The 57397-nt window shown below is 49.9% G+C and carries 63 protein-coding genes, 1 other RNA gene and 2 pseudogenes (1 of these 66 cut by a window edge); 21 read left to right on the forward strand and 45 right to left on the reverse strand.

The features are described 5' to 3' along the window. Window positions 1-315 (reverse strand): hypothetical protein (locus D1831_RS05155; RefSeq protein ID WP_225422777.1); only part of this gene is annotated, 315 nt, incomplete at its 3' end. A 252-nt stretch (window positions 316-567) separates the two neighbouring features. On the opposite strand from D1831_RS05155, the gene D1831_RS05160 reads away from it, so the two are divergent. Next, on the forward strand, window positions 568-1158 hold the full coding sequence (locus D1831_RS05160) for an SdpI family protein (protein ID WP_125071862.1): 591 nt from the start codon (window positions 568-570) through the stop codon (window positions 1156-1158). Window positions 1159-1229: 71 nt separating this feature from the next. Here D1831_RS05160 and D1831_RS05165 read toward each other — a convergent pair whose 3' ends face one another. From D1831_RS05165 to D1831_RS05175, 3 genes are all read right to left on the reverse strand, one after another. Next, window positions 1230-2318 carry an LPXTG cell wall anchor domain-containing protein gene (locus D1831_RS05165; RefSeq protein WP_125071863.1) on the reverse strand — a complete coding sequence of 363 codons (1089 nt, stop codon included), beginning with the start codon at window positions 2316-2318 and terminating at the stop codon, window positions 1230-1232. Window positions 2319-2752: 434 nt separating this feature from the next. Then, the gene (locus tag D1831_RS05170) at window positions 2753-3763 is read right to left on the reverse strand and encodes an LPXTG cell wall anchor domain-containing protein (protein WP_125071864.1); all 1011 of its coding nucleotides are present in this window, start codon (window positions 3761-3763) and stop codon (window positions 2753-2755) included. A gap of 261 nt (window positions 3764-4024) precedes the next feature. Next, on the reverse strand, window positions 4025-5245 hold the full coding sequence (locus D1831_RS05175; protein ID WP_225422779.1) for an MFS transporter: 1221 nt from the start codon (window positions 5243-5245) through the stop codon (window positions 4025-4027). Window positions 5246-5349: 104 nt separating this feature from the next. On the opposite strand from D1831_RS05175, the gene D1831_RS05180 reads away from it, so the two are divergent. Next, window positions 5350-6243: a helix-turn-helix domain-containing protein gene (locus tag D1831_RS05180; RefSeq protein WP_125071866.1), complete on the forward strand. Its 894-nt coding sequence runs from the start codon at window positions 5350-5352 to the stop codon at window positions 6241-6243. An 80-nt stretch (window positions 6244-6323) separates the two neighbouring features. Next, the gene (locus D1831_RS05185; protein WP_125071867.1) at window positions 6324-6887 is read left to right on the forward strand and encodes a Rossmann-fold NAD(P)-binding domain-containing protein; all 564 of its coding nucleotides are present in this window, start codon (window positions 6324-6326) and stop codon (window positions 6885-6887) included. A 19-nt stretch (window positions 6888-6906) separates the two neighbouring features. Here D1831_RS05185 and D1831_RS05190 read toward each other — a convergent pair whose 3' ends face one another. Continuing rightward, on the reverse strand, window positions 6907-8460 hold the full coding sequence (locus D1831_RS05190; RefSeq protein ID WP_125071868.1) for an ArnT family glycosyltransferase: 1554 nt from the start codon (window positions 8458-8460) through the stop codon (window positions 6907-6909). Window positions 8461-8475: 15 nt separating this feature from the next. Then, entirely contained in the window at window positions 8476-9774 is a 1299-nt protein-coding gene (locus D1831_RS05195) for a glycosyltransferase family 2 protein (RefSeq protein ID WP_125071869.1), read from the reverse strand. Window positions 9775-9996: 222 nt separating this feature from the next. Between D1831_RS05195 and D1831_RS05200 the strand changes: the two genes are divergently transcribed. Beyond that, the gene (locus tag D1831_RS05200; RefSeq protein ID WP_125071870.1) at window positions 9997-10425 is read left to right on the forward strand and encodes a hypothetical protein; all 429 of its coding nucleotides are present in this window, start codon (window positions 9997-9999) and stop codon (window positions 10423-10425) included. A 68-nt stretch (window positions 10426-10493) separates the two neighbouring features. On the opposite strand, the gene D1831_RS05205 is transcribed toward D1831_RS05200, so the two are convergent. Both D1831_RS05205 and D1831_RS05210 read right to left on the reverse strand, forming a co-directional pair. Beyond that, window positions 10494-11012 carry a GNAT family N-acetyltransferase gene (locus D1831_RS05205; RefSeq protein ID WP_404819883.1) on the reverse strand — a complete coding sequence of 173 codons (519 nt, stop codon included), beginning with the start codon at window positions 11010-11012 and terminating at the stop codon, window positions 10494-10496. A 12-nt stretch (window positions 11013-11024) separates the two neighbouring features. After that, a complete protein-coding gene (locus tag D1831_RS05210) occupies window positions 11025-11408 on the reverse strand; it encodes a winged helix-turn-helix transcriptional regulator (protein WP_125071871.1) in 384 nt (127 codons plus the stop codon). Window positions 11409-11554: 146 nt separating this feature from the next. On the opposite strand from D1831_RS05210, the gene D1831_RS05215 reads away from it, so the two are divergent. Further along, window positions 11555-12727: an MFS transporter gene (locus tag D1831_RS05215; protein ID WP_125071872.1), complete on the forward strand. Its 1173-nt coding sequence runs from the start codon at window positions 11555-11557 to the stop codon at window positions 12725-12727. Window positions 12728-12896: 169 nt separating this feature from the next. On the opposite strand, the gene D1831_RS05220 is transcribed toward D1831_RS05215, so the two are convergent. The 3 genes from D1831_RS05220 to D1831_RS05230 are packed head-to-tail and all read right to left on the reverse strand — an operon-like array spanning window position 12897 to window position 14906. Further along, a complete protein-coding gene (locus D1831_RS05220; RefSeq protein WP_125071873.1) occupies window positions 12897-13220 on the reverse strand; it encodes a hypothetical protein in 324 nt (107 codons plus the stop codon). Between the two features lie 17 nt (window positions 13221-13237). Further along, window positions 13238-14530 (reverse strand): Y-family DNA polymerase, encoded by a 1293-nt coding sequence (locus tag D1831_RS05225; protein WP_125071874.1) that lies wholly within the window; start codon window positions 14528-14530, stop codon window positions 13238-13240. After that, a complete protein-coding gene (locus D1831_RS05230; RefSeq protein ID WP_125071875.1) occupies window positions 14514-14906 on the reverse strand; it encodes a DNA-directed RNA polymerase subunit beta in 393 nt (130 codons plus the stop codon). The genes D1831_RS05225 and D1831_RS05230 overlap by 17 nt, the downstream gene beginning before the upstream one ends. Before the next feature lie 193 nt (window positions 14907-15099). Here D1831_RS05230 and D1831_RS14365 point away from each other — a divergent pair, with 193 nt between their 5' ends. The 5 genes from D1831_RS14365 (at window position 15100) to D1831_RS05245 (ending at window position 19051) form a co-directional block, all read left to right on the forward strand. Continuing rightward, on the forward strand, window positions 15100-15273 hold the full coding sequence (locus tag D1831_RS14365; protein WP_158610638.1) for a hypothetical protein: 174 nt from the start codon (window positions 15100-15102) through the stop codon (window positions 15271-15273). Then, entirely contained in the window at window positions 15246-15380 is a 135-nt protein-coding gene (locus D1831_RS14820) for a hypothetical protein (RefSeq protein WP_263853673.1), read from the forward strand. The genes D1831_RS14365 and D1831_RS14820 overlap by 28 nt, the downstream gene beginning before the upstream one ends. Before the next feature lie 223 nt (window positions 15381-15603). After that, a complete protein-coding gene (locus D1831_RS05235) occupies window positions 15604-16953 on the forward strand; it encodes a hypothetical protein (RefSeq protein ID WP_125071876.1) in 1350 nt (449 codons plus the stop codon). Between the two features lie 26 nt (window positions 16954-16979). Then, on the forward strand, window positions 16980-18572 hold the full coding sequence (locus D1831_RS05240; RefSeq protein WP_125071877.1) for an L-lactate permease: 1593 nt from the start codon (window positions 16980-16982) through the stop codon (window positions 18570-18572). Between the two features lie 131 nt (window positions 18573-18703). Continuing rightward, on the forward strand, window positions 18704-19051 hold the full coding sequence (locus tag D1831_RS05245; protein WP_125071878.1) for a hypothetical protein: 348 nt from the start codon (window positions 18704-18706) through the stop codon (window positions 19049-19051). 4 nt (window positions 19052-19055) lie between these two features. On the opposite strand, the gene D1831_RS05250 is transcribed toward D1831_RS05245, so the two are convergent. Both D1831_RS05250 and D1831_RS05255 read right to left on the reverse strand, forming a co-directional pair. Next, the gene (locus D1831_RS05250; protein ID WP_125071879.1) at window positions 19056-19304 is read right to left on the reverse strand and encodes a hypothetical protein; all 249 of its coding nucleotides are present in this window, start codon (window positions 19302-19304) and stop codon (window positions 19056-19058) included. Between the two features lie 83 nt (window positions 19305-19387). Beyond that, window positions 19388-20734, reverse strand: coding sequence for an amino acid permease (locus tag D1831_RS05255; RefSeq protein ID WP_125071880.1), 1347 nt, complete (start codon window positions 20732-20734; stop codon window positions 19388-19390). A gap of 316 nt (window positions 20735-21050) precedes the next feature. Between D1831_RS05255 and D1831_RS05260 the strand changes: the two genes are divergently transcribed. Further along, window positions 21051-21908, forward strand: coding sequence for a DUF368 domain-containing protein (locus D1831_RS05260; RefSeq protein WP_125071881.1), 858 nt, complete (start codon window positions 21051-21053; stop codon window positions 21906-21908). Between the two features lie 3 nt (window positions 21909-21911). Here the strand turns inward: D1831_RS05260 and D1831_RS05265 are convergent, their stop codons facing one another. The 10 genes from D1831_RS05265 to D1831_RS05310 form a co-directional block, all read right to left on the reverse strand. Beyond that, complete coding sequence (locus tag D1831_RS05265) at window positions 21912-22649, reverse strand: DUF1003 domain-containing protein (RefSeq protein ID WP_125071882.1); 738 nt, start codon at window positions 22647-22649, stop codon at window positions 21912-21914. Between the two features lie 117 nt (window positions 22650-22766). Further along, window positions 22767-23075: a DUF960 domain-containing protein gene (locus tag D1831_RS05270; protein ID WP_125071883.1), complete on the reverse strand. Its 309-nt coding sequence runs from the start codon at window positions 23073-23075 to the stop codon at window positions 22767-22769. Window positions 23076-23101: 26 nt separating this feature from the next. Continuing rightward, a complete protein-coding gene (locus D1831_RS05275; RefSeq protein ID WP_125071884.1) occupies window positions 23102-23434 on the reverse strand; it encodes a hypothetical protein in 333 nt (110 codons plus the stop codon). A gap of 75 nt (window positions 23435-23509) precedes the next feature. After that, window positions 23510-24310, reverse strand: coding sequence for a DUF4931 domain-containing protein (locus D1831_RS05280; protein ID WP_125071885.1), 801 nt, complete (start codon window positions 24308-24310; stop codon window positions 23510-23512). A gap of 70 nt (window positions 24311-24380) precedes the next feature. Beyond that, window positions 24381-24668 carry an RNA-binding protein gene (locus D1831_RS05285; protein ID WP_125071886.1) on the reverse strand — a complete coding sequence of 96 codons (288 nt, stop codon included), beginning with the start codon at window positions 24666-24668 and terminating at the stop codon, window positions 24381-24383. Between the two features lie 64 nt (window positions 24669-24732). Further along, window positions 24733-25470, reverse strand: a complete 738-nt coding sequence (locus D1831_RS05290; RefSeq protein WP_125071887.1) for a hypothetical protein — start codon at window positions 25468-25470, stop codon at window positions 24733-24735. A gap of 131 nt (window positions 25471-25601) precedes the next feature. Next, window positions 25602-26339, reverse strand: a complete 738-nt coding sequence (locus D1831_RS05295; RefSeq protein ID WP_125071888.1) for a DUF975 family protein — start codon at window positions 26337-26339, stop codon at window positions 25602-25604. A 197-nt stretch (window positions 26340-26536) separates the two neighbouring features. After that, a complete protein-coding gene (locus D1831_RS05300) occupies window positions 26537-26983 on the reverse strand; it encodes a GNAT family N-acetyltransferase (RefSeq protein WP_125071889.1) in 447 nt (148 codons plus the stop codon). Further along, window positions 26983-27852 carry a DegV family protein gene (locus D1831_RS05305; RefSeq protein ID WP_125071890.1) on the reverse strand — a complete coding sequence of 290 codons (870 nt, stop codon included), beginning with the start codon at window positions 27850-27852 and terminating at the stop codon, window positions 26983-26985. Before D1831_RS05305 ends, D1831_RS05300 begins: the two co-directional genes overlap by 1 nt. Before the next feature lie 94 nt (window positions 27853-27946). Next, on the reverse strand, window positions 27947-28369 hold the full coding sequence (locus D1831_RS05310; RefSeq protein WP_125071891.1) for a MarR family transcriptional regulator: 423 nt from the start codon (window positions 28367-28369) through the stop codon (window positions 27947-27949). A gap of 251 nt (window positions 28370-28620) precedes the next feature. On the opposite strand from D1831_RS05310, the gene D1831_RS05315 reads away from it, so the two are divergent. Beyond that, on the forward strand, window positions 28621-30327 hold the full coding sequence (locus D1831_RS05315) for an NFACT RNA binding domain-containing protein (protein WP_125071925.1): 1707 nt from the start codon (window positions 28621-28623) through the stop codon (window positions 30325-30327). Between the two features lie 56 nt (window positions 30328-30383). On the opposite strand, the pseudogene D1831_RS05320 reads toward D1831_RS05315, so the two are convergent. Next, window positions 30384-30884: pseudogene (locus D1831_RS05320) on the reverse strand (NUDIX hydrolase). Window positions 30885-31106: 222 nt separating this feature from the next. Between D1831_RS05320 and D1831_RS05325 the strand changes: the two are divergent. From D1831_RS05325 to D1831_RS05340, 4 genes are all read left to right on the forward strand, one after another. After that, window positions 31107-31835 (forward strand): DUF2087 domain-containing protein, encoded by a 729-nt coding sequence (locus D1831_RS05325; RefSeq protein ID WP_125071893.1) that lies wholly within the window; start codon window positions 31107-31109, stop codon window positions 31833-31835. 2 nt (window positions 31836-31837) lie between these two features. After that, a complete protein-coding gene (locus tag D1831_RS05330; RefSeq protein ID WP_125071894.1) occupies window positions 31838-32218 on the forward strand; it encodes a GIY-YIG nuclease family protein in 381 nt (126 codons plus the stop codon). After that, window positions 32211-32876, forward strand: coding sequence for a chloramphenicol acetyltransferase (locus D1831_RS05335; protein ID WP_125071895.1), 666 nt, complete (start codon window positions 32211-32213; stop codon window positions 32874-32876). The genes D1831_RS05330 and D1831_RS05335 overlap by 8 nt, the downstream gene beginning before the upstream one ends. A 428-nt stretch (window positions 32877-33304) precedes the next feature. Further along, window positions 33305-33691, forward strand: a complete 387-nt coding sequence (locus D1831_RS05340; RefSeq protein ID WP_125071896.1) for an iron chaperone — start codon at window positions 33305-33307, stop codon at window positions 33689-33691. Window positions 33692-33775: 84 nt separating this feature from the next. Here D1831_RS05340 and D1831_RS05345 read toward each other — a convergent pair whose 3' ends face one another. The 8 genes from D1831_RS05345 to D1831_RS05380 all read right to left on the reverse strand — a co-directional run bounded on the left by D1831_RS05345 (window position 33776) and on the right by D1831_RS05380 (window position 42670). Further along, window positions 33776-34369, reverse strand: coding sequence for a histidine phosphatase family protein (locus D1831_RS05345; RefSeq protein WP_125071897.1), 594 nt, complete (start codon window positions 34367-34369; stop codon window positions 33776-33778). Window positions 34370-34494: 125 nt separating this feature from the next. Continuing rightward, complete coding sequence (locus D1831_RS05350; RefSeq protein WP_125071898.1) at window positions 34495-37056, reverse strand: ATP-binding protein; 2562 nt, start codon at window positions 37054-37056, stop codon at window positions 34495-34497. Continuing rightward, the gene (locus D1831_RS05355) at window positions 37053-38135 is read right to left on the reverse strand and encodes a carbamoyl phosphate synthase small subunit (RefSeq protein ID WP_125071899.1); all 1083 of its coding nucleotides are present in this window, start codon (window positions 38133-38135) and stop codon (window positions 37053-37055) included. Before D1831_RS05355 ends, D1831_RS05350 begins: the two co-directional genes overlap by 4 nt. Window positions 38136-38168: 33 nt before the next feature. Then, window positions 38169-38693 carry a bifunctional pyr operon transcriptional regulator/uracil phosphoribosyltransferase PyrR gene (gene pyrR, locus D1831_RS05360; protein ID WP_125071900.1) on the reverse strand — a complete coding sequence of 175 codons (525 nt, stop codon included), beginning with the start codon at window positions 38691-38693 and terminating at the stop codon, window positions 38169-38171. A 157-nt stretch (window positions 38694-38850) separates the two neighbouring features. Then, entirely contained in the window at window positions 38851-39798 is a 948-nt protein-coding gene (locus D1831_RS05365; protein ID WP_404819884.1) for an RluA family pseudouridine synthase, read from the reverse strand. After that, the gene (gene lspA, locus D1831_RS05370; protein WP_125071902.1) at window positions 39788-40237 is read right to left on the reverse strand and encodes a signal peptidase II; all 450 of its coding nucleotides are present in this window, start codon (window positions 40235-40237) and stop codon (window positions 39788-39790) included. Before lspA ends, D1831_RS05365 begins: the two co-directional genes overlap by 11 nt. A 292-nt stretch (window positions 40238-40529) precedes the next feature. After that, window positions 40530-42185 carry a formate--tetrahydrofolate ligase gene (locus D1831_RS05375; protein WP_125071903.1) on the reverse strand — a complete coding sequence of 552 codons (1656 nt, stop codon included), beginning with the start codon at window positions 42183-42185 and terminating at the stop codon, window positions 40530-40532. Window positions 42186-42280: 95 nt separating this feature from the next. Further along, window positions 42281-42670: an EbsA family protein gene (locus D1831_RS05380; protein ID WP_125071904.1), complete on the reverse strand. Its 390-nt coding sequence runs from the start codon at window positions 42668-42670 to the stop codon at window positions 42281-42283. A gap of 35 nt (window positions 42671-42705) precedes the next feature. On the opposite strand from D1831_RS05380, the gene D1831_RS05385 reads away from it, so the two are divergent. Continuing rightward, the gene (locus D1831_RS05385) at window positions 42706-43089 is read left to right on the forward strand and encodes a ribonuclease HI family protein (RefSeq protein WP_125071905.1); all 384 of its coding nucleotides are present in this window, start codon (window positions 42706-42708) and stop codon (window positions 43087-43089) included. Here the strand turns inward: D1831_RS05385 and D1831_RS05390 are convergent. After that, entirely contained in the window at window positions 43086-44192 is a 1107-nt protein-coding gene (locus D1831_RS05390; protein WP_125071906.1) for an NAD(P)/FAD-dependent oxidoreductase, read from the reverse strand. The genes D1831_RS05385 and D1831_RS05390 overlap by 4 nt on opposite strands. 1166 nt (window positions 44193-45358) lie before the next feature. Further along, window positions 45359-46015 (reverse strand): annotated as a pseudogene (locus tag D1831_RS14980) (GH25 family lysozyme); the annotation flags it as partial. Between the two features lie 543 nt (window positions 46016-46558). On the opposite strand from D1831_RS14980, the gene D1831_RS05400 reads away from it, so the two are divergent. Next, window positions 46559-47647, forward strand: a complete 1089-nt coding sequence (locus D1831_RS05400) for a hypothetical protein (protein WP_125071907.1) — start codon at window positions 46559-46561, stop codon at window positions 47645-47647. 79 nt (window positions 47648-47726) lie between these two features. On the opposite strand, the gene D1831_RS05405 is transcribed toward D1831_RS05400, so the two are convergent. From D1831_RS05405 to D1831_RS14600, 7 genes are all read right to left on the reverse strand, one after another. Beyond that, window positions 47727-48035: a L,D-transpeptidase gene (locus tag D1831_RS05405; protein ID WP_125071908.1), complete on the reverse strand. Its 309-nt coding sequence runs from the start codon at window positions 48033-48035 to the stop codon at window positions 47727-47729. Window positions 48036-48038: 3 nt separating this feature from the next. Continuing rightward, on the reverse strand, window positions 48039-48242 hold the full coding sequence (locus tag D1831_RS05410; protein ID WP_125071909.1) for a hypothetical protein: 204 nt from the start codon (window positions 48240-48242) through the stop codon (window positions 48039-48041). A gap of 302 nt (window positions 48243-48544) precedes the next feature. Continuing rightward, a complete protein-coding gene (locus D1831_RS05415; RefSeq protein WP_125071910.1) occupies window positions 48545-49510 on the reverse strand; it encodes a S66 family peptidase in 966 nt (321 codons plus the stop codon). Window positions 49511-49646: 136 nt separating this feature from the next. Beyond that, complete coding sequence (locus D1831_RS05420) at window positions 49647-50960, reverse strand: GH25 family lysozyme (protein ID WP_125071927.1); 1314 nt, start codon at window positions 50958-50960, stop codon at window positions 49647-49649. 228 nt (window positions 50961-51188) lie between these two features. After that, entirely contained in the window at window positions 51189-51368 is a 180-nt protein-coding gene (locus tag D1831_RS05425) for a hypothetical protein (protein WP_125071911.1), read from the reverse strand. Window positions 51369-51370: 2 nt separating this feature from the next. Further along, window positions 51371-51853 carry a GNAT family N-acetyltransferase gene (locus D1831_RS05430; protein ID WP_125071912.1) on the reverse strand — a complete coding sequence of 161 codons (483 nt, stop codon included), beginning with the start codon at window positions 51851-51853 and terminating at the stop codon, window positions 51371-51373. Next, window positions 51854-52093: a hypothetical protein gene (locus tag D1831_RS14600; protein ID WP_225422788.1), complete on the reverse strand. Its 240-nt coding sequence runs from the start codon at window positions 52091-52093 to the stop codon at window positions 51854-51856. A gap of 222 nt (window positions 52094-52315) precedes the next feature. Between D1831_RS14600 and D1831_RS05440 the strand changes: the two genes are divergently transcribed. Both D1831_RS05440 and D1831_RS05445 read left to right on the forward strand, forming a co-directional pair. Beyond that, window positions 52316-53068 (forward strand): alpha/beta fold hydrolase, encoded by a 753-nt coding sequence (locus D1831_RS05440; RefSeq protein WP_125071913.1) that lies wholly within the window; start codon window positions 52316-52318, stop codon window positions 53066-53068. 16 nt (window positions 53069-53084) lie between these two features. After that, window positions 53085-54167, forward strand: coding sequence for an acyltransferase family protein (locus D1831_RS05445; RefSeq protein ID WP_125071914.1), 1083 nt, complete (start codon window positions 53085-53087; stop codon window positions 54165-54167). Window positions 54168-54250: 83 nt separating this feature from the next. Here the strand turns inward: D1831_RS05445 and D1831_RS05450 are convergent, their stop codons facing one another. The 4 genes from D1831_RS05450 to D1831_RS05465 form a co-directional block, all read right to left on the reverse strand. Next, window positions 54251-55396: a THUMP domain-containing class I SAM-dependent RNA methyltransferase gene (locus D1831_RS05450; protein WP_125071915.1), complete on the reverse strand. Its 1146-nt coding sequence runs from the start codon at window positions 55394-55396 to the stop codon at window positions 54251-54253. Window positions 55397-55549: 153 nt separating this feature from the next. After that, an RNA gene (rnpB, locus tag D1831_RS05455) (RNase P RNA component class B) lies at window positions 55550-55928 on the reverse strand. Window positions 55929-55943: 15 nt separating this feature from the next. Further along, entirely contained in the window at window positions 55944-56285 is a 342-nt protein-coding gene (gene gpsB / locus D1831_RS05460) for a cell division regulator GpsB (protein ID WP_125071916.1), read from the reverse strand. 74 nt (window positions 56286-56359) lie between these two features. Further along, a complete protein-coding gene (locus tag D1831_RS05465; RefSeq protein ID WP_125071917.1) occupies window positions 56360-56929 on the reverse strand; it encodes a DUF1273 domain-containing protein in 570 nt (189 codons plus the stop codon). Between the two features lie 104 nt (window positions 56930-57033). Here D1831_RS05465 and recU point away from each other — a divergent pair, with 104 nt between their 5' ends. Next, on the forward strand, window positions 57034-57397 hold the 5' portion of the coding sequence (gene recU, locus D1831_RS05470; RefSeq protein WP_125071918.1) for a Holliday junction resolvase RecU. The gene runs 260 nt beyond the window's last position; only the first 364 of its 624 coding nucleotides appear in the window; the start codon lies at window positions 57034-57036; the stop codon falls past the right edge of the window.

Below are 57397 nucleotides of genomic sequence, written 5' to 3' on the forward strand. Positions count from 1 at the left end.
GATATGTAATAAGTGCAATATATTCCAGAGTGTATACCCCCACGTTAACAGTGTTGCAAGGAGGCCAGCAATTCCCGCTCGGTTCCAAGTCGACTGGATTGCTTTGAAGGTGTTCAGATCACCTTGATAAGTTGTCCACGCCCACTCGTTCCCTTTAAAACCGACAACAAAGGCCCACCCAAGACCAAAAACTGGGATGAGTGTGAGAAGTGGCCAGTAGGTTTTATTTGCAATTCCCCATATCCAAGTATAGCGGAAAGCTCCCCAATTCCACCCTTTAATGTCGGCTGGTACGTTTCCGTGTGCTTTTTTCATGTAAGCCTCCCCATTAAAATTTAACTTAGTAATTAAGTAGCATTAGTTCACTAAAAGTATAGTAAACCTTAGTCACTAGCAACAATCAAAATAGTGTAAAGAATGAGTGAGAAATATCAACGGCTAACGGGCCAACGTTTTACCCTAACAATACCGTAATTTTACAAAATATTGGTCATGACCCTTGTTTAATTAAGTTAAGCTAGCGGTGAAAACAAAACGGTCAGGTTATTTTGTGAAAGGACTCAGTCTATGAAAAAAATTCCGGTAACCATTAAACTGCGATTACTCTGTCTAATGAACAGCTTAATATTGATTCTCCTGTGGGGCCGTCACGTGCTGGGAAATGATCCCCAAAAGTTACATTTTCTGCTTAATTGGCGCTGGTTGAGCGCCATAACAATCAGCTATTTGGGCCTGATGACTTTACCGTGGGTCATTAAACGGTTGTCGCACAGCCAGTTTGACTGGATTAAAGTCTTAAGTAATTTGGCGTTGGGCTGGTTTATATACTCCGGCTTATTTTTAGTTGTTCCCGAATGGTTTGGCCAGGGAGCCTTATGGTGGCTAGGTCCCCTGTATTCCGGTGTGGGCGTCATTATGATGGACGTTCCCCGAAACGCCTACATTGGTTTTCGGGTCATTTGGACGTATAGTTCGTCTACCATTTGGCACCGGGTCAACTATTTGGCCGGTTGGCTCATGTTGTTAGGTGGGGTAATTCTTTTTATGATTAACACCCTGTGGCCAATCTTACTGTTACCGATTGGGGTGTTAGTAACCGTAATTGCGCTGGGTATCCCGTTTATTCAAGCCTATTTGCTGGCGCTCCTTGAGCGTTAAACCTAAAAATACCCACACCGTTGAGTTTTTCAGTGTGGGTATTTTTTAAATTGTGGTTAAAAATTCTAAAATTAGTGTTTTTTGATTAAATGGATGGCTCCCATGCTCAGGGTGATCATTCCTAAAATACTTGCGATTAACGATGCGTGCTCATTAGTTTGTGGCAACTGGGCTTGGTTAGCGTCGGATTGTTTAGCATCGGATTCTGTAACCGGTTCGTTATCCTCTTTACTTGGCTGATCGTCTGCTTGATGATCATTGTTTAAAATTGGTTCCGGATTATCTTCTGAAGTTGGTTTTTCCGTGACCGCAGTATCCGTTGGAGCGGTTGATGGTGACGTATTTTCAGTATCTTGATTGGACGCTGGCTTTAATGATGATTCTGATTCGGCTGTTAACGCGGTTTGGGCGTTATGCAGGGATTGTTGTTGTTGATCGTAATCTTTCTGGAGCGTTTGTTGCTGGTGTTGCGCAGTTACAAGTGTTTGCTGAGCTGTCGCTGCCGTAGCTTGGGATTGTGCCAACTTCGTTTGAGCTTGCTGCAACAAGGTATTTAATTTATCAAGGGACCGTTGTGAATCCGCTAGAGAATCCTGAGCTGCTTTTACATCCTGTTGAGCTTCCTCTCGGTGTTGAATACTGTCTTGAAGGGCACTGAGCTTTTTCCAGTCAGCGACGTACACCTTCATGGCCGCTTTGACGGTACCCTGCTTAGTCGCGGCTTTTTCAGCCGCAACCGTTTTAGCAAACTTAGTGGCATTCGCTTTGTCCTGTGCAAGTTTGGCCTGATCAACGGTGGCCGCAAACTCGGTTTGTTTGGTGAGTTGTGCTTGCTGTTCAGCTAGTTCAGTCTTGTTGGCATCCACATCGGATTGTAAAGAAGTGATGGTGGCTTCATCATCAGCAACCTGCTGATCTGAAGTGTGGACGTTCGCCGTAGCTTTAGCCACCGCAGTATTGGCAACATCTAACTGACTCGTTGTGATGGCTAAAGATTGTTGAATTGCATCAACGGTGGTCTTTAAAGCTTGTTCGGTCGGTTTGGACTGGGCAACGCTTGCGTTAACTGGGGCTTGGAATGCGTGCGCAACCTGTGAAGGCATTAAAATGAGGGTGCTGGCCAGTACGAGACTACCCGCTAACGTGGACACTTTTTTCATGAAGAAATCTCCTTTTGGATGGAAAGAGTCTGGTAACCATTAACCATGGTTACCTTATCAGTGTGGCGTAAGTTTAGGAAAACGCAACTAAATGTAGCGAATAGCGGGTGTTACTACTGGCTTAAAATAAATTTATACGTACTTCGTTTTATTAAAAAAATGGCGTAGGCTCACGTCAGGCTGAATTGTAATTTTTAATAAGCAAATCGCAATCCTACAACTTAAAACGGGAAAATTTATTTTTCGATAATGAGCAGTCGATTTATTTAATCATTTTCTTGTTACATTGGTAACTCATAGAGCAATATTTGAAGGGATGCTCCTAGTCTCAGTAGTGCTAATTGTTTTTAGAACAAATAAATAACGGACCTGTTCGCAAGAACTAGGTCCGTTACCAGTAAAAAGTTAAAATGTTGGTCACAAACTGACGATTACTAGTTTGTCCGTTTGCGGTTAGTAAACCAGCCCAGCAACGTTAAGACTGCTAAACTGATTACGCCGAGTGTTGCAGCGATTAGATTGGTGTGTTCATCAGTCTGTGGTAACTGAGTCGCTGAATTAGTTTGATTAGCACTCGAAGGTTGCGTCGTTTCTTGGTTAGTTTGATGAGGTAACTGTGAAACTGAACTCAACGTGCCGCCTTGTGAATTGGCAAAATTTCCCGCCGTTGCGCCCGTTGAAGGCTGTGCGACCACACTAGTGTCTTGACTAGCAGGTTGGGCTTGGGTTGCTTGAACGAGTGGCTGATTCATCAGTTCATTTGGCTTAGAATTAGTAGGTTGTTGTTCCGGTTTGTTTGCTGGAACTTCGTCGTTTTCAAGTTCATTTGGGTTAGTAACACCTGGCTTTTCGGGTTGACCCGGTTGCCCCGGTTCTTCAGGATTAGTCGGTGCCGTGGTTCCCGGTTGACCCGGTTGCCCAGGTTCTTCGGGATTAGTCGGCGTTGTCGTCCCTGGTTCACCTGGTTGCTCAGGTTCTTCAGGATTAGTCGGCGTCGTGGTCCCCGGTTCACCCGGCTGCTCAGGTTCCGTAGTCCCGGGTTCTTCGGGATCAACGGTACCGCCAGCACCATCCGTAGCGCCACCGTTGGACTCTTCTTCTTCCTCTTCGCCCTCGTCGATGCTGCCACCAGCACCATCAGTCATACCCGAACCAGTATTTTCCTCTTCGTCGACGTCACCACCGGCGCCATCGGTCATACCCGAACCAGTATTTTCTTCACCTTCGACACCGCCACCAGCGCCATCGGTCATACCTGAACCGGTATTTTCTTCACCTTCGACGCCGCCACCGGCCGCATCAGTCATACCAGACTTTTGAGTACTAGTCGTACCGACGTTGTCACTGATTGTAGCAGTGACCGTGCTGGCCTGACTAATTAGTGGGGTGCTTGCAAAAGCCGTCCCCGCAACTAGTAATAGTGACCATTGCCAAACTTTATGCATATTGATTCCTCCTGTATAATCGCTTGGTTCTCTTAACCAGCATCTCTAACTTACCATGATTGTACATTGAACCAACACACATATTCATTGTTTGATAATTGGCCGAATTAACGGAAAATCTTAGAATTTTGTTTTTTTATAAATTAATTGATTACTAACAATTGATCTAATTAGAAAATTGGCCCGTTTTAAATTGTAATTGGCAGTTAATTCGTTATTTTTACTATCTGTTATTTAAATAATAATTGCTCACAAATAAAGCTAGTGTGTGCTCGTGTAGTGGTACGCGAATCTTGTCCAGACTAACGTACCGGCAGCAATGGCGATGGCGCAACTAAACGCTACGTTTGCACCGGATAGGTTGTAGAGCAGCATGAGTCCCGTGCTCCCTACCGGAGTTGCGAGGGTTACAATGGCACTAACGGTTCCTAATAGGGTCCCCGTTAGACTAGTGTCGACACCGTCCATCAACAATGAAAACGCCACGGGATTTAATTTACCGTCAGTGAACGCCGTAATAAGGACACACCCTAAAATTAGGCTTAACCGTGGTGCGACTAGTAACAGGCTAAAATCAAGTATTGTGGTGACAATGGATAAGGTTAGTAGTTGTACCATGTTTAAGTGGTCAAACCAGGTGTGTTTGGTCATAGCACCTAAAACGTTGCCAACCACAAACGTTACGTTGGTCAGCAAAATGGCAACGGCATACGGGACGGGTAACTGATTGGCCTGATCCAAAAAAACGAGGTTTAGAATACCATCAAAGCCCATGGAACTGATGTTTAATAACATTAAAATGCCTAAAAAACTAAAAGCCGATAACCCCATTGTCTGCTCAATCACGCTCCGTAACGTTTGCCAAACCCGCCGCTCATCAATCTTTGGGTTAACCGTGACTGACGTTTGAATAGTCGTGCGCCCGACGAATAAGCATAGCGCGGAGAGTAAAAATGCAAGGGCGTTGAATACCCCGGCTAACGCGTAATTATGGGTTTGCGCGAGAAGTCCAACCCCAATGGCTTGGCCTAACGGTTCCATTAACGTGCCCACACTTTGATTAAAGCCTAACACTTGTTGCCGTTGTGTTGAGTCGACCCGTTTTTGGATAATTACATTAAGTAAGTTGCCACCGTAGTTGCCGAGTACGTCAGATATCACGTTAATCCCAACGACGACGTAGAAGACTACCACGGTTTGTTGATCAATGATTTGTGCCAGACATAGGTATAGGGCGGCTTGAACTAGCTTGGTCGTTATTAGCCACCGTTGCTTTTGTGGTGTGCGGTCTGCTAAGCGGCCGGTGTAACTACCGAAAACGTTTGGCAGGATGGTTGCAATCGAAACAACTGAAACGAACCAGTGCGGGTGTGGGAAATTTTTAGCGTAGGTCAGCAGAATAATGTTAAACAGGCTGATACCCAACGTGGCAAAAAGGTTCGCACCGGCTAACGTTTGTAACGTCTTATTTTTGAGGATCATGAACATCGAATCCTTCCCTTCTTAACTTGGTAGCTTTATCTTAAGCGGGAAGGTTGTGTTAAAATTAACCAATAAGTTGCATATATGCAACGTTGGAGGCTGCTATGGAAAAGTTAGGGGTTACGGTTCACCAAATTCGACTCGCTAAGGGGTTAACGCAACAGGAAGTATACGGTGGGATTGTTTCCCGCTCATTTGCCAACCGGTTTGAACACGGTCAAAATGATATTGGTGCAAGCAAGCTATTTATGGTGTTGGATAATTTAGGCGTTTCAGCCGACGAACTACGTTTTATTCAGCGGGGCTACCAGCCAACGGAACTTGATCAAGCTTTGGCACAGACCCGGGCCTATTATGAACAACTCAATTTTCCCGCATTAGCAACCTGGGTACGCGAACACCGCAACAGTCCAACAGCACATGAGCAACTAGTTGCTAGTTACAATAACCTGTTATTACGCGCTTACGATCACAAACACGTGCAGTTAACTCCAACCACCCAAGTTGTCTATGATCACTTGTTAAATACTGAAACTTGGACGCTACAAGAATTAAAATTAATCGATGCCCTGGTTCCACTAATTGCTAGTAAGGAGGGTTTGGCAGCGTTGTCGCAATTGACGGCTAAGGTTGAAAAAAATTGCCGCCACTATTTGACCCGCTGGGGAGATCCGTGGCGAACCTACGAGATTCTCCTCGATTACTACGGCACCCTGTTTCAGGTGGACCTAAACTATCAAAATTTTGCGGCGGCTAAACGGATAAAAGTAAAACTAGATTACGTTGCACCGGCGTCACTAACTTGGGATGGGCGGTTAGTCCGTCAAATTTGGTTAGGAATCTGGGCGCTCTTTTTTGGCGATGCCGCCGCTGGTCAAGCGACCATTGATGAAGTTTTGGCCCTTGAAAGGCGCTACCGGCCAACGATTGACAATACGCTTTACCAAATAGTCGCCGTTCGAACGAAACAGGCCCGGGCGTACCGCCAAAAACGGTGATCCATAGCACCTGGTTACAACGTTTTAGATGGTGTTTTGAACACGTTGAAATAATGAAGCTGTGAAATGGAGGAATTACGATGGAGCACGCCCAGCGTTTTCAACACTACTTAACCCTTATCGACCAACCGTACGCAACGGCGGTCAGCCAACTGCAAGCGTTGCACGGTCCCGTCAAGGACGACTATTTTTTGCAAGCGTCCTACGAACAGTTTTTAGCGGGACGGGTGTTACGGTTGCAACGGGGGAATTATAGTCGCACCCGTGACGGTCTGTGTACCCACCACGTTGCTGAAAATCGGTTTAGCAATATGTCCGATGCGCCCACCATCAAACGTTTGCAGTACCCCTTTCGGTTTCAGCAACGTGATCAACTCGTTTACGTCGACGAAGTGGAACACTTGATCCTGCACGCACTGATCACCAAAGAAACCCACGGCCAATTCGGCTACCATGGTTACCGGGAATACCTTTCAAAGGACGTTTGGGACTGGTACGTAGACCGCCACGTTCCGCAAAAAAACTGGCGTCATCGTTGTTACGGGGTGGCACTCATTTCACCTACGGAGGCCCGGTACTTATTTGGCCGCTTAAACGCGGGGCCGTTAGCTAAAATTAACGCCCAAAAACCGGCAACGTTTTAAAAGCGTTGCCGGTTTTGGATTAGTCCGGGGTTGTTCGATTCAGCTGTTTTGAGTGAATCCAAGAAGCCATAGCGGCTCCCCCGCAGATAATCAAGAAAATAATTGGTAAGTACAGAATCACGTGGTAGCGCCCTTGTACTTCCATGATTAGTGAACTAATTGTGAAACCGTCTAGTAGTAGCGCGCTGTAGAAAAAGTAGTTGTTCAGGTAGTTCTTTTTAAACAGTACTCCGAGGCCGAGGCCAACGCTCCCCAGTGCCAGTACTAGCATAACTTGAAAATAGTTGTAAGATACAATGGTAATGAGGCCCTTTAGTTGGTACCACCTAATTGCAGTTTTTCGTTGAGATTTGGCATGGCTTAAGTTATATAAGACCCAGTTGTAGCCGTAATCCTCACCCATTAACCCGCGCATTTTTTGATTAATAAACGGTATTTCTTGGCCCCGCAACGCGGTTAAGTTTTTTTGAACGTCCCGCTGCATCGTTTTGGCGATTCGGGGGTACGCCCGGGTTAAGTTGGGCGTTACTTTCAGTTCGCGGTTAACTTGACTGGCAATTTGCGGGTCGTACATGCCCTTCGTCTGATTACTTGTTCCAATGGCGAGACTGTACCCCGCCGTGACGCTGCTAGGTGCGACCTGAAAGCCGTATAACCAGCTATAGATTCCCGTTGAAGCGGCCATTACGAGGACCGTCGCCCCCACGTAGAGCAAAATCTTTTTCCCGTGTTGACGTAAAACCTTAGTCGACTGCAGACCGAGTGCCAAGGTAAAAATGACCAAGGCAATTAGCCAGATAGTCATAACGGGCCGGACCATGTTGGCAACTACGGTTGCGACCCACGCTAAAACCAAATTTAGCCACTGATCGTTCGTTGTTGCCGTGGGTAGTGGCACGACGACCCGGGTCAGGGCGAACATCGTTAAAAGTACGCAGGTCAGAAATAATGGTTCGGCCCCGTTTAACAGCGTACTGTATAACCAGTAAGCGGGAATGCAGTAAAAAATTAAGCTGGCTAAAACACCCATCCGCCGGGATAGCCAGCGTGCGACTAGCCAGTACAGTAGTAACATGTCTAAGAAAGTGCAGCTGATATTAATAAATTGGCTGATGAAAAAGTTGTCGCCGGCTAAAGCGGTACTAAAGCTGAAAAAATTGGCAATGTTGAGCGCGTGCGGAAAAATAACGTAACTGCCAAGGTCGCCCCGTTCTAACATGCGTTGCCACGTCAGGCCCTGCGCATTAAAGGCCGCCAACGTGTGGTAGTTCCAAAAATCCGAGGTGGGTGCAATTTTAAGCCAGGCGACTACCGGGAATTTAAGCGCCGTCAAACCGGTAAAGCTCCCGATGATCCAACTTGTTTTTTGCCGGCCAAGCCAGTAACTCCCGCCGATGACTACCAGGAGTAACAAGCTACTGATCAGAACACTCCCGATGACGGCTCCGGTGGTGACTTTGATGGACGAATGCCACTCAAAGTACCAGTTGGCCATCAACATCCACAGGAGGAGGAAGCCGGCGACTGCCAGGGTGAACGCCTGAATTATTTTGACAAGACCCCGTCTGAACATGGTTACCCCCTCTTCCTAGTACGATTTATTCAAATGCGCGTAGGTGCGTCGTGAATTCTGCGTTCCGTGACTAGTTTTAGTCCAACCGGTCCGGCCCCGCAGTTGACGATAAATGGCGACGTACGGCGTTAACCCAATAATGAGTAAGTACCCCTGAAAACTAAGACTCTGCAATAGTGCCGGCAATAATTTAACGCGTTGCTGAACGTTAGCGTAGTTGCGCAAATAGATGTTTGCGGACAACACGCATACGAGTAGTGTGATGGTTACGATGGTGATGATGGCCAGGTGGTGCCAGCCAAAGTTCCAGTCATATAAACTCCGACTGATCAGGACTAGCAGCGCCACGATCCCGGTAACCGGCATGATACAACCGGTAAAGGGCATCATGACCCAAACTGTGGTATCAATTTTTTGAAAGCGGTTCGGGTGGTCGGAACGCCACAGTGCCGGCAAGTAACGGATGCACTGAATGGCGCCCTGGCACCACCGTACCCGTTGTTTAAAGAACGGTCGTAACGTTTCGACCCCTTCCTGTTGCACAATTAACGTGTGGTCAAAGACCGTTTTACCACCACTTAACCACGTGCGAATGGTGAATTCCAAGTCCTCTAATAAACTATTGCCCCAGGGATTTTTAAGTGCTAGATCGAGCCGGACAAACTGCCCGTTTCCGGAGGCAATTCCCTGCCCCAGCCGGTTGCGCAGTTGCTGGGTCGCGTTGTTGACGCCCATAAACTCGAAATTTTGCATGTGGGTCAACCAGTTACCGCGGTTATAGATACTGACGCCGGTTTGTAACATGGTCAGGTCATGATCACGTTCAAAATGGGCCACCGCCTGCGTTAAATCGTGGCAGGTCATAAACGCGTCGGCATCCAACACCCCGATGATCGTCTTTCTGGAGTCAGAGTGCTTAGCTAGTGTGCGTTGAATGTAATCAACGGCCGTATTTAAAACGGCCCCCTTGCCTAACCGGTCGTTACCGGCGCGGTGGAGAACTTGTAGGTACGGCGAAGTTGATTGGGCCAATTCTAGTAGGCTGTGATCGCTAGAATTGTCGTCCACGGCCACGATCTGTGCGTGAATTGACGCCGGTAATTGCACTAGCTCGGCGGACAGATGACTAATCGTTCCCGCGATGATGTGTTCCTCATTCAAAACTGGAATGACTAGGAACAATCGGTAGGATTGCGGGCCCTTCACGTACTTTTTAACCGGTTCGCGGTAGTGATTGACCAGAATAACGTCCAATAAAAAGTAAAGATAAAATAGACCAGAAATAGTAACTGCCACTTTCACAAAAACGTTCATGGCCAGACCCCCTAAGTGAAATACCATTAATTTTATTTCTGGTACCCAACAATTATAGCGAGCCCCCTGCTTAATTCCCATTATCGGAGCGGTGATAGCATAGTGAACTTATTATTTTTATAGTTTAAAATTGATTCTACCCAACCCTTACGAGCGTTAGATTGAATTAGTTGCGGGTTGTTGCTAAACTATAATTAAATTACCTGTTAAGGAGGCTTGATGATGAAGAAAATAACGTGGCTACTATTAGGATTGTTAATTGGCCAGCCCGTGCTGGTCTTTTTAGGCCAGGGGTTACTCGTAACGACGGTACCGGTCCACTTTGGCTGGACCGCGGATATGTGGAATTTAAAAGCTAACCTTAACCTTCAAATCGCCCTCTTTGAAAGTGTATTAGCACCGGCGCTAATTTTGGCGTCCCGTCCCCTACCAACGACTAGTTTCATTGAACCGACGCGTCAGTGGATCCTCCCACCCAAAACGACCTGGTTATGGTGGTTATTCGGGATGAACTGGTTTATTCTGCTCTCCTTATTCAGCGTTGCGGCGTGGATCAGTTGGTGTTGGCAAATTTGGACCGTTGGTTGCGGGCTGCAAATTGTGGCCTACATGGTCAACGTTGCCTGGGGTCGCCACCGGCCCGCCCGGTAAGTAGTTTAACTAAGATAAAAAAAGACCGAGTGACGAAATTAGCCTTAATTTCGTCACTCGGTCTTTTTTTAGACTGGTCGGCTCATCAACAAGTCGGTTTGGGGATCATCACCCATCGTGAAAGTGTGGGCACCGAACTGCTGAAAGCCCCACTTAGCGTAAAAGGCCTTGGCCGGTTCGTTATGTTCCCAAACACCTAGCCAAACTTTAGTTTTGTGGGCCTGCTTGGCAAGTTCAATGGCCTGCTTAATGAAGGCACTGCCGAGGCCCTGGTGTTTAAACGCTGGTCGAATGTAAATGCGTTCAATTTCTAAGGCGTCGGGTCCCATCTTTTCCGACTGTGCTTCGTTAACGTTCAGCTTGAGATAGCCCAATGGTTCGTGGTCCCGTTCAACAAAGTAAAACCGGGTGTCGGTTGTTTCCAGCTCGGCCGTTAACGTTGGTAAATTGTAAGCCTCATCGAGATAGGCGCGCATGTTAGCCGCCGTGTTTTGCGCGGCAAAGGTGTCCGTAAAGGTTTCAATACTAATCGTTTGCAGTGCCTGAACGTCGGCCACCGTTAATAAACGGGTTTGAGTCGTCATCATGTCAATCCTTCCTTACTGTAAGCGCATGCTATCAAAGCCACGCTGACTGTGATCTAAAATTTTAACGTCGGTCCCATTAGCCTGAGCTTGGATGACCCGTTGTTCACCCCAGTCAGACATTGCTAGTAAGATATCCCGTAAGCTTTTACCGTGGTCCGTGAGACAGTATTCGACCCGTGGCGGCACTTCTTGATAGATGCGCCGTTGAACGATCTCGTCAGCCTCCAATTCCCGTAATTGCTGCGTTAGAACTCGTTGGGATATTTCGGGAATGAGCCGCAGGAGTTCCCCGTTACGACGGGTCCCCCCACCCAGATGGCACAAAATAATTGGTTTCCACTTACCACCAATCACGTCCAGGGTCGCTTCCACGGCCAAATGATAAATTTTGCGCACAATCAACACACTCCTTCCACGTTGCTGCTTTACGTTAGGTACTTTTAAGTCACTACCGAACATTAAAGTGCGTACTTATTTTTAATTAGCACACGTTTTATAATCAAAAAAGTCACAATTTTTATTATAATTGGGAGGAAGATAAAATGCACGCATTATCCATTAAATCACGCTTGGCATTAATGGCGATGGCCCTGACGTTTTTCAGTGTTGGGGTGACAGAATTTATTAGCGTTGGGGTCCTACCCGCGGTCGCGGCTGATTTTAAAATCAGTACGGCTACGGCGGGCATGATTACGTCACTATACGCCCTTGGGGTGGCCATTGGTGGCCCCGTTCTGGCGGTTTTAACCGTTAAGGCTTCCCGGCGTCGCGTGATTTTAGGCGCGTTGGTGGCGTTTGTTGCCGGGCACCTATTGATTAGTTTAGCGCCAACGTTTACCTGGTTATTGATTGGTCGGTTTGCAGCGGCCACGGCCCACGGGATCTTATTTGCCCTGAGTTCAACCATTGCCGCCGAGCTCGTAAGCCAAGAGCGTCAGGCGTGGGCAATCGCCTTTATCTTTGGCGGCTTCACGGTGGCAACCGCGCTTGGTGCGCCACTGGGAACCCTTATCAGCGATAACTTTGGTTGGCGGTTACCATTTTTAGTGATTGCGCTTCTCGGCGTACTGGCTTTTCTGATCAATTGGCAAACCCTGCCGCTTGATCAACGGAATCAGCAAATCCCGACGTGGCATGAACAGTGGCGACTACTGACTAACCGGGCAATCGCACTCATGCTACTGGTAACAATTTTAGGTTACGGGGGCACCTTTGTCGCTTTCACGTACCTCTCGCCCATTTTACAAACGGTGACCCACGTTTCGGCTCAGTGGATCAGTTTGATCCTTGTGATCTACGGATTAGCCATCGCGTTCGGTAATTGGCTCGGTGGTCGGTTAACGCCCACCGAGCCGTTACGCTTGTTAGCGGGTATTTTTTTGTTACAAGCTGGTGCACTAGTGAGCTTTTACTGGACTTCACAACATCTGCTCCCGGCCGTTCTGACCATCATCGTATTAGGAAGTCTTGGCTTCATGAACGTGCCAATTTTGCAAGCGTACGTCTTACAACTGGCTCAACGGCATGAACCGAACGCCGTCAACCTTGCCGCGGCGTTAAACATTGCGGGTTTTAGTGTTGGAATTGCGCTGGGAACCTTTGTTGGCGGCATTATCACTGATGTCTGGGGGCTGCGGTTAACCGCCATTGCCGCGAGCATCATGGTTTTCTTGGGCTATTTATTAACGTGGCAGTTACAGCGCCATCAGGATTAATATTTAAGGGGGCATTGCTAAATCGGCAGGCCCCTTTTTTCGTTTAAATATAAAACTAGTGCAATTTAATATTGGTAGTATCGCCCCAATGAGGTAAGCTGGTGGCTGGGTTTAGGGTTATTTTTATTAGTTAAAGTAACAACTTACAATTACCATCTTTTGCTTAAATTTAATCAGGCGTGTGTCCGTGGGCTAAATCTTGGCTAATCTCCGTCCCGGGATGAACCAAGTGGTGCGTATCACGGAACTCAATCCTCAGTTGGGTATGGGCTTTTAAGTCCGTTAACACCTGCTGATAAAGGCCAACTTTGTGTGGAATCTCCAGTAAATCATAACTATGAAGCAACTGTTCATTCTCCCGGCGTGCTTGCAAAAAGAAACTGTAACAGTCAAATAAATGGTTATCAACAATTAACAAGTGGTAGCGCCACCGGTAGCGGCGTAAAAAGTAGTGGTCAAAATTGCGGATAAGCGTTTGCGATTCTTTTAACACGTCGTCGCCTCCCCTCTCTATGCTTGGTGACCGCCCACTAATTTAGCCCGGTCAATTGCCGTGCCGGCGGCCTTTTTACTGTAACCCCGGACAATGGCCCCGTACCCGTAGCGGCGCCGAATTTGGTCGATCGTATGCGCTAACCGCAAGTCAGCCGCGTGCCGTTCAACGTCGTCAAATAGCGATAGTTGAAACGTACTGGGATGACTGATCCGGTTGACCCGGACCCCCAAATTACGCAGGGCGTTACCGCGCCACTTCTTTTCAAATAAGTATTGCACGGCCCGAATTAAATCGTTAGTGGTGTTCGTTGGGTCAATCTTAGTTTGAGCGCTCCAACCGTGGCGGTGGTGTTCATCCGGGGTCGCAAAGCCCACTTGAATGCCGACCACTTCTCCCAACACGTTATGCTGGCGCAGCCGGGTCGCAACCTGGTCCGCAATTTCAAACAGTACCGTCTCAATGTCCGTTCGGGTCGTGTAATCCCGCATTAATACTTGGCTATTACCATACCCCTTATTGGCCGCCCGGGGTAAGTAGCGCTTAGTTAAATCGGAATAATCGATTCCCCAGCTATGAAAGTACAGGGCGTCGCCCAACACCCCAAAACGCCGTTTCAACCGTCGCCGATCAGTGTGGGCTAAATCGTAAACCGAATGAATACCCATTTGTTCTAGTTTGACTGCCGTTTGATGGCCAATCGACCAAAAATCAGTTAACCGGGCTAGTTGCCAAACCGTCCGGGGGACGTCCGCGTAAGTCCAGGTTGCCCGCCACGGTGCCCGTTGCTTAGCGGCGTTATCTAGTGCTAGTTTGGCTAACAACGGGTTTGGTCCCATCCCGATGGTGGTCACGATACCGGTCTCGTTAAAAACCCGCTGCTGAATCTGATCCGCAATGGCCGCATTCGATCCAAATAATTTATGACTGTGCGTTACGTCAATAAAGGCCTCATCAATACTGTAAACGAACCAGTGTTGGTCATCCGTAAACTGACGGAAAATTTGGTTGATGCGGTAATTAAGTTCAATGTAGTCCCGCATGTGCGGTGCTGCTAGCTCGATGTCCATGTCGGGCCGTAGTTCAAAGCGCCGGGTTCCCAACTTAACGCCGTAATCCCGTTTAGTATCCGGAGAAGCCGCCAAGATCAGCCCACCGTTAGATTCTGCTCGTGATAGTACCGCGATCTTAGCGGCCAACGGGGACTCTCCCCGTCGAACGGCTTCGGTACTGGCAAAAAAACTTTTACAGTCAATGCACATAATATCTCGTACGGGTAACCGACTAGGATCATCAAAGGGGGTCGTCATGGTCCCACCACTTTTCAGTGGCCACTAGGGCGACCCAGCGAACGTTGGCCACCCCAACGGTTTTGATGACGCCATCCCCCGTTTGCACGGCCAGTGTTCCGGCGTTAAACCCCACGATCACACCCGTGAGCAACGGCGGGTAGTGGTTATTAACGAGGGTGTTGACTTGTAATTCAATGACGTTAACGGACTGCCACGCCGTTTGGAGCCGTTCGTTAATCGTTTGCCGGGAGAGTTGCGGTTCAATTGGCGCACCCGCTCGTTGACGGGCCGCCGACTCTAAGTACGCACTGTGATCACTCAGAAGCCAGCCCATCCATTTCATCATGCCCCGATCGTCATAGAGCCATTTTTCGCGTGGAACGATATTTTCCATAAGCACACCGCCTTTTGCCTCCAATTATACGAACATACGTTCTTTTAATCAAGGGTTCCAATAAATTTATTTTTTCTTGCAGACAAACTTGCGCAAGTTACCATGGCCAACGACCACCGCTACCGTCCAAGCGCGGCGGCTATGGTACAATTTAAATAGCTTTAGTAAGCATTCACACGTAGCGGAGGTAAGCATGATAAATTACGAACAAGCCGTCACCACCCAGTGGGACAACGCGGCCTACGCCCGGGCCACCGGTGACGTTGATTACCAGCACGTCCCATCCCGGGTCATGACTAACTGGTACCGGGTACAGTCGTTTGGCGCCGAGGCCTTCGTTTGGCAAAAAAACAACGCGACCTGTTGACCATCCCCACCGCCGAACGGGAAGCCCGGATTCAGCAGCTCAAACAAGCGTACTTTCAGCCAATCTACGAGGATTTTCTGGCGCACGGCTGGTCCGCGACTGATTAAACAAGTAACTGAAACATCATTAAAAGAAGACCGATAACGCGCAGTCGTTATCAGTCTTCTTTTTTTACGCCCCGATTTCTCCCTAATAAAACGATTAACAACCCGTTTACTGAACGCCTAGTTAGGGCGTTAACTTCACTGAAGCGTTCACTTTGCCAGCTTTTAACCCCATAAATTGCTATACTTAATTGTGAAGAAATTTACGGAATGGTGTGTGAGATCATTGAGCAAATTACGAAATTCTAGTTTAGATTTTTCGGTCGCAACCCTGAATTTTTTAGCCAACATCGGGATCGCGTTACCGTACGTGTTAATTTTATTTAAGTACCAACAGACCCATAGTATTAATTATTTAGTGGCCATCATTGTTTTTTACGTTGCCCGGGCCGCCAGCGTTTTTTGGACCAAGCACCTCGACTTAAAGGCTAGCAGTTACCTCCTGATCTGCTTGTGGTTGGGCGTCATTGGTAGTCTGATCTTCAGTTTGACGAGTAACCTCGTCGGCGTGATCATTGCGGCCCTCTGCTTAGGTTACACGTCCGCTAACATCTGGCCCTACTACCTGACCATTAAACTGCATTTGAGCGAAAGTACCGATTTTAAGCTCAAGCAAATGTACTGGCTCATTTTTCTGGGCCTAGCCGTCCTGTTTGGCCTCGACTTTTGGCTAGACCTTAAGTACCGGTTAGCCTTCGTCCTGTTGGCCCTGTTATTCATCATCGCCATCCCCGCGGGCAAGTTATTAAACCAATTCTCCCTGGCTTTTTATAACGAACACGAAGCCGGCCAGCACCACCCCGTTCGTCTATGGCGGGTACTGGTCTTCATCGTCTTCTTCGCCGCGATTGGCTTACTGACGCTGCTGCGAAAAGTTAATTTAACGATTGCCCTCCCATACGTGTTAGGCGTCGTTCTGTTAGCCATCGTTTTATTAAACGTTGAACTGGCCGCCGATTGGAAGTTCATGCCGGCCAATAAGGTCCGCATCCTCAACCGGGGCTTTTTACTCAGTTTTGTCCTCCTATTTAATAGTTTCTTTGGTTACTTTATGTTTGGTAAAAGCGGTATGTACCTCGTCTTCGGGTTATACCTGCTAGGCTTTGAAGGGGGGCGGCCCCTTTATTTGGCACTGACGCACCAAGCCAAGCCACAAGCCGCTAAACTAGCCAGTAGCGGCTTGATTTTAGGGCACTTACTCGCACTGACTGCCATCCCCGCCCTGTACGCGGTGGGGCTGTTATTGATCGCATTGTACATTGGCTTTGAAAACCCCGCCATTAACGACAGCGTATACGCCGCCGAAAAAAATGATCCCGACCTAGCTATTATTCACAAGTACCGTTTTTCAACTTACGGTGGGCTTTTATGCCAACTCTGTTTCTTCGGCTTACTAGTTGCCGTCAGCGCGCTCAATCATCTTCAGCTGATGACCTTTTTTAACCCAAGCAATACCGCGTTAAAAATAACTTATCAAATGGGTATGACGTGGCCGCTAGTGGGCCTCTCGCTGATTATTTCATTGATCAACCTGTACGGTCAGTTTCACCAGACACCACAACAACCGACCGCTTAGTTTGTACTAAAAGGAGTTGACCGCTTATGATTATCGTTGCCGCTGCTGCCATTATTTTACCGTTGATCCTACTAGGGGGCTTGAACCTCCCCGCGACCCGCGGCATGAGTATTAGTGCCGTCGTCGTCATTATCACGAGTTACCTCTTCTGGCACCTGTCCCCCGCCGTGATTGGCGCTTCGATTCTTCAATCGCTGCACAAGGCGTTACCCATTTTATGGATCTTGTTCGGGGCCCTGCTCATGCTCAACAGTTTGCGTGCGACCGGGGCTATCGACCGCATTAACCAGGGGTTTCAAGCGTTATCAGCCGACATGCGCCTACAGACCATCTTGGTTGCCTTCCTATTTGGGGGACTGATCGAAGGGGTCTCGGGCTTCGGGACGCCCGCCATGGTGACCGCACCGTTACTGATTGCACTCGGCTTTTCCCCGATGGCCGCCGTCATTTTAGCCCTGGTAGCCGATTCAACACCGGCCGCATTTGGAGCCGTGGGGACGCCGCTGACCGTCGGGTTAAGTAACGTGACCGAAAAAGCCAGCACGTTAAATTTAATTGGTTTGCGGGTGACCCAATTAGACCTCTTCGTCGGTGCGTTAATGCCGGCCATTTTAATTCTAATTTTGATCCTCTGGTTTGGCCCAAAAGAGCACCGGTTTAAGCAGTGGCTCAGTGTGCTGCCCTGGGCCCTGGTGATTGGCTTCGTTTATAGCGGCATCGCCCTGCTAAGCGCGTGGTTGATCGGGTACGAGTTTGTTTCCATCATTGCGCCGTTAGGAACGTTGATTATTGCCATTATTAGCATTCGTCGGCGCTGGCTGCTGCCAAAAAGCGTGCAAGCCCAGCCGTGGCAAGTCGCTAATTTTAGCCAGCAGGCCACCACGACGACGCGTACGATGTCCCTCTTAAAGGCCTGGTTCCCCTACTTGTTAGTCGTGGTACTGTTACTGGCCAGTCGGGTCTGGGGCAGTTTACAACGATTCCTGACCAGCTACGTGAACCTATCGTGGCACCACATTTTGGGCTTTACCAGTATCAATTCCGACTGGGAATTTCTATACTCCCCCGGAACGGTGCTCGTCTTAGCCGCGGTAGTCGGGTTACTCGTCCAGGCTAAGTCCCTAAAGCCCCTCCTGCCAACCGCTAAAAAGGTCGTGGGGTCCATGGGCAATACCGCCTTTGCCTTAGCCGTCACCCTGGTCATGGTCCAGGTCTTCACCAATTCCGGGTTAAACCAGGCCAACTTACCGAGCATGCCCATGTACATTGCAAAGTTCGTTGCGACCTACTTAGCCGGGATCTGGATCTTCATGGCCCCGTTCTTAGGCCAATTAGGGGCGTTTGTTACCGGGAGTACCACCGTTTCAACGTTGACGTTTGGCCAGATTCAAGCGGACATCGCGGTCAACGCCCACCTGAATCCTAACGTGATTTTAGCCGCACAACTGATTGGCGCGGCCGCCGGAAACATGATCTGTGTGCACAACATCGTTGCCGTTAGTTCAGTCGTCAATTTAAGTGGTCAGGAAGGCGCGATTCTTCGTAAAACGATTTTGCCAGGACTGACCTACGCCGCCCTCATCGGGATTGCCGGACTCGTCTTGATCAACTTGCTGTAACCTAATAAAACCAACCAGTTAAGTCGCGTTGACTAACTGGTTGGTTTTATTTTGGACAAATAATCCTGCAAAATGACGCGCAGTGGCTTAAAATAAGGTTAATCACTTTAACGTAAAGGAGGCTTTTTACCGTGCAAGTCCGCTTAGTTCCAAGTTTACAACTGGGAGACCGGGTCGTGGGACCCACGACCGATCCCACCGCTAACCGGGCCCTCTACCTGCGTTACGCCAAACGGCTCCAGGCCCGCCTCGGCATCGGCTTCCAGGTCTACGTCGATGACAGCGAGGGCTACGCCTTACTGACGGCACCAGAATACGATACCCAAACGTGCTGGGTGGTCGCCGACCTCGTTTACCAGGCCCTGACAAACGACCTACTGACCCACCACCGGATTATGGCAATCAGCGATTCAGCCGTACTCATGAAGGACACCCGCACAATTGAACAACAGTTAAAACCCGTGCCGCCCACTAAGTAACTGCTCACTTTGCGTGGTAGTCCCGCTGAGCTAACCAGTGGTTTAAAGCCCGCACAGCCCAGATCAACAGGGTGATCACGGCCCAAAGCCCACCAATCAGCGCGAGTGTCCCTAATAAGCTTGACCAGCCCCCCGTAAAGGCGCGCCAAAGCACTCGTAGCGTCCCCCGGTCAACAAACAGGTCGGTAACGAGACTCAGTAAACTACCAGCCACCATCCAACCAACGGCATCGCGCGCAGACCGTTTAAACATCGCCATCCCCCCCTAACAATTATCATTAAGCTCAGGATATCAAAAAAGCTGCCGTTCTTCAACGACAGCTTTTTTATGGACGTTTAAGCACGCTGGTGCCGACGCATCCCCGTTTCAATGACTAATAATAAGATGAACCAGACAACCGAGCCAATCACGGCCCAGCGGTTAACACTGTCAAAACACAAAACGACCGTGACGGCTAAGAAAAAGATGAGCGTAGCCACGTTGGACAGTGGGAACAACGGTAGTTTAAACGGGTTGTGACTGCTGTCCTGCGTCGTTTTATAAACGTAGTGACACACTAATAATGAGCACCACACGATAATGAAGTTGGTCGTCGCCACGTTAGAGATCAGCGTAAAGACCGTACTAGGAATCACGTAGTTCAGCACCACGATAATGAGCAGGATCAGCGACGAGAAACCTAACGCCCGGGCCGGCACGTTGTAGCGGTTGACTTTGCCCATCCACTTGGGCGCGTTTTTTCCGTGTGCCAGTGTAAACAACGTTCGGCTGGTACTAAAGATTGCACTGTTGCAGGCCGATAACGCCGCCGTCAAAACGACGAAGTTAATGATACTGGCAGCCGCTTTGATCCCGATGTCGCTAAAGACCTGTACAAACGGTGACTGGGACGTCGTGATCTGGTCCCACGGATAAATCGCCATGATAACAAACAGCGCCCCCACGTAAAAGAAGGAGATCCGGATGGGTAAGCTGTTAATCGCCCGCGGTAACTCGGTCTCGGGGTTTTCCGCTTCACCAGCGGTAATCCCGACCATTTCAATTCCGGTAAACGCGAAGATCACCAGTGAAAACGACGTCAAAAAGCCGCCCAGCCCCTTGGGAAAGAAGCCCCCGTGCGACACTAAGTTCGTAACGGTCACCTGTTGTCCACCCACGTGCGCGGACGAGCCAATCAAAATGGCCCCGGTAACGATCAACGCCACGATGGCAACCACTTTGATCATTGAAAACCAGTATTCTAATTCCCCGAAGGCGCTGACCGATAGAAGGTTAAACACCAGTAAAATTAAAATGATCACTAACGGCGTGACCCACTGCGGAATCCACGGGAACCAGTAACGAATGTAGATGCCGCTGGCCGTTAGATCGGCCATTGCTAAACTGATCCAGCATAGCCAGTACGTCCAGCCAATGGCAAACTCAAATTTTTTACCGAGGTATAAATTAATAAATTCTAAGAAAGAATGGAGCTTCGTATTGGAGAGTAATAGTTCTCCCAAGGCCCGCATCATCAGGTAACAAAAAAAGCCCCCGATGGCGTACGCCAATAAAATTGATGGTCCGGCCTGCTTAATGGCCGCTCCCGAACCAAGAAATAAGCCCGTACCAATCGCGCCACCGAGTGCGATCATCTGCACGTGGCGGCGTTTTAGCTTGCGAGCGAGCTGTTGATTTTCCATATAACCTCAACTTTCCTTAACACTGAACGGTTTTACTGACCCGTTCATAAATTTTGGTGCCAGTTTCTGGCTAACCGCCAGCCGTTTTGGCCCAATATAATGAAACTAATTGTACTACAAATCCGTATTAATCGCATTTAATAAAAGTCCATTGTATAAAACTTCTGGTTAACCTTCAAGTGACGCCCCAAGCGGCTCACATTACGGCGACCGGGTTAAAAGTGCCCGGGGCAGTCCCGGATATTGATTGCGCTTCCCCGTAGAATTTGGTATCGTAAGGTACTTTAAGATAAAACCATTAAAAGGAGCCTTACACATGCAACGTCAAACGACTGATAATTTCTGGAGCCGCTTTTTTAAAGGGGTCGTCATCGCGCTGGGGTTTATTTTACCCGGCGTTTCCGGCGGCGTGTTAGCCGCCATTTTGGGCATTTACGAACGCCTACTAGGCTTTATGGCCCACTTTCGGCAAAACTTCAAACGCGATTTCTGGTACTTTGTTCCGGTCGGTTTAGGGGGCGTGGCCGGGATCGCCCTGCTATCGGCACCGCTGGAATACTTGCTCGCCCACGCCCAGGTCATCGTTTTGTGGGGCTTCGCCGGGGCCATCGTGGGAACCTTGCCGGCCCTGATCAAAACGGCCGGTAACCAGGGACCGCGCGATGCCGGGGACTACCTTTGGTTTTTCGGGACCTTCATCGTCAGTGCCGGATTACTCTACTTTATGAGTGAATTATTCGGAACCTTACCCGCAAACTTTGGCGGTTTTATCGTTGCCGGGGCGCTCATTGCGCTGGGGGTGCTAGTTCCCGGGCTAAGTCCCTCCAACCTGCTGCTGATTTTGGGATTGTTTACGCCCATGCTGACCGGGTTCAAAAAACTAGACGTGCTGGGCGTCTACTTACCGATCGCTATCGGGGGCGTACTGGCCATGGTGCTATTCTCAAAATTAATGGACCACTTACTGACCCGGTTCCACTCGCGGGTCTACCACTTCATCCTGGGGATCGTAACGGCCAGCACGCTGTTGATCTTAATTCCGAACCCCTACGCCGCGGAAAGCATCTCTTACGCAAACGCAACGCTAAGCACCTACCTATTTAGTGGGCTGGCCTTAGTCGCCGGGGGGCTGCTCGGTTATTGGATGAGTACCCTGGAAGAAAAATACAAGTAGGAGTTACTGCTGGTTGCGCTTGCGTTTAGGCTGCAACCGCCTTAATTCGTTGACTTGGGCCTGGATCTCACCGAGCATCTCGGTCTGCATTTTTTGAATCTCCAACATATTGGGTTCGTCTTGTTGGATCAAATGGTCAACCTTGGAATGCAGCACCCGAATTTCTTCTTCCGACTTGGCGTTGACCCGAAAATCGTTTCGCGCTTCTAACCGGTCGTATTCGGCGGCCCGGTTTTGACTCATCATAATTAGCGGGGCTTGGATCGCCGCGACCATGCTCAAAAAGAGGTTTAATAAAATAAAGGGATACGGATCAAAGTGGTGCGTAAAAATGGGGATCACGTTAATGATCATCCAGGCAAGCATGACCGCGACAAACGAGATAATGAACGCCCAGCTCCCGCCAAACTGGGCCACACCGTCCGCGATCCGTTGACCAAAGGTGAGCGATTCTTCCAGCTCTTCGTGCGCATCAACGACCTGGTAACTGTTCTTAGCCAAAATTTTCGACAAATGTTTATTGACCTTGTCGTTTTCACGGTAATCCGCGGCAATCATTTTATCCATTTTAGCTAAACGGTAGTGTACCAAGTGTTCGCTACAAATAAAACTATGGTCGTGGGCCCGCGGAAAATCCTGTTCCACGGCGGCCCGTAGTTGCGGTTCCAATTCGATGAGCTGCATCCCGTCAACCATTTCGTAACGTTGTTGATCCACGATGCAGATGGCAGTTCTTGACATGTTGTTCACGCTCCTTTACTTTCATTATACAACTTCCCCAGCTTGTCGCCTTGCGAAGACCAACCTAAAAAAGGCATCACCGACGATCATGCGCCGGTGGTGCCTTTTTAAACGGTCTTAGACGGATAATTCGTTCATTAACATCATGGTCTGATACTGCCCATCGTCTAACACGGCGATGGTTTCCGGAAACTCCCGTTGGTAAGCTTCCGGCAGGTCAAATTCAAAAATTGAATCATGGCGATCATCAAAAACCACCGTCACGTGGCCGGCACGCCGAATCAGGGCAAACTGTAACACCCGTGGCAGTGACACGACGCCCTGCAAATCATCGTCAATAATCTTCCAAATACCATCAATTACGGAACTGGGGAGCTTAGAAGCTAGCCCCAAAGTCGCGTAACGGTCTGCGTTTGCGTTAAACATCCCGCTCACCTCGTTATTCAAGTGACTTAGTTGTCGCGCACGATTACGGCAACTTCCTTTTCGATGCGAATAAACAGGCCCTGTGAATCCTTACGGAAGTCCGCTTCCAGGTCCGCTAGAGTTGGCTTAATTTGGCCAACCACGCTGCCGGTCGTCCCGTAAATATCGATATTTTGGTGGTTGGGGTCCCACTTAACGGTCCAGTAGCTGCCTTCAAGGGCCTCGTCAACGAAGTACTGGGTCCCTGCTAGAACCGCATCGTTGATCACACTGCTTTCATCCGCGGTCATCCCGGCGTCTAATTCCCACTTTAGTTTTTGACCAACTTCTAACATGTCGCCCGGAATTAAATTTTGCACGCTACATTCCTCCACTCATCATTTTACTTATAAATGATTACTAATACTTACCTATCATGATACCATACTCCCCGTTTAAAAACGGTTCTGCGACTTAAAAGCCGGCCGCTCCGTCGCGAATTTTTGCCGCACTTCCGCCGCAATTTCCCGCATTCGTTCGGGCGTATCGGCCTGGGATAAACGGTAACCAATGTAGTACGGCGACACGTTAAACAACGGGATCACCTTGCAAACGACCCGGTCACCGAGGGGGTAAAAGAACAGGTTGTAACTGTCGCACCGGCCCTTAAAGTAGTCGTTTAGGCAGTAGCGGACGACCGTTTGGACCGCGTCGGCCATCCGGGCGTGGTCGGTCCACGCCGTTGCCACGTTGAACTCGACAAACCCCATGACCGGTTGGTCCGAAACGGTCACCCGTAACGCCCCGGTACTGATGATCGGGTAACCGGAAAAGTTAGCCGGAACAACGTTAGCGTAACCGTCAACGTCGTCCAGGCCGACAATTTGCATGTGGGGGTGGCGCAAACTACCACCGGAATGCGGCCCAAAGTTTTTATATAACAAAACGGAGGCGTACTTGCCACTGGCAATCGTTTCCTGCCAGTGTTGCAGCGCAAACGCGAAGACGGCTTGATTTTGAGCTTCCGGGTACGTCGCCACGTCGCCTGCATGGTCGGCCGTTTCAATAATAATGGTCTGCCAGGTTGCCTGCAAAGTTGGAAACTTATTTAACAGCCAGATACGGTCCTGGTCCTTAGCTAAAATATCCGTTAAGCTGCTCGGATCACAAAACGGGCAGGCATTACCGGTATGGCGAATATTTTCCGGCTTTCCCTTGGCAATGTTAGTATCAAAAATTAGCGGGTGTGCTTGCATCTTAATCAATTCCTTTCAAACGTGACACAAAAATAGAGCCCGGGGGACCCCGAACTCTACGTTAAACTAATTAATTCATCGGTTCTGGCGTATTCGCCCCCGGACCAAACTTCACGTCGGCCATCGTGATCCAAACCACGAATTCACTCGAAGCTAAACGCCAGTATTGTGGGTTGGATGCCGCGGGTAACGGCTGTTCAAAAAGAGCAATGGCTAACGCGTTAGCCGCATTATCCGCAGCGACTTGGACACTAGCGCCAAAAGTTTGCGCGGCGGGAACATCGGGAAAGCGCACGTCCCAATACGTTCCCTCGTCCCGAAAGATTGCGGGGTACTTCACTTCCACATTGCGATCCATCTTCCATCACTCCGATTCACTCACTTAATAAGTTTATTATACGCAATAATCAAATTAAAACGACCTATTCAGCTTTATCAACGTTATATTTCGAGCCACTCGTCGTGACCTTGTAATTCCCCTTGATCGATTGACCGTAACTCTGCGCGTCCTTTAAATTATCGAACGTTTGGGTCCCATTCGAACTGGAGCTAGCCGATGAGCTGCTGTCCTTGGAAGCACTGGAAGCCGTTGACGACGACGTACTGCTCGTTGCGTGACTGCTAGTCGTGGTTGTATGGCTACTGTTAGTGGTCGACGAACTAGTCGTGGTCGTGGCATGATTATTAGTCGACGTTGTGGGGCTACTATTCGTTGTCGTTCCCGCCGTTGTGGTTCCCGTGGCGTTATCAGTGGTTGTTTGATCACTAGTCGTTGTCCCGTCAGTGGTGTCACTATCAGTCGTATCACTGTCAGTGGTATCGCTATCGGACGAACTCTTGGACTTCTTTTTCTTCGACGAACTTGAAGACTTTGAGGATGAATTTTTACGGGCTTTACTGCTGCTGGACGACGTCGCCGTTTCTACTAAATCTTGGCTCGTTGACGCCTTGACGAAGTAAATGATCGAGCCACCCAAAGCCACCACGATTAAAGCCAATAACCATAACGAAACGTGACGTTTTTTCTTCGGCGACTTTGGTGACTGCGGTTTTTTCGGGTCCTGGGGGCCGCTTGACCGGCCAGTCCGTCCCCGCTTTTTGCCAGTCGCTTCTTGCCGCGCTTTTAAGCGTGACATCCGCGTCGGTTCTTGTTCAGGCATTAACTATCGCACTTCCTTTCTTGCTTTCGCCAGTTTACCATATTTTAACGACCTTGTCCCGGTCCATTCGGGGTAACTGACGAAATAATTCACGGTAAAAGACCCGTCCGGCATCGCCGGCGGGTCCGTGGTTACTGCGCGTTGTTTTGAACGAGGTTATCGTAGTAGTTAGCAAACGTGCCGTAAGTGTACGGGATAAGCCATAGCTGGCCGATTCCGAGCGTTAATCCGCTCAGAATGCCCCAGCCAATAAAGCTCAACTGTAAGCAAAATAATTGCCACTTATGTCCAACCATTAGTTGTCGACTGCGGGTCAGCGCATCCCGAAAACGGGGCCGCGCTTGACCGGTCGGAGTCGCCGCCAGCATGTCCTTATACACGTAAAAACTCTGCGAGTAAGCGTAGGCCTTAATGATCCCCGGAACAATTAGTAAGAGCGCCCACAGAAAAACAAAAACGCCCTGTAAAATGGCTAACCCAATGATTGGTCCGGCGTACGCCTTGGTAAACCCCACCGTCGAGTCCTTAACGGCGTGGATCTCGCGGTCGGGGTTGCGAACCCAGTCCAACATTGAATAGCTGGTACCGACCTTAAAAATCTTAATAATTAGGCCAAACGCGATTTGAACGAGGAGTGCGACCGCGACGACGACCACGATCAGGCCAATTTCCATCCCCGTAAAGTGCAGGATTTCCGTTAGCGTCCCCGTGTCCGTGCCCCCCGACGAACGCTGGTACTGGTCAGAGTACTGGCTCGTAATCGTAAAAATGGATAACAAACTGACCACGATACAAAGTAACACGGCGTCTTTCCAGCGCCCCTTAAACAGCTGCTTGACTTCACCTTTCAGTTCCGCCCTGGTTTTCATGAAATGCACTCAACTCCCTATTTTAAGACTTTCACCTCTTATTTTCCCCGAAGAGTCGCGACTAGTCAATCGTTATCGACAAAATAAACCACGCGTGCGCTAAAAGTCTGCTTCGGCCCCACCGTCTTAGAAAACAAAGAACACCAATTTCTCAGTTTGGCATGAGAAATTGGTGTTCTTTAAAGCTTAGTTGACGATCATTTATTGACTTCAATTAACGGTTTGTTCATCACCACGACCGCGGCCCCGTCTTCATCAAACGGACCGGCCGTTACCTGATAACCACAGCGCTCGTAAAACGACTGTGCGGAAAGTTCGCCGTCGATCAAGCCCTGCGTCGCTCCGTGGTTGACGGCCCACTGTTCAGCCGCCGTTAACAGTTGTTGCCCCAGCCCGCGACCACGGTAGGCCTTACGGGTACAGACCCGGCCAAACCGCATGACGTGATTTTTCTGGGGCTCTAAACGCAAGGTGGCGACCGGCAAGTCATCTTGCAGGTACATCACGGCGTAGAGCCGCTCGTCGGTGTCCTTGTGGTCGAACTCAACCTTGGCGGGAATTCCGCGTTCTTCAACGAACACTGCTTGACGTAGGGCGTAGGCCGCCGCCCGGTGAGGTGCTTCATTCGAAAAAATAATTTTCATTATTTATAAGCCTTATCAATGTCCTTTAACCAGGCTAACGCTAACGACTTGTCCCCTAAATGGGTCCCAATGACCGGGCCAAAGTAGGTCAGATCAATCGGCATATCGGGGTACTGCTTTTGCAGCTTGGCCTTCCAAGCCTTAGCCGCCTCAAGGTTGTTACCTTGAACGATAATGGCCCGTAACGGATAATCCACCTTCGCCTGCGCCTCCGCAAAGAGGTGTTCTACCCGGGCCAAGGCCTTCTTGGTCGAACGAACCTTTTCAAAGGCCACGATTTCGTGTTTATCATCAAAGGTCAATAACGGCTTAATCCGCAAGACGCTGCCAATGAACGCGGAAGCGTTGGATAAGCGGCCACCCCGAACCAGGTTTTGTAAGTCGTCCACGATGAAGTATTCCCCCATGGACGCCCGCAGATCATCTAAGCGCGCTAAAATTTCTTCGACGGTGTGACCCGCCTTAGCCATCCGGTCCGCCTCTAAGGCGAGGTACCCCATCAACCGCACCGTGATCTGTGAATCGTACGGGTACAGTTTGACATTGTCGACCATGTCGCGCATGTTGACCAAACTGTTATAAAAGCCGGAAATGGTGCTAGCCAGATGAATACTGATCACGGCATCGTAACCCTCGTCTCCGAGCCGGTTATAAAATTCGATCATTTCCCCAACGGGTGGTTGGGACGTGCTGGGAAACGACTTAAATGATTTCATATTGGCATAAAAGTCGGCCGTCGTAATGTCGACGCCTTCTTGATACACTTTTCCATCTATAATCACCGGGATCGGCACAACGTGAATATTGTTATCGGCGACCTCTTGCGGTGTTAAATAGCTGGTGCTGTCAGTAACAACAGCAATCTTCATGACATACACCTACTTCTCATCTTTAAAGTAATATTCATCATTCTAGCATAAAACGAACTCAGACTCTACCTCCCACGCCTTAGTTCATTCTAACTTAAACTTCTAAGGTCCGGTCGACCGATTTATTTAACCGGTTCAACAAAATGCGCAACAAGTTTTGTTCGTCCTGGGGCCACTTATCAAACACGGCGGCCTCGTATTGCTGGTACGCAGCGTTGATCTGTTCTACGGCACTGGCTCCCGCCGGCGTGACCGAATAAATCAACTGCCGCCGATCACGGCCGACCGCTTCCTTACTTAGCCGGTCCTTTTTAACCAAACTAGCCAACTGCCGACTCAGAGTGGACGTGTCCAACTGCATGGCCGCCGCCAATTTTTCCTGGGTGTCGTACCCGGCCTGAAGCCGCATTAACAGCTGCCACTCCGCAACGGTCACCCCCTGCGCTTTCGTGATTTTTTTGAGCATTACGGTCTGCTGCTTTGCGGTCGCAGCTAACGCGGCTAAACTCGATTTCATCGCGGTCCCTCCTAAAAAACTAATTCCTATGTATTATACAATATCTAGTGGCCGCGTGCGACTGAATTTTGGTAAAAATCGTGTTAAATTGGTTTTTGCATATAGCATTGATTTGGCTGACCATCCCGGGCAAAGCCCCACCGGACGGGCAGGTTACTTGTTTTCACCCCCGTTAAAACGGTATACTATTAAGCGGTCAACTGCCATTAACGCAGTTATGAACGAAACTTTAGATGAAAGCGAGTGATCACATGTCTTTTGACGGATTATTTACGCACGCCATGGTCACCGAATTACACCAAAACTTATTAAACGGCCGCATCGCCAAGATCAATCAACCGTACCAAAACGAGCTGATCTTAACGGTCCGGGCCAACCGCAAAAACTGGCCGGTTTTACTCTCGGCCGACCCGACTTACCCGCGGATCCAGGTCACGGAGATCCCCTACGTGAACCCGGCGGTCCCGACGAACTTTGCCATGATGATGCGCAAATATCTACAGGGTGCCATCATTACCGATATCCAGCAGCCCGCTAACGACCGGGTTGTCCAGTTAACGATCACCACCCGTAACGAACTGGGTGACGCTGAACAGTTAATGCTGATCATTGAAATTATGGCCCGTCACAGCAACGTCATTTTAATTGATAAAAAAACGAACCGTATTTTAGACGTCATCAAGCACGTTGGGGCCGATCAAAACCGTTACCGGCTGCTTTTACCGGGGGCCACCTACATCGAGCCGCCTAAGCAGGATAAGCTCGACCCGTTCACGCCCAACACCGACTACTTAGAACTAGTCAAACAGTATCCGAGTGAGGACGTGTTAGCTAAACAGTTGCAACAACATTACCAGGGACTCGGGCGTGATAGCGCGCAACAGCTTGCCGCCGACTTACACCAGCCCGGCGATTTGACTAAACATTACCAAGCATTTTTAGCCCAGTTTGACGCGCCCACGGCCACCCTGCTGACTTTGCCAAACCATAAGACGATGTTTGCCGCCGGCCGCTTTGACCACTTCGGTGACCAGCACCGCGAATTCGACTCGCTGAGCCGCTTACTCGACTTTTACTACGCGGACGCCGCGCAACGGGAACGGGTCCAACAGCAGGCCGGTAATCTGATCCGCGTCGTGCGCAACGACCTTAAGAAAAACCGGAATAAGCTGAAAAAGTTACAGCAGACGTTAGCTAATACGAAGCAAGCCGACGAACTCCGTTTAAAGGGTGAAATCTTAACGACCTACCTCCACGAAGTTAAACGCGGCATGACCGAAATTACGTTGCCCGATTATTACCACGATAACCAGCCGCTAAAGATCAAACTATCTAACCAGCTGTCGCCTTCCCGCAACGCGCAAAAGTATTTTTCCCGTTACCAGAAACAAAAAAACGCGGTGGGCTTCGTTGGTGAGCAAATTAAGCTGACCCAGGCCGAGATCGACTACCTCGATAACATCCAAACGCAGATCGAACTCGCCGCCCCGGCCGACATTGCCGAGATTCGCGAAGAATTGACGCAACAGGGCTACTTAAAGCAGCATAAGGCCAAGAAGAAACAGCGCAGCTCCCGCAAGCCGAGCCAACCCCAAAAATTTGTGGCTAGCGATGGCACCGAAATTTCGGTCGGTAAAAATAACCGGCAAAACGACCAGTTAACGTTAAAAACGGCTCGCAAGAGTGATTACTGGCTGCACACGCAAAAGATTCCGGGGTCCCACGTGATTATCCATTCCGACGATCCTAGTGAACAGACCCTGACCGAAGCGGCCAACCTCGCCGCCTACTTCTCCAAGGCTCGCGACTCCGCCACGGTGCCGGTCGACTACGTTCAGGTCCGGCATATTCGTAAACCGAACGGGGCCAAACCCGGTTTGGTGATCTACGAAGGTCAAAAGACCCTCTACGTTTCACCAAGCGCCGACCTGGTCGACCAGTTAACGCTCAAAAAGTAATCATAAAATTCAAAAATCGGTGACACCTAATTACTAAACGGGTGCCACCGATTTTTTTAATAAACGGGATGCGTCAAAACGTCCCAAGTTTGGTAGGTGGTGTCAGCGCAATCAAAGTGTTCGCCAGTTAGCAAATACTATTTGGCTTTCAGCACTAGTGGCGAGGCGTTCGCCACGGTCAGTTGAGTTAACGGCAACTGCACGGCCCCGTGGGAATCCTGCCCCGCAAAGTTGGGAACCTTGGCTGCTAATTCGCCAGACAGCGACTTGACCCGGTAAAAAACGCCAATATGCTGGTTAAACTGCCACCGTTCAAATTGCCACGGGTAGCGAAAACTCGTCGCCCCCAGCTGAATCACCCGGACTGCCGTTAGTCCCGTTTCTTCACGAATTTCCCGTCTGATTGCGTGCTCAAGGGGTTCCCCGTCTTCTAAGCTGCCGCCGGGTAAGTCGTAACGGTTTGTGTAAGGACCCCCGAATTTCTTAGTAACGACCAAGCCGGGTTGTAAATCGCCAATAATACCATAAACCCCAAACGCACGGTGATAAGTTGTCATTGCTGCTTCCTCCATTAGTTATCGCTAGCTATTAATGTAAGCGTTTTATTAGTCGATTGCAACTTTCACGTGTTATTGATGACCCGCCAAAACACTGTTTACCGTTTTGATAAACAATTGATTCAACATAGTGTTTATCAAAATAATAAACTTTATTACTTTTTACATGTTTACAAATACTATAAACATCAGTATACTAGTTGGTGCTAGGAGGTTTGAACCGTGCAACTTAATCATTTAACCCTAACCGACCTTAAACGGGGCTGGCACCCCGTTCCTACCGGCTGGCAGTGTAACTACTGTCAGGCCCACTGGTCAACCGCATCCCCCGAACAGGAGCGTAACGAACACCTAACGCTCGTTCACGGGGGTAACTTATCACAACTGATTCACCTAGATAGTCGTTATAATACGCTGACCAACAAACAGCAGGACCTGCTGACCGCGTTTGCGACCGGAATCAAGGATCAGGCGTTGGCCAACCAGTTACAAGTGGCCGCCGCGACAATTCGTCATCAGAAATTTACTTTCCGGGAAAAGGCCAAACAGGCCCGGCTTTATCTCGCCATTTACGAAGCCGTTTTTGAACAAACCGCGGCTCAGGAAACACCACTAATTGACGTTCCCGACCAACCGGGACCCGTTGACGACCGCTTTATCATTACCGAAGACGAAGCCGCCGCGACACTTCAGCACTACTTCGACTTTGACCAACAACCGTTACGTTTAAAACGGTGGCCTAAAAAACAGAAAGTCATCTTAACGGTGCTGACCCGCATCATTGACGAAATTCCGGCCAATCACCATTTTTCCGAAACTGAACTTAACCAACGACTCAAGCCCATTTACTTTGACTATCCCACCGTCCGGCGGTACCTCGTCGATTACGGGTTTCTTAACCGCACCACGGATGGCCGGGAATATTGGCGTAACACGAACGGAAAGGACTAACTATGGAAACAGAACGTAAGAAACAGCTTCAACGAGCTTTTAAAATGGCCCCGACCTATTACGGGGTCATTCAAATCGAGAACCAAACCAATCATAAAATTTTTATCGACGTGGTTCCCAATTTGCATAACCGTTGGCAATTTTACCAACTAAACCTGAACAAGGACTTTTATCGCAACACCCCGCTACAAGCGGACTGGAATGAACAGGGGGCCGCTAACTTTACTTACAGCGTCCTGTTTAAAGAAGACACCGCTAACGTCCTGAACATGCGGGCAACGCTAAAAGCCTTAAAAAATAAGTGGCTGCACAAACTAACCCCCTTTGACGACCGCGGTTATAACCGGCGGCCCAGGGACTGGGAGCAAACTGAAAATGACTGAACAACTTAATAACCACTACACGGTGATCGACCAACAAAACTGGCCGCGCCAACAGTACTTTTACTACTTTACTAAAATGAACCCCACCGGCTTTTCGTTAACGGTCGACCTGGATATCACCGCCACTTTAACTTGGGCCCACACCCACCACGTGAAGTTCAACGCGGTGTACCTCTACCTCGTCAGCCAGTTATTGACCCGCCACCCGGAAATGCGGGTCGGCTACGTGAACGACCAATTGGTGACCTTTGACGTCTTGCACCCGTCGTACACGGTGATCCACGCCGACCATTCGATTTCAAATTTATGGACCGCTTACGATGCCGACTTTAACGTCTTTTATCAGCGTTACTTAGCCGACTTACAACGGTACGGTGACCAACCGGGACCGATGCCCAAAGCTCCACAATCCCCGAACTTAGTTAACGTGGGTAGTTTGCCATGGGTCAACTTCACTAGCTACACCCCCTTGCCGTTTAAACCGCTCGACACGTTTTTCCCAATTTTCCAAGCCGGGCAGTTCAAGCAAACTGGAACACAAACTACGATGCCGTTAAGCCTCACGATCAACCACGCGACCGCCGACGGTTACCACGTTAGCTGCTTTTTTAACGAACTCCAAGCGCTGTTCACCGCGCCAACAACGAGCTTAGCTTAATGGGGACCATTGGGGTGGTTTGCCCCTTAGCTGTTCAATTCAAATATAAGTGCCTTTCTAAGAAAAACTTATGGGGTCCTTAGTAAAAAGCGGTAGTTGTGCAAACCGTTTTTTACTAAACTAGGGTCATTCAATGATGAAAGGACCTGATCAACATGCTAACCAACTACCTGACTAAACCCACCCCAACGGCCCCTAAAATTACCGTTAAAAGCGGTACGAACGCCCTGCGACCCATGATTTACACCACTAATCAGCGCCCCACCTGCCAGTGGCGCTTAAGCCGTAGCCATTAAAATAAATTTTCATCAACACCCCTGACTAGCCGTGTGGGCACTAGTCAGGGGTGTTTGCTTGCATCCGGATTTAACAATCTTTAAACTTAAAAAAACTTAACTAATCACTTACTAAAAGGAGTGCCGCTGCCCATGTCATTAGCTTCCCGTCTAACCGTATTCGAACCCTACCTCGAAAAAATTACCGACCAGTCTCACCGGGCCAGCCTAATCACCGTTCTCAACTGGGTCGCCCAAACGTTCCCCGAGCTTGAACCGCGGCTGGCTTGGAACCAGCCGATGTTTACCGCCCACGGCACGTTCATCATCGGCTTTAGTCTGGCTAAGGCCCACTTCAATATCGCCCTTGAAAAAGTTACGCTGGACCGGTTTGCCGACCAAATTACCGCGGCGGGCGACCACGTCACCAAAATGCTGTGGCAGGTTAACTTTGATCAGCCGGTAAATTATCCCTTACTTAACCAGGCCATCACGTACAACTTAACAACGAAGGCGGAGACCACGACCTTTTGGCGCTAATAACCATTAAAAAGGCTCCCGTTACCATTTTTTACACGTGGTAACGAAAGCTTTTTTAGTTAACATAACTTTAATTTATCGTAGTTAATCCGGATCATCCAGATTATGTACGGATTCAAACGTGAACTGCCCGGCATCGTAACTGAACTTGAACACGGCACAGTTATCAAACCGAATCTGCCGGCGCTTGATCTCGTCGATCGATAACCACCGGCGTAAGAACATGAAACTGGCGCCACCGTGACTAACGGCGAGGACCTGCTGGTGGTCCGGTCGTTCCATGACGGCGGTCAGCGTTTTAACGACCCGTTCCTGAACTTGAAAATCGTTCTCGCCGCCGTACTGTAAAAAGAAATCACCGTGGGTTTGGCGGACGGGATCCGGTTGCGGGTTCAAGACTTCGCTTTCCCCTTCGAATACGCCGAAGCCCCATTCCTTAATCCCTTTGAGCCGTTCGTAGGACTGGTCGGTCACGAGTTCTAGGGTGTCGCTGGCCCGTTCCTGAGTAGAGCAGTACGCGTGATCAAAGTGAATATCGTGGCTTTTAAAGTACGCCCCCACCTGCTTGGCCCCCGCGATGCCCTGTTCCGTGAGTGGTGAGTCGCTCCATCCCTGGATCCGGTGGAGTTTATTAAACAGCGTCTGACCATGACGCATGAGGTACAGTGTCTTTGCCAAAGTAATCCCAACTTTCTAAGTAAATTCTTACCTTCAATGATAACACAATTGTAATCGCTATCATCAGCAAACTTAAAAACCGCCCTGCTAACCCAAGCCAGGGCGATTTTTAACACCAGTCACGTTTAAAAATCAGTATCTTCGTTACCGGCGTTCAGTTCAGTTAACGCGTCCCTTAACGTTTTTCCGTGGGCAATCACGGTCCCGGTCGCGTGCCCCGGTTCACCGGTGACTTCGTTTTCGTCGTAGATTTGGAGTTGATTATACGGGAACGTGTTGGCTTGAACGTAGACCGTCTCCAACCGGTTAACGTCCGGATAATCGTACATGACCTTGCGCAGCGCTTCGCCTAACTTAATGTGCAGCAATAGCCGGGTCACACTGGAACCGCTGGCCTTACTAATTAACGCCATCATCGCAATGCTCATCGGCTCGATCGTCGCTAACTGCAACTGACCGTCCACAATCGTCAAACGCACCGTGTAAAGTCCCGGCACGCCAAACGCGAGTACCCGTTTCTTAATTTCTTGGTTCAACGCTTTAATGGCCTGATTTTCAACTTTATCGCGAATCGGGAAAACCTCGATCGACCCGCGCACGTTGGTCCGCAAGTTGTTACCGGCAATGATCTCGCTGATACCAAAAATAGTGACGTCTTGTCCGTCGGTAATCACTTCAACGGCTGGCGAATCGTTGGTTTTGATCTGCTCACGCGGCAGGTCGTTATTGATCTGAATGACCTGGTAACCGTCCTGACTGAGTTGCTGACCTAACCGGTAATCGTGGTAGGTCGTAAAAATCAGTAGCGGCTTTTCAATGGCCAAGATGTTTAAAATATCGGAATACTGCTTGGGTTCCACGTAGCGTTTAGACGCGAGCCGCGGCGTCATCGCAACGCTGTTCGGGTTAGCGTTGATTAAAATCGGTTCATAATCCGCCTTCTTGAGGTAAAACAGCAGTTGCGAAACTAAATAATCATTCCCGTGGTTGGTCCCGATCCGGTTCGCACCGGTCCCAATCACCACCACCCGGCGACCGGTTTGTTGCTGACTCTCATTATCAAACTCATAAGTGGAGTAGTAAGTATTGGTCTGTTCGGTAAATTCCCCGGCGGTCGGTTCGACTTCTTTAAAGGTCGCCTGAATCTCGTTTTCAAGGGCAAACTGGTGGACCTTGGTGACGTCACTGTGCCAAGCGTCGGCGGCGTCTTCGTCGGTAAAACCAAAGTACTTGGCCCGGCCCAACGCGTGGACGTCAAACGGCCGCTCGCGCAGCGCCTTTTCAATTTCGATGATGTGACTTAGTTTGTAAAAATAAAACGCGTCGATCTTCGTTAGTTCGGCTAATTCATCAATTTGATACCCGCGGTTTAACGCTTCCAGCAGGACTAACATGCGCCCGGCTTGCGGGTGGATCAACCGCTGGATCAGTTCGCCTTCCGAATAATTTTGCGGTCGGTTGGCGATCACGTGGTAGCGGGATTCGTCGGTGGACCGCAGCCCCTTTAACAGGGCTTCTTCGGTCGAACGACCGATTCCAATTACCGATCCCGTCGATTCCATGACGGTGTCCAGTTGGTGGCTGACCTTTTTCAAGACGTTAAACGGCCAAACCGGGATGCGGCAAACGATGTGGTCTAAAACTGGTTCGATCAACGCCGTTTGTTTGCGGTAATTGCTGGGCAACTTGACTTCCGCTAAGCTGATGCCCACCAGCAGGTTAGCAACCACCCGCGCTAACGGGTAGCCGGTCGCCCGGGCCGCCAACGCCATCGTTCGATCAAAATACGGCGTCACCTTGATCACGTAATAGTTTTGGGTCGTCGGGTCCAGCGCGAACTGCACGTGACAACTCCCCACGATCCGTAAATTGCGCATGATTTTTAACGTGGCCGTGCGGAATTGTTGGTACTCCTGATCGGTGATCGTCTGGGTCGGGGCAAAGATAATCGAATCGGCCGAGTGAATCCCAACCGGGTCAAAGTTTTCCATCCCGCTGATCAGTAACGCGGTGTCTTTTTGATCCCGCACACCGACAAATTCCAGTTCTTTATAACCGACGATGCTTTGTTCAACGATGCACTGCTTTGTGGCCGAAACCTTAAAGCCCATCGTCAGGGCCCGTTCAAGGTCGTCTTCGTCCTCACAGAGCTGCCGACTGGCCTCAATGCGGGGGGCGACCGACTTAACGATCACCGGAAAACCGACTTTGCGGACGACCGCGAAGGCTTCCGGTTCACTGGCAACGACCTGCGAAGCAATCACCGGTTCGCCGAGTGCCTTTAAGCGGTTGCTCATCAACGCCGGGTTAACGATCATGTCAATGGTTTCCTGGTCCCACTGCAACAACCGCACCTGGTTGTTTTTTAACACGTTATTGCGGATCAGCCCCTGGATTAAATTAACGCCCTGGATACCGCCCAGCGAAGGAATCAGCCCATCCGGTTGTTCAGTTTCGATAATTTTAGACAACGCCGCGACCGTTAACGGTTCAATGTAAACCTTATCGGCAAAGTTATTCTCCGCCGCGACAGAATAGGCGTTATTGTCCACCAACACCACGGCAATGCCGAGTTTGCGGATGGCCGCCCCAATCTGGGTCACGGCCGCGTCGTGTTGTCCTTCCCGGCCGATGTCGTTATGGCCCGCACCGATGATGAGGACTTTTTGTAACGCTTGATTATTCACCAGATTGGCCCCCTTGCTTGTTGCATTGATTCGACGAACTCGTCAAAAACGTCTCGGGCTTCGGTCGGCCCCGGGGCGCCGTCCGGGAAAAACTGTACGGAAAACGCCGGGAAGTCCCGGAACCGTAAACCTTGAATCGTCCCGTCGATCAAGTCCACGAAAGTGGTGATCAGCTTATTCCGGTCAATCGTCGCCGGATCGACGGCGAACCCCTGACCCTGTGACGCGTAAATGATTTGGTTGGTAATGACTTCGCGGATCGGGTGGTTCGCCCCGTGGTGTTCCGGTGACAGTTTCATAATGGACGCCCCGTTCGCCATGGCAAAGAGTTCGTGACCCAGACCAATGGCAAACAACGGGACCCGGTTTTGAATGTTTTGAATCATCGTCAACACGCTGTCCGGCAGATCCTGGGGTTTCCCGGGACCGGTCGACAGCACGACGCCGTCCGGATCAAGGTTAATAATTTCTTCCGTCGTGGCGGTGTACGGTAACACCGTGACGTTGCAAGCGCGCTTACTGAGTTCGCGTAAGATCCCGTGCTTAAGCCCAAAGTCGACCACCACGACGTTTAGCCCGGTGCCCGGGTTAGGAAACGGTTTGGGCGTCGCCACCGCTGCCACCTGTTGGTTAGTCAGCACGGTCGCGCCGAGTTGGTCAAACGCGTGCGCATCGGCCACGTCAACGATGCTGGCCTTCATCGGGCCGCTCGCCCGCAACTGTTTGGCCAGGTGGCGGGTATCAATGTGGCTGATTCCCGGAATATTTTGTTGCTTTAAGTACTGGTCCAATGACCAGCGCCGCTGCCGGTTGGTTGAAATGCTGGCCACGTCGCGCACCACGACCCCCTTGACCGTTGGTAAAATCGATTCATAGCTGTCGTGATTGATGCCGTAACTCCCAATCGTTGGTTGGGTGAAAGCGATAATCTGATTATGATAAATTTGGTTCGTAATAATTTCTTGATAGCCCGTCATACTCGTATTAAACACGATTTCACCAGTTGAAACCGCTGGTGAGCCAAAGCCTTCACCGAGGTAGGCACTGCCGTCTTCAAGAATCAAATAGCGGTCTGCCATTGCGATCCCTTCTCATCTGTTTGTCTTCAAAAATTAGTTAATGATCTCGACACCGTCGTGCCCGTCCACTTCGGTCACCGATACCTTGATCCGTTCCTGGCGGGCAGTCGGAATGTTTTTCCCAATGAAGTCCGCTCGAATCGGCAACTCCCGGTGACCGCGGTCGACCAGCACGGCCAGCGCGATACTTTGCGGCCGGCCGCCGCCCATCAACGCGTCCAACGCGGCGCGGATCGTCCGCCCGGTAAACAGGACGTCGTCTACTAAGATCACCCGTTTATCCGCGACGCTAAACGTGAGCTGATAATCACTCGGCGCACTCGCCACGTCTTGCGGGTGGTCATCCCGAAAAGCGGTAATGTCTAATTCACCCACCGGAATGGCCGCGTCTTCCAACTGCTGCAACCGCGCAGCGATCCGTTGGGCTAAGTATACGCCCCGGGTCTTGATGCCGACCAAGACGACGTCGCGAATCCCCTTATTTTGCTCAATGATTTCATACGTAATCCGTGTGAGCGCACGTTTCATCGCCATGGAATCAACAACTTCTTTTTGCATAATTGCCTCCCAAATAGTTATTATCGACATTCGAGTCACCAACGTTACAAAGAAAGACGGCCGGGCACAATGTCCCGACCGTCGACGAAAAGTTATTGTTAACAGTTTGCCTTTCAGTCTCGCAGGGCCGGATTAAAGGACTCTCATTACTGTTAGATTAATGATTCAAGTCGGTTTTGTCAAGCCGCGCAAGGGTCGCCTGAAAAATCGGCGGCAGCGGTGCTTCAAAGGTCAGCTGTTCACCCGTGACCGGGTGTTTAAACCCGAGTAAACGCGCGTGGAGGAACTGACCGTGGCCCTTAATGGTCTTTTTAGGGCCGTACAGCGGGTCACCGACCAGCGGGTGCCCGATCGACTGTAAGTGGACCCGAATCTGGTGAGTCCGGCCGGTTTCCAACCGACAACTGATCAGCGTGTAGTGCTGGTAACGTTTTAACACTTTAAAGTGGGTCACCGCTGGCCGACCGTTCGCGACGATTGCCTGCTTTTTACGATCCTTGGGTGAGCGGCCCAGCGGTGCGTTTACGGTCCCGGTGTCCTCTTTAATAACGCCGTGAACTAACGCCACGTACTCCCGCAAGTTAGTCTTAGCCTTCAACTGCGCTGCCAGCGAGCGGTGGGCGTGATCATTTTTAGCCACCATCAGTAAGCCGGACGTGTCCTTATCAATGCGGTGCACGATGCCCGGCCGAAACTCGCCGTTAATGGTCGACAACGGACTGTGGTACAGCAGGGCGTTGACCAGGGTGTGGTCGGGATGCCCCGGTGCCGGGTGGACGACCATCCCCTGCGGCTTATTGACCACGAGCACGTCGTCGTCTTCGTACACCACGTCAAGCGGGATATTTTCCGGTTTAATTTCGGTGGACTGGACTTCCTGCGCCGCCACCACGATAACGTCACCATTTTTAACCTTATACTTGCTGGCCTGTAATTGGCCGTTGACCGTCACTTGGTCCGTTTTAATGAGTTTATCAATTTGCGACCGCGTCCACAGCGACTGTAATCCGGCCAGGACTTTATCTAACCGGCCCGTTTGGTCACTAATGGTAAACTGCTGTGCCGCGGTCGCTAAATCGGCGGCGCTTTTTGCCCTATTTGTCAAAACTATCATCCCGTAAAACACCAATCAAAATTAAGATCACCCCGACCGTCAAACACGTGTCGGCAAAGTTAAAGATTGGAAAATTAATAAAATCCAGTTGGAACATGTCCACAACGTACCCGATCCGGACCCGGTCAATAAAGTTGCCCAGGGTCCCGGCGATCATCAGGACGATTCCAAATTCATATAAGCGGTGTTGCCGCAGCCGCCATAATAAGTACACCATGACGCCCAGTGCGACGACCGAAATCAGGTAAAAGAAACTCATCTTACCTTGCAAAATGCTCCAAGCAGCACCGCTATTATGTAAGTTCGTCAACGATAACAAGCCCGGTACCACCGTCACACTCGCGCCTAACGCGATGTGCCCCACAATGGCGGACTTGATGACCTGGTCTACGATGACCAGTACAAACATTAATACCCAATAAATCCACATAAATTGACCCTCACATTCAGCTAAGCTTGTGTTTTATTATACCAAAAGAATGCCGCTATGCGCGCCTAACACCCACGAAAAGCCGGTTTTCTTAGTGGAATCCCCCGTTAAGGCGCATCGAACACGGCCACCAGCTTCGTTTTGCCAGTGGCGGCGTGGTCCTTCGTCCAATTGACGTTCATTCAATTAACCAAGTTGCCGCCGTCAATCCCCATTTGAGGGCAAACAAAATGAGCAAATCACCCGGTCACCCCGCGTCACTTGCTCACTTTAATATCGTTTGTTTTAAATTTTAAAAGAGTCCGGAGATCTTCCCGTCGTCTGAAATGTCCATATCCAGTGCAGCCGGATGCTTAGGCAAGCCGGGCATGGTTAAAACGTTTCCGGTTAACGCCACCACGAACCCCGCACCCAGCTTCGGCACGAACTCACGCACGTTGATCGTAAAGTCCTTGGGCGCTCCTAATAACTTCGGGTTATCACTCAAAGAGTACTGGGTCTTGGCCATGCAGACGGGCAGGCGGTCCCAGCCGCGCTTAGCAAAGGTCTTTAGCTGCCGTTTGGCCTTACCGGAATATTCGACGTTAGCCCCGCCATACGTCTTGGTGACGATGGCGTTGATCTTCGTTGCCAAGTCGTCGTCCGCGTTATAGATCGACTTAAAGTCACTCGGCTGATCACACAGCGAAACGACCGCGTTTGCGAGGTCGGTCGCGCCGGCACCGCCCTGACCCCAAACGTCCGCTAAGATCGCCTGGACACCCAGGTCGGCACAGTAATCCTTAACGGCTTGGATCTCGTTGGCCGTATCGGCGGTAAACTGGTTGATCGCCACGACGACCGGCACGCCGTAACGCTGCATGGCACGGACGTGGTGCCCTAAGTTAGCGGCCCCGGCTTTTAACGCCGCCACGTTTTCTGCACCGAGGTCCTTTAACGCCACCCCACCATGCATCTTAAGGGCCCGAATCGTCGCCACGATCACGACCGCGTTCGGAGCTTGACCCACGGCGGGGACGTTAATGTCCATGAACTTTTGACCACCGAGGTCGGCTCCGAAGCCGGCTTCCGTTACGGTGTAATCCGCCAAGTTTAACCCGGCCTGGGTTGCCAGGACACTGTTACAACCGTGGGCAATGTTGGCAAACGGGCCCCCGTGAACTAGTGCCGGCGTGTGGGCTAACGTTTGAACCAAGTTCGGGCGTAACGCGTCCTTTAACAGCAGCGCAATCGCGCCGCCAACTTGGAGGTCCGCCACGGTCACCGGTTGCCGGTCGTGCGTATACCCCACCACGATCCGGTTGATGCGCCGCTTTAAGTCGGCGATATTTTCGGATAAACACAAAATCGCCATTAATTCACTTGCCACCGTGATGTCAAAGCCGTCTTCACGGGGAACACCGGACGTTGGACCGCCCAAACCGATCACAATGCGCCGCAGGGCCCGGTCGTTAATGTCGAGCGCGCGTTTCCACTGAATTCGGCGCTGGTCAATGCCGAGCTGGTTACCCTGTTGAATATGGTTATCGATCAGGGCCGCCAAGGTGTTATTGGCCGCGGTCAAAGCGTGCATGTCACCGGTAAAGTGCAGGTTGATGTCCTCCATCGGGATCACCTGGGAGTAACCGCCACCGGTCGCGCCACCCTTCATGCCCATGACGGGTCCGAGTGACGGTTCCCGCAAGGCAATCATCGTTGACTTCCCAATTTTAGTTAAGGCGTCCCCTAAACCAATGGTAACGGTCGACTTGCCTTCACCGGCCGGCGTTGGGTTGATCGACGTCACTAAGATCAGCTTGCGCTTCGTGTCCTTAACGGGGAGTGGCAGCTTCAGCTTAGCCTTAGCGCTTCCGTATTGGTCGATCTGGTCAGCCGTTAAACCGGCCTTGGCCGCAATCGTAGTGATTGGTTCCGGTGTGACTTGTTGTGCGATTTCAATGTCTTTCATTAATTCCACCCCTTTTTAATCATTAACTTAGTCTCATTATACCGAATAATCGTAAAATAGGAACAATAAATATAAAAGTTGCTTAGTTAGTTCGGTTATCGAGTGCTTTGCGCCAACTCAATTAGGCTGGTCCGGGCCTTTTTACGCATTAAAAAATGGTACTCGTTACCATCGATTTGAACTTTAATCCCGCCACGAACGGGCGCAATCAGTTCCAGTTGGTCGCGGGGAATGACCAACCACGACCGGTTGAACACGCTGCTAAAAATTAACAGGTTGCGGTCAATCGAGACCCGGCGCAGGCTGACCTGAATCGCAACGGCGATGACAAAGATCAACCCAATAATCACGAAGGCCCACTTAAATTTCATGACTTCCAGCCAGTAGACTAAGCCCACCATCGCAATCAGGAGGGTCCAGGACCAAACAATTAGACTCGAAGCTAGATTTGGTTGATACTTAAAGGTATGCTTAACATTATTCACGTTGATAAATTCCTTTCAAAATGGAGCGATCATCATTGCAATTATACACGGACGCGGCCACGACGCCGCAAACTAACCGGAGTGCCGCGGGCATTCTTTTAATTGACCAAGGCCAGCAACACCAGTATAAACAGGTTTTGCCGGCCAGTGATAACCATACCGCGGAATTCTTAGCCGCGATTGCTGGATTCAAAATTTTATTAGATTCTTACGGTCCCGACCAGGTCGTCTTTTTTTACACGGACAGCCAGGTCGTCGCCGAGAGTGTCGACAAAGCGTACAGTAAACACTTCGCCGTCGAACTAGCCACCCTGTTACACTTGCAAGACCAGTGCCAAGTGGTCGTGACCCAGTGGATCGCGGAAAGCGCCAACCACGGGGCCCACCAGCTTGCGCAGCAGGGCCTGCACTTAAACTAATCGGCCGGTGTTAGGTAGTGGTCGACCGGTAATTGATACTGCGCCCAGTCGTGTTGACCGGTCAAGACGTAGTTGGCTAATAATTTACCGATCATCGGTCCGGTGGTTAACCCGGAGGACCCGAGGCCGCTCGCCACTAAGATGTGGGGGTTGTCGGGTAACGGGCCAAAGAACGGCGCAAAGTCACTGGTGTACGCGCGGGTCCCGACCTTGACCTGGGTGATCTGTTCTTTTTTGAGCCGGTCGTCCAACTTAACACCACTGGCAAACAGGTCGTCTTCCACTAACGATGACACTTGCAAATCGTACCCCTGGTCATTTTCATGGGTCGCCCCGACCACCAGTTTACTCCGGGTAAACGGAATAAAATCGCGTTCACCTTCGGGCATCAGTACCGGTACGTCGTCGCCCCAAGTTTCGGGGAGTTGCAATTCAATTAACTGGCCCTTTTGCGGCCGCACGTCGGCCACGATCTTCATTGGTAACAATAACGGTTTTAACCAGGCCCCGACCGCTAAAATCAGGGTATCGTAGGCCTGCTCCCCGTTAACGGTCAGTAACTGACCCTGATCACCCAAGCGAACCTTGCCCTTGTGACGAACTAAGTTGCGTTTTTCCGCGTACTTTAAAAGGTTATGGGCAAACTTGTCCCCGTCGACGCGGGCGCCCCCACTGACGAAAACGCCCGGTTGGGGCGCCGTTAACAGGGGAATCTTAGCCTGGACCTGTGCCGCCGTCAACTTTTCAACGGTTCCCATTTGCGGGGCCGTTTTTTTGCGTTCCACGGCCAGCTGGTACAGGGCCTCTAAAGCGGCCGGGTCTTCACGGGTGACGACCGTTCCGGACTGCTGGTAAACCGAATAGCCCATCTGGGTATCCGCCACAATTTTGGGGTACAGGGCCGCCCCGGCCTTGGCTAATTGGTACCACCGCTTATTGCGCCGCTTTGACAGCCACGGCGAGATGATACCGGCCGCGTTCTTAGTGGCCTGGCCAATGCCTTCATCATAAATGGTCACACTCAACGACGGATCAGCACTTAAGTAGTAAGCCGTTACGGCCCCTACAATTCCACTTCCAATGATCGTTACTTGTTTTTGCATATCGACGCCTCCAGAACCAATCTACCCTTATTTTAGCATACCCAACCCGCTGGTGGGCTGCCTAGCGGGGAACGTCGCCAATTTGTTGACCCGCACGACTGTTAAAAACGCTCGCTAGTACCCGCCACCAAAAAACGCCAGCCTCCCCAACGGGAAGCTGACGTTTAAACTAGAACTGCTTACTATTTCACTTTATTAACAACGCTCACTTTAGCGGTAACGTAGCCGCCGCCGTTGAGCTTGACCCGGTATAGGCGGCCCTTCTTGACCACCTTACCCTTGACCTTCTGGTTCTTGGTGAGCTTGCGGACTTTCCGTTTCAAACTGGCCGTGGTGTACACGTTTGCTTTGGAACGGACTTTAAAGGTGCCCTTGGTCCCCTTCTTCCAAAAGCCAACCATGTCCTGCGCGCGGACCCACTGTTTTAAGTGGCCGACGTAGACCAGTTTCCGGGAACGGCTGGTGACCTTCGACTTGACCTTCGTAATCTTGAAAGCCCTGCGTTTAGCATTAGCCGGGATGACCGCCCCGCCGTAGTACGTTTTGGCTTTCGCCGGAATGTAGGCGTACTCGCCCGCTTTATAACTACTAAAGACGTATTTAACGGCTTTAAAGCTGACGTAGCGAACCTTGGCGGACACGTAACCGCCCTTATCCAGTTTGATCCGGTAGTAATTACCGGAACGCACCACGTGACCGGTGACCGTTTTGCCCTTTAAGACTTTTTTACCGGTCTTTTGCGACTTCGACAACTTGGCGTTACGGTAAATATTTAAGTTAGTCTTGGCCTTAAACTTGCCCTTGCTGCCACTGCGCCAGAAACCGGTCACGTCCTGCGTCAAGACCCACTTGTTTAAGCCGGACAGGTACACGATCTGTTTGGAAGTTCCGGCCGTCACGGCCTTGACTGCTTTAATAGTGTACGGCTTCTGACGTTTATCAACCGGAATCGCTTCACCGCCGTAGTAGTTGGTCGCCCGCTTTTTGAGGTAAGCGCGTTGACCAACCTTATACTTGCTATAGGCGTATTTGACTTTAGCCGTGGTTTTGGCGGGAGCCTTCGTAGTCGTTTGCGTCGTTGTTTTAGCTGGCGTCTTAACGGCGGTCGTCGTTGTGGCCGGTTTGGCCGTAGCGGTCGTCTTAGTCGTCGTTGCTTTTTTAGTCGTCGTCGCCTTTTTGGTGGTGGTGGCCTTTTTCTTCGTTGACTTACCTAACCACCAGTTCAACGTATGGTACTTGGGTACCGTGGCCTTATCGTACAGGCTGTTATCCACGTGTTGGTTCAACGACGAGAGGTAGTAGTTACTCGAATACTGCCACAGTGAAAACGAGATCGTTGGCCGGTGCGAGTAGTTGGCGATCCACTGGGCGTCAAACGCCTGCCGTGCGGAGTTCGCGTAGGTCGTTGCAAATGATTGGTAAGAATAGAAAATTAAGTGTTTCTTAGTTAATTTCCGCATTTCTTGGTACCAGGCTTTAACGGCCGCGTTAGCCGCGGCACTGCCCATCGACGTCGTTTCAAAGTCTAATACGTAAAAACGGGTCTTTTTATTCGCCCGCTGGTAAAAACGCTTAGCTTCCGCTTTGGCACCGGCAACGCTCTTAAAAGTTGCGAAATCGTACGAGCCAAACGGGACCCCGTACTTCACGTACAAACTTTCGTTATTTTTATGATGAATATCTTCATAATTGTAACCGTATTGCACCCGGTTGATCACAAACTTAACCTGCGACTTCATGCTGTGGACCTGGGTACTCGTCAAGTTCCCCTGCCACTCAGAAATATCGGGTACGGCCGCCTTAGCCTGCGTCGTCGCGCCCATCGTTAAACAAAAGCCCACGGTTGTTAATGCTAATCCCCATCCTTTTTTTAGTCCCACATTCAATTCACCTTTCAAAGAAAAAATTTATAATTCCAAATTAAAATCCAACACGTTAGTTCCGTAAGCTTCAAAACTTTCCCCGCAAAACTAGCGGCTGACGCAGTGAAACTGCCAACCGTAACCGTTTAACTATGTAAATTTTTAAACACTCCCGTAATAACCAGTCAAAAACTAGCCCGTTGAACAATTCTTACTAATAACTTAACATAAATAAACTAATATTAGCAGTTACAAAAAGATTACAAAAAGTAACTTAATGCGGTGACTAGAAGCCTTCTTGGTTATAACAGCCGAGTTTAGGGGCCCATAACTCTCAATCATTTCCTAATAGGCGTGATTATTTTTAGGACGTGAACGGCTCACCAATTGTTTCGAATTAGGTGGCAAAATGATAAAATTTCAATTATCGTCACAATTTATGCATAATTTAGTTCTAAACTTGAATTTAAGCACGACTATATTTTTTTAAAGGACTTACCGTTTATGTTAATTACTATTTGCATTCTTTTAGCCCTGCTACTAGCTGTCGGTCTTTGGCTTATTTACCGTAACCTGAAGCAACCGTACTTACAGCCAACTAAGGCGCTGCCCGTGCAAGACCAGCTGAAGCTGCAGCACCGCGCTCGCAAACACCTGACCCAGCAGTCACCCCGGTTACGGGCCCTGTTTAGCGTCACGCAAGCCGCTTGGATCGTGGGACTGGTGCTTATTTTGATCAGTGTCTACGACCTTGAAGCCAAGTTATCATTGCTGATTTTTCCCACCGGGACGGCGATTACGAGCGTGATTTTGTTACTTTGTGGATTGGTCTTACTATTCGTCGTACCGTTAACGTGGCCCACCCAAAGTTACGATTACTGGGTCCGCGCTAAAGCCGACCAGCTGGGCTTTAAACCGGCTCCCGTGGCCACTTTTAAACGTTACCGGCGGCAAGCCGTCTGGAGCGTGCTCGCCTTTGACCTGTTTATCCTGGTCGCCTGGATCAGTCGGGCCTTAGCAACCAGCACCGCGCCCGTTTTAGTGGTTGAATATCTAATTATCTGTGCCATCATTGCCATCCCGGTCGTGGCCCTGCTAACGCTGCTGATCCAGTTACCGTACCTTTATCAGTCCCGTTATTTAGAATTAAAGTCCGGTCAAAGCGTTAAATTTGGAACCCTGCACTACCAAGCCAACCGGGCGTTACTCAAGCAACAGCCCGACCTCAAAAAACGGGTCGTGACGGTGGCCGTGGCCCGCTTGATTGCGTTCATATTTGCCATCATTGCTTTTTGGACCCTTTACGCTAACATCATTGCACCCAGTTTTGCGGTGGACACTTCCGCCGTCTTCCCGGCCGCCATTTACGCGCTGATCACCCTCGTGATTTTAGAGACCATCGGCGCGCTGTGGCCGACGAAGCTGTACGATTACTTACGCCTATTAAAAACTGACCAATTACCCTTTAAAGTCAGTGGTAGTGACCGTTTTGCCAAGTTTCATTACCACCTGTACTACTTCCACCTCTGTGCCGGCATCGTGTGGTTAACGATCTGGTTAGCCATCGTGGGGGCGTACTACTACTTCGGTTAACAAAAGCTATTAAAAAATAGACGGTTCCCCAGAAAATCATTCGGGAAATCGTCTATTTTTTGATATGTACTCACCAAGCCTAAGCCACTTCAACCGGGGTATTAGGACGCACGTTTTCATAGAACCACTTGGCATCCGCCACCGTTAACCGAATACATCCATGGGAGTTTGGAATCTGGCCCAACTGTTCGGCTTCGTTAACGACGTAGTGACCGTTAACGTCCATTGGAACCGAATGAAATAAAAATTCACCGTAATTTTTAAACGAAACCCAGTAGTTGGCTCCTTCCTTAGAAACCGGATTATAAAAATGTAACCCCCACTCCGGCAGAATGACGAACAGCCCGGTCGGTGTGTCCGCCCCGGAGCGGCCGGTTGAAGCTAACATCGTCTAAAGCGTTTGGTCACCATCCACCAAATAAACCCGCTGCCGGGCCAACGCAACCTTAACTTGGAGGTACGGGTGCCGGGGGATTTCGGGATAGGCGTGCCGCATTGATGGGTGTCGTCGCCCCCGCCGCTTAACCGCGGACTGTTGAACCGGCCGAGCCGGTTCACGTAACCTTGCCCGGAGTATGACGTTATACCATCCCACCAGTAGAACCCCAACGCAGCCAACCATGGTTAACCCTTAATTAGGACCACTTTCATCATTTATCTTCCCTCGGGTGGACTTAAATGCCCTTTGTTTTTGTAATTTGCTTTTTAAAGTAACACCCGGTCGAACTAGTCACAAGGGAATATTTACATATTAATTTATTCATATTGAACGGTTCCTGGCGAGTAAACATTTATTTTGCTTCAGCGGTGACGTGTTTAAGTGATTACCACGCGATTAATTCTAAGTCGTTGCAAAACTTAAAGCCCACCGTACTTCGGACTCACCACCGATCCGCCTTAAAAATCTTGAAACGTGATGGTCCGCTGTTCAGCGTCAATTTGAACGTGGCTTCCCAGCGGTGTGCTGATCATTGGCACCGTGTGACAACTATCATAGTCGTAAATAATTGGTAACGGTTGCCCGTTCAACACTTCTAATAAAATATCAACGGGCCGCCGGTGAGTCCCGGCATCGTCAAACAGCGCGTGTTTGCCCAAAATCACACCGGCAACTCGCTGAAAAACGCCCGCCAGTTGTAACATCACAAAGTTTTTCTCCAAGGTTGCGGCGTCCTTTTCGGCGTCCTCGATAAATAACAGGTCACCGGCTTGCAGCTCAGGGTAGTATTGCGATTTGAACAACCCGTACATCGTATTGAGATTCCCACCCATTAAACGACCACTCAAAACGGGTTGCTGGGTGTAGTGCCAAGCGTTGGGCCGTAATTTTTTAGGATGCTCAAACTGCTCCCAGTTGCACGCTTCATCCGTCCATTTTTCCGGTGCCGACACGGTCACGGTTGCGTGCGACGCCGCGCTGACAATCGTGAGAAAGTTTTCCCAGGTCGGTTCCACCAGCGGCGACCACTCCCCCAGTGAAGCCACTAAGGCCGGGCCGTAAATCACCCGGCAAGCCGGGGCCTGCGTTTGAACTGCCAACAATAACGCGGTCACATCCGAATAACCCACCACCGTTTTGGGGTGGCGGTTCAGGTACTCGTAATCTAAATACGGTAAAACGGCGTTCGTATTATTGCCACCAATGGTTGCCATTAAGACGTCCAGCCGGTCGTCATGGATCAGCGCGTTAATTTCGGCGGCCCGTGCTTGAATAGTCCCCGCGCGGTAACCATCCCGCCGTCCCGTTAAGGCCCCACAAACTAGTTGGACGTGATGAGCCGCTAGAAAGGCCCGCGCCCGGGCAAACCGGTGCGGCGACAACGCCGTAATTGGCGTCGAACTGGAAAAACAGCCAATAATCATAAATCCACCACTTTCTCATCGTTTTGTTATTTAGCATACCGCTAACCACTGCAAAAGACAAAGCTCAGTGGGACTAGTGCAGCATCCGCTAATTATAAAAAAATGGTTCCCATTAACTGGCAACCATTTCAAAAACTTATTTAGTTTTGACGTAATTCTTATTCGCCGTAAAGAAGTTCCCCTTATTCGTCATGTAGTAACGGGATCCGGTCGAACGCTTGTAGACGGCGACCGTTTTAATGGCCTTGCCCTTTTTATGCATCACAACCCGGTCGGCCTTTTTGAAGGAACCGTTTTTGTAAGTGTAAACGTTCTTCTTAGCCACGACTTTTTTACTGCTTGGTACCGATTCGTAGTAGGCGTGGTCGGTCTTAGAAACCTTCCCCGTCACGTAACCGCCGGCAAACTTGATCCGGTAGTAGTTGCCGTGTTTAACCAGCTTGCCTTTGTAAGTCCCGCCCTTAGGCAAAATGGTGCCGGTCGGGTTCTTTAAGTTGATGTCACTGTAAAGTTTAGCCTTACCGCGTAAAGTGTAACTACCGTGTTGACCGACCCAGTAGCCCGTCACATCCTGTGAACGTACCCACTGGTTTAACCCTTTGAGGTACACGAGCTGCTTGGATGAACCGGTTGTGACCGACTTAACGGCGCTAATCTTGTAATACTTTTGTTTCGCACTACTTGGAATGCTAGCACCCGAATAGTAAGTCGTCGCCGCCTTGTGTAGGTAAACGTGCTGATTCTTTTTATACTTGCTATAAGCATAACTAGTCGTTTGGTTCAGCCACCAACTGAGCGGGTGGTACGTGGTGACCGAGGCACTGTCAAACAAGTTATTATCCACGTACTGGTTTAGCGCGGACAAGTAGTAGTTGCTGGAGTACTGCCAGAGTGAAAACGAAATGGTCGGTTTTGACGAGTAGTTCGCGATCCACTGGGCGTCAAAACTTTGCCGCGCCGTGTTGGCGTAAGTCGTCGCAAACGACTGGTACGAATAAAAAATCAGGTGCTTACTCGTTAACTTCCGCATCTCCGTGTACCAAGCCTTGACCGCCGCGTTGGCCGCCGAACTACTCATCCCGGTGGTTTCAAAGTCTAAAACGTAAAACTTGGTATTTTTATTGGCCCGGTTATAGAAATCCTTGGCTTCCTGAACGGCACCACTCGTGGACGTAAAGGTTGCAAAATCGTACGAGCCAAACGGCACCCCGTACTTCACGTATAAGTTTTCGTTACTAACGTGGTGAATATCCTCGTATCCACTGCCGTATTGAACCCGGTTGATCACAAAATCCGTTTGACTCTTCAAACTTTGAACCTGGGTACTCGTTAACGCCCCCTGCCATTCCGAAATATCCGGTACCGCCGCCTGTGCGTGCGTCGCCGTCACTAATCCTACGAAACTTCCAACGACCATTAGGACTAACCGCCACTTTTTATGCAATTTCACCATCATTCGCCTTCCCATAAAACATTTTATATGTAAAATAATATCTACCATTAATATTAACGATAAAATGGCCGGAAAGGTTCTCAAACTGATGTCATTCGCTTTACAATTTCTTTACATTGGTCTGGTTAAAGCGTTAAAAAAACGCGGCCCTAGTAAGTCGGGCCGCGCATTTGGCGTTTGTTACAATCAATTAAAACGATTATGTAAATTATCAATCAGTAGTCATTAATGGGCCGCAGAATGCGTTGGCGTCCCGTTCAGTGACCGTACCCGGGCCACGTTTTGCTGGGGCGTTAAAACGTTCATCCCCGGCACAAACCGGTTAAGCCCGTACGTAAACGTCGTCTGAGCCGTCACGTTACCTTCAATGGCCGCTTCAATGCGTTGGTCATGCCAATCTTCCATCGTTATCCCTCCCCACTACGAAATTTTTCCAGCCGGTACAGGCCTTCCTCATCGGGAAACGGTCCACCGGCCTTCACGTGATACCCCATTCGCCGGTAAAAGTTGACCGCCGTAATTGACGCTGGGATCTCAATGCGGTGGGCCCGTTTAAAGTACGGGTCCGCCTCTAACGTGTTAATGATCAACCGGCCGCATCCCCGCCCCTGAAACTGGGGGTCCACAAAAATCGTGAACAGGCTGCTCTCATCTTGACGTCCCCAGTAAGGTCCGATGGCGCCGGTCGCAATAATCGTTGGACCCGCGCATATGACGTAAAAATGGGTCGCGGCCGCCCGTTCGCAAAACCAGGCGGGGGTCATTCGCTGAACAAGCTTATTTAAGTACGCTGCGGAGTAGTCGGCTGCGTTGCTGCTCCGCAACGTTTTAGCGACCAGGTGGGTTACTGCGTTAGCATCTTGGTCTTGAAATTTACGTACCGTTAACATTTAATTTCCACCTTTCTGGGTACTCGCAAACCACGGTTCGTCAATCGTTAGCCCACCGGCATTCAAATCAACGGTCGCACGGGCCCCATACGGTAAGGCTGTCCGGGAGAACGCGTACCCAAAGTTAACGTTATATAAAATGGGTAAGGCTAAGTCGGCCGTTTCTTCACCCAAAGTTCCCGCGGATAGTGAAACAACGGCCATCCGATCACCGGGTTGTAGTGCTGGCGGTTTCAACACGGCTTTCACTCCCTCCTTTAAATGAATTAATTCTCATTTTATCATTAAAAATTAATAATTCAATTACTCCTTTACTTTAACGCTCGTTATTACCCCGCTAATAATCGTCCTGATTCTGAAGGACTTCCCAGACGCTTTTCATAAACACCCGGTTTGTTTTTTAGCACCAAGTCTGTCACAGTAATCAGTAAATAATAAATTTAATAAAGTGAGTTTAACCAAATGTTAAGTGTAAAACAACAATTGATCCAGGACGTCCCGACGATCGAAGTCGTGGACGCAAGTTTAATCGACCGACCGCTCCCCCTCGTCATTTTTTACCACGGCTGGCGTTCCCAAAAGGACCTGGTCCTGACCCAGGCCCGTAAACTGGCCAATAAACGGCTGCGGGTCGTTTTACCCGACGCCATGAACCACGGCGACCGGCAAGAACCCGTCAGCAGTTTACCCTCGTTTACGTTTTGGAACAGCATCCAGGGAAACCTGGCCGAATTCGACCTGCTCGTTTCGACTTACCGCGACCGGGGGCTAATTTTAGACGGAAAAATTGGGGTCGGCGGTTATTCCATGGGCGGGATGACCACCGGCGCGCTTTTGACCCAGCATCCCGAGATCACGGCAGCCACCATCATCATGGGGACCCCCAATTTAAACGCCTACGCCCAATTAGTCCGCGACTACGCGGCCGAACACCACGTTTACCTGCCAACTAGCATGGCGGCTTTGACCAGTTGGATCGACCACTTCGACTTAAACCGGCACCCCGAAAAAATCGCGAACCGGCCCGTGTTGTTCTGGCACGGGACCGCGGACGAACGGATCCCGTACGAGCAGTCCCGGGACTTCTTTGACCGCGTGCACACCGCCCCCTATGCTAGTCAGGTCGCGTTTATCACCGGCTATCAGGCCAAGCATTTGGTCAAAATTCCGTTAATGAATAAAATTGCCAATTTTTTTGACTACTACCTTAATTAAGAAACCCGCGTGAAAGATGACTCAAAATTCAACAACAATTCAATCCGCCGATACCGGCGACTATTTGAAAGTGGCCGCTTGCACCGCGGTCATCATGCAATCGGTCCTCGCCGTCGCCTTAAAACAACCGTTACCCACTAAGTTTGAGTGGCTGATTGGGTTAACTTATAACTTCGTAAAATTCACGGCACCCGCGTTTATCTTTGGAATTTTATATACGACGACCCGCACCACTTTTCCTAGCACCCTCAAAGCTTACCCGGCGTACCTGCAACAACAGTGGTCGGCCCTATTCGTCCCCACGATTTTTTGGACACTGGTGTACCTGCTGGGATTGCCGGGGCAGCAACAGGGGCGACCGTTTAATAGTTGGTTAACGTTTGGTTGGCAGGCAATCAACGGTAACGCCGCGCCCCACCTGTGGTATAACACCATGATGTTGCAATTTATTTTACTGATGCCGCTTTTTTGGGGGCTGGCCCGCTGGTTAAAACGGCGTCCCAAACTGGTCCTGCTGATCCTCAGCTCGTTGTTTGCGGCGTGGGTCATTTTTTACGACCGCTTCGTTTGGCACGGACCGTTACAACGTTCATGGTACCTACTAGACCGGGTCTGGTTAAGCTTTGGGCTGTACGCCGGGTTCGGCACAGCCGCCGCCGTTTTTCCCACAACTTACCGGGATTTATTGCGCCGTTACCGGTGGGGACTGCTCCTCGCTTGGGGCGTGGCGTTTAGTTGGACCGCAATTCAATTATTTTCGGCGGGACTCCCCGTGCGTTTCAGTAACGCGCCCTACGTCCAGCCGTCCATGGTCCTCTACGCACTCGCGACCATTGGGCTGATCAGTTGGTTTGCGGCCCACCAAATCACCCGTCACGCCCGCAGTTTACACTGGATCCACTGGTTAGCCACCTACGCCTACCGGGCCTACCTGGGGAACGTCTGCTGGTTACAACTAGTTTGGCGTTTCAGCCGCCACTGGCTAACGGCCGCCCCAATCGCGGTCACTTTGCTCAGTTACGCGCTGACCTGGGTGCTCGCGTTTGCCGGGGCGGTCGGCTTACACCACCTTAAACGCCGGTTACTTCAATCAAAATAAGCGTCAAAAAGGGTGAACCCTCGCAAGCTAGCACAGCTTACAACGGTTCACCCTTTAATTACGGTGCAATGTTATTGTCAACGTTAATTTTGACGAGCGGGCCGGATGCGTTTGCCCCAATACTGGAAGTAATCAGTCCGTAACGCCCCGTTATAGAGCTTCCGGCGCTTCGTGGCCTTTTGACCAAAGTAGTCTTCAAATTCCAAGTCACTGGTCAAAATGTACTTACTCCAACTTGGTAACTTGGCGTAGACCTGCCCCATTTGCCGGTACAAGATCCGAACACTGTCCCGGTCGCTCAACCGTTCCCCGTATGGCGGGTTGGCGATGATGACCCCGTTGATCTTATCGGTCGTAAAATCTTTTACGGCTAATTGTTTGAAGTGAATGTCGTGCAATAATCCGGCTTCACGGGCGTTTAACTTAGCAATGTCGATCATGCTGCCGTCAATATCATAACCGCTGATGTCCAGTTCGGTATCGTAATCGGCCTGACTGTCCGCCTCGTCGCGCAGTTCCTGACTAAGCCCCTTCGGCACCCAGTCCCACTTTTCACAAGCAAAGCTCCGGTTAAAACCAGGAGCAATGTTGCGCGCAAGCAGGGCCGCTTCAATGGGGATGGTCCCCGACCCACAAACCGGGTCAACGAACGGGTTGTCCGGGTACCACTTCGCTAACATGACTAAGGCCGCCGCCATGTTTTCCTTTAACGGCGCGCCCCCCTTTTCGACCCGGTAGCCCCGTTTGAACAAACTGGAGCCGGTCGTATCCAGGGTCAGTAACACGTGGTCCTTGTTGATAGCCACTTCTAGCGGGAACAGCGCCCCGGTTTCGGGTAAGTGCCCGTTGCGGTGGTAAGTGTCGGCTAATTGGTTAACGATGGCCTTTTTTACGATCGACTGCACGTCGGGGACGCTGTGCAACTTGGAATTACGGGACTTCCCTTCAACCGGGAACTCCGCGTCCATTGGTAATAATTGGTCCCACGGTAACGCCAACGTTTTTTCAAACAATTCATCAAAGGTGTAGGCGTCAAATTCACCGACGATGATCTTAATCCGGTCGGCCGTCCGTAACCATAAGTTAGTCCGTAAAATATCCTTGATCGTCCCGTTAAACCGGACCCGACTGTTTTCAACCTGGGTGTGGTAGCCGAGGTCCCGTAATTCGCGACCCACCAGGGCTTCAATGCCGCTAGCCGCGGTCGCAATTAATCTAAATTCTTCCATTTGTATCCTCCTAAAAGGGTGTGCTTGGTTAAAGATTCGTTTAAAATTGATTTCACCGTCTAGTTTACCATATTTACTTGTTCGGTAACTTTCCGCATAAAAAAACTAGGACAAAAGCGAACTTTTGCCCTAGTTTCCTGTCTAAATGTAAATTCCTGTAGGCCATGTTTTGTACCATACCAAAGAACAGGCGTCTGTTGATACGGCGGTAATCATCTATCTCGAGATCACTAGAATCTCCCCCCACATTTAGTTCAGTTACCTATGTGAAGCGCCCCTACCGTAGTTTGGGTTGCCCGCTCGCGGGGTTTACCTCGTTCCACCTTGGTCATTTCCAACCAAGTATCGTCACTGTGGCACTTTTCAGGGATACTAGAGCATAGCTTGCGCCTTAGCTGGTTTTCCCGCCGTTACCGATAAAATCGGTACCCCGGCTTATTTTTTCACCGAGCACGAACACTACAAGCATCGCAGCTTGTGCGAGCATGGACCTTCCTCAGCCGACATAAGCCGACCGCGATTACCCAGAATTTACATTGAATCACGTTTAAAGACGGTGTGATTCATTTTGATTATTATCTAATTGTGCCCCGAAAACGTGGCGTTCCAAATTAGACAAACGTTTCAGAATATCCATATTCGTCACCGTACTTGCCGGTTGTGAAGATGGCGTGGAAACACCCACGGCGACCTGTTTGGTCAACTCGTCAACCTTGGCACGTAACCGTTCGTTTTCATCTGAAAGTTGTTGGTTATCTTTAGTAAATGACTCATAGTCCTTAATGACATTATCCAAGAAGCCGTCCACGTCAGCCGGGTCATAACCCCGCATCTTGGGCTTGAATTCTTTTTGAAGGATGTCTTTGGGAGTAAAATTACGTTTAGCCATATTTAAAAACACCTCATTGTTATTCGCGCAATGCCTAGTAAGCATCCGCATTACTTAAAACATTGTAGCAGACTTTATTCAAAATTAAAACCATTATTCTGTTTTTCTGCATATTCGTTGGCACTTTCCTGTAACCAATCGAAGTCGATCAAGGTCAGCGGGTACGGATGCCCCTCCGCGTAAGACCGAATCAAATCGTAGTCGTACGAAGGTTTACCAGGGTTATCAGGATCATACACCAAGGTGGCCGCGTCGGTGTGGGTCACCATGAAATCTTGGTAATTTTTTAATTGTTGCGGATTCTCATAAGCTTGCTTACTAACCGGCGCGTGAAAATCGACCCGAGCCAACAGTGTTTGTAACTTAGCCTGATTATTCTCGTTCCAGCGTCCGCCAAATTCTCCGTACGGTAACATCATTGCGACTTTTAATTCAGGATAAGTCTTTTTTAATTCCAAGCCAACTTCGGCCGCCCACTGTTCAATGCCGAGTTGACCGCCCGTGATCAGCCAATCCACCCCGTCTTCGATCTGGGTCGTCAGGTAATTCGTCAGTGCATATTTAATCACTTTAAGTTTATCATCCTGCTCCCCAAACACGTTCAATTCGTAACTGCGGTAACCACTCAGCCACAAGCGACTCACAAAAAAAGTCCCCTTTCTATCAAGAAGTACGGACAAAACATCACAGATATTTCACATTACTTCTAATAATGGTAAAATGTAACATTATTAGGAGGTTGATTAATGTGACGATTCGCTATCCAAACGGTAAAGTCTATCGCCAACCTAGCCACTCAAAGTCAAAACCTTCCAAGTTTGCCAACGTTAATTTTGGCGACCGGGGAATGAGTTTGGAAGAAGAGATCAATGATAGCAATACCTATTATCTCGAAAATGATATCGCAGTTATCCATAAAAAGCCAACGCCCATTCAAATTGTGAAGGTTGATTACCCTAGTCGTAGCGCCGCCGTCATTAAGGAAGCTTACTTTCAACACGCCTCGACGACCGACTACAACGGGGTTTACCGCGGCAAGTACTTAGACTTTGAAGCTAAGGAGACGAAAAGCAAAACGGCCTTTCCGCTCAAAAATTTTCATGATCACCAAA

This window comes from Lactiplantibacillus garii (assembly GCF_003885105.1).
Lineage (GTDB): Bacteria > Bacillota > Bacilli > Lactobacillales > Lactobacillaceae > Lactiplantibacillus > Lactiplantibacillus garii.

Coding starts and splice junctions, on each gene's coding strand:
- D1831_RS05160 (WP_125071862.1), top strand. CDS start 568: ATGAAAAAAATTCCGGTAACCATTAAACTGCGATTACTCTGTCTAATG.
- D1831_RS05165 (WP_125071863.1), bottom strand. CDS start 2,318: ATGAAAAAAGTGTCCACGTTAGCGGGTAGTCTCGTACTGGCCAGCACC.
- D1831_RS05170 (WP_125071864.1), bottom strand. CDS start 3,763: ATGCATAAAGTTTGGCAATGGTCACTATTACTAGTTGCGGGGACGGCT.
- D1831_RS05175 (WP_225422779.1), bottom strand. CDS start 5,245: ATGATCCTCAAAAATAAGACGTTACAAACGTTAGCCGGTGCGAACCTT.
- D1831_RS05180 (WP_125071866.1), top strand. CDS start 5,350: ATGGAAAAGTTAGGGGTTACGGTTCACCAAATTCGACTCGCTAAGGGG.
- D1831_RS05185 (WP_125071867.1), top strand. CDS start 6,324: ATGGAGCACGCCCAGCGTTTTCAACACTACTTAACCCTTATCGACCAA.
- D1831_RS05190 (WP_125071868.1), bottom strand. CDS start 8,460: ATGTTCAGACGGGGTCTTGTCAAAATAATTCAGGCGTTCACCCTGGCA.
- D1831_RS05195 (WP_125071869.1), bottom strand. CDS start 9,774: ATGAACGTTTTTGTGAAAGTGGCAGTTACTATTTCTGGTCTATTTTAT.
- D1831_RS05200 (WP_125071870.1), top strand. CDS start 9,997: ATGAAGAAAATAACGTGGCTACTATTAGGATTGTTAATTGGCCAGCCC.
- D1831_RS05205 (WP_404819883.1), bottom strand. CDS start 11,012: ATGATGACGACTCAAACCCGTTTATTAACGGTGGCCGACGTTCAGGCA.
- D1831_RS05215 (WP_125071872.1), top strand. CDS start 11,555: ATGCACGCATTATCCATTAAATCACGCTTGGCATTAATGGCGATGGCC.
- D1831_RS05225 (WP_125071874.1), bottom strand. CDS start 14,530: ATGACGACCCCCTTTGATGATCCTAGTCGGTTACCCGTACGAGATATT.
- D1831_RS05230 (WP_125071875.1), bottom strand. CDS start 14,906: ATGGAAAATATCGTTCCACGCGAAAAATGGCTCTATGACGATCGGGGC.
- D1831_RS14365 (WP_158610638.1), top strand. CDS start 15,100: ATGATAAATTACGAACAAGCCGTCACCACCCAGTGGGACAACGCGGCC.
- D1831_RS05240 (WP_125071877.1), top strand. CDS start 16,980: ATGATTATCGTTGCCGCTGCTGCCATTATTTTACCGTTGATCCTACTA.
- D1831_RS05250 (WP_125071879.1), bottom strand. CDS start 19,304: ATGTTTAAACGGTCTGCGCGCGATGCCGTTGGTTGGATGGTGGCTGGT.
- D1831_RS05255 (WP_125071880.1), bottom strand. CDS start 20,734: ATGGAAAATCAACAGCTCGCTCGCAAGCTAAAACGCCGCCACGTGCAG.
- D1831_RS05260 (WP_125071881.1), top strand. CDS start 21,051: ATGCAACGTCAAACGACTGATAATTTCTGGAGCCGCTTTTTTAAAGGG.
- D1831_RS05265 (WP_125071882.1), bottom strand. CDS start 22,649: ATGTCAAGAACTGCCATCTGCATCGTGGATCAACAACGTTACGAAATG.
- D1831_RS05270 (WP_125071883.1), bottom strand. CDS start 23,075: ATGTTTAACGCAAACGCAGACCGTTACGCGACTTTGGGGCTAGCTTCT.
- D1831_RS05280 (WP_125071885.1), bottom strand. CDS start 24,310: ATGCAAGCACACCCGCTAATTTTTGATACTAACATTGCCAAGGGAAAG.
- D1831_RS05285 (WP_125071886.1), bottom strand. CDS start 24,668: ATGGATCGCAATGTGGAAGTGAAGTACCCCGCAATCTTTCGGGACGAG.
- D1831_RS05290 (WP_125071887.1), bottom strand. CDS start 25,470: ATGCCTGAACAAGAACCGACGCGGATGTCACGCTTAAAAGCGCGGCAA.
- D1831_RS05295 (WP_125071888.1), bottom strand. CDS start 26,339: ATGAAAACCAGGGCGGAACTGAAAGGTGAAGTCAAGCAGCTGTTTAAG.
- D1831_RS05300 (WP_125071889.1), bottom strand. CDS start 26,983: ATGAAAATTATTTTTTCGAATGAAGCACCTCACCGGGCGGCGGCCTAC.
- D1831_RS05305 (WP_125071890.1), bottom strand. CDS start 27,852: ATGAAGATTGCTGTTGTTACTGACAGCACCAGCTATTTAACACCGCAA.
- D1831_RS05310 (WP_125071891.1), bottom strand. CDS start 28,369: ATGAAATCGAGTTTAGCCGCGTTAGCTGCGACCGCAAAGCAGCAGACC.
- D1831_RS05315 (WP_125071925.1), top strand. CDS start 28,621: ATGTCTTTTGACGGATTATTTACGCACGCCATGGTCACCGAATTACAC.
- D1831_RS05330 (WP_125071894.1), top strand. CDS start 31,838: ATGGAAACAGAACGTAAGAAACAGCTTCAACGAGCTTTTAAAATGGCC.
- D1831_RS05335 (WP_125071895.1), top strand. CDS start 32,211: ATGACTGAACAACTTAATAACCACTACACGGTGATCGACCAACAAAAC.
- D1831_RS05340 (WP_125071896.1), top strand. CDS start 33,305: ATGTCATTAGCTTCCCGTCTAACCGTATTCGAACCCTACCTCGAAAAA.
- D1831_RS05355 (WP_125071899.1), bottom strand. CDS start 38,135: ATGGCAGACCGCTATTTGATTCTTGAAGACGGCAGTGCCTACCTCGGT.
- pyrR (WP_125071900.1), bottom strand. CDS start 38,693: ATGCAAAAAGAAGTTGTTGATTCCATGGCGATGAAACGTGCGCTCACA.
- lspA (WP_125071902.1), bottom strand. CDS start 40,237: ATGTGGATTTATTGGGTATTAATGTTTGTACTGGTCATCGTAGACCAG.
- D1831_RS05375 (WP_125071903.1), bottom strand. CDS start 42,185: ATGAAAGACATTGAAATCGCACAACAAGTCACACCGGAACCAATCACT.
- D1831_RS05390 (WP_125071906.1), bottom strand. CDS start 44,192: ATGCAAAAACAAGTAACGATCATTGGAAGTGGAATTGTAGGGGCCGTA.
- D1831_RS05400 (WP_125071907.1), top strand. CDS start 46,559: ATGTTAATTACTATTTGCATTCTTTTAGCCCTGCTACTAGCTGTCGGT.
- D1831_RS05405 (WP_125071908.1), bottom strand. CDS start 48,035: ATGTTAGCTTCAACCGGCCGCTCCGGGGCGGACACACCGACCGGGCTG.
- D1831_RS05415 (WP_125071910.1), bottom strand. CDS start 49,510: ATGATTATTGGCTGTTTTTCCAGTTCGACGCCAATTACGGCGTTGTCG.
- D1831_RS05425 (WP_125071911.1), bottom strand. CDS start 51,368: ATGGAAGATTGGCATGACCAACGCATTGAAGCGGCCATTGAAGGTAAC.
- D1831_RS05430 (WP_125071912.1), bottom strand. CDS start 51,853: ATGTTAACGGTACGTAAATTTCAAGACCAAGATGCTAACGCAGTAACC.
- D1831_RS05440 (WP_125071913.1), top strand. CDS start 52,316: ATGTTAAGTGTAAAACAACAATTGATCCAGGACGTCCCGACGATCGAA.
- D1831_RS05445 (WP_125071914.1), top strand. CDS start 53,085: ATGACTCAAAATTCAACAACAATTCAATCCGCCGATACCGGCGACTAT.
- D1831_RS05450 (WP_125071915.1), bottom strand. CDS start 55,396: ATGGAAGAATTTAGATTAATTGCGACCGCGGCTAGCGGCATTGAAGCC.
- gpsB (WP_125071916.1), bottom strand. CDS start 56,285: ATGGCTAAACGTAATTTTACTCCCAAAGACATCCTTCAAAAAGAATTC.